A 46,424-nucleotide genomic window follows, 5' to 3' on the forward strand; every position below is an offset into this window, starting at 1 on the left:
TGGCGGCCTATCAGCCGGCCGTACGGTCCGGCGCGTACGTCTACACCGCGGGCCAGCTCCCGATGGTGGAGGGCAAGCTTCCGGTGACCGGCAAGGTCGGCGCCGAGGTCACCGCGGAGGAGGCCAAGGAACTGGCGGCCACCTGCGCGCTGAACGCTCTGGCCGCCGTGAAGTCCGTCATCGGCGATCTGGACCGTATCGCGCGCGTGGTGAAGGTCACGGGCTTCGTCGCCTCGGCCGCCGACTTCACCGGTCAGCCGGGTGTCCTCAACGGCGCGAGCGAGCTGCTGGGCCAAGTCCTCGGCGACAAGGGTGTGCACGCGCGCAGCGCCGTGGGCGTGGCGGTGCTGCCGCTGGACGCGCCGGTCGAGGTCGAGATCCAGGTGGAGCTGACCGAGGGCTGACGGCTGGGCGAGAGCCGGGCGGGGGCGGGGCGCGGGTCCGGGTGCGGGCCTGCGGCTTCCGGGCGCGTGTTCTGCGCTCGGTGCTTGCCGGGCGGTGTCTGCCGGTTCGTTGAAGACCCTGCCCTGCTCGGTGCGGTACGTGTATGTGGCGCGCATCGGGCGGGATCGTGCTGTGAGTGATGCCGCAACACATGTCGTCCAGCGCCTCTCGAACATCCCCGCGCCAGCGCATAGCATCCGGCCATGCCCAATGGTCAGTGGTACCCGCCCGAATGGCCCGTGCGGATCCGTGCCCTCGCCGCCGGTGAGATCACCCCGATGACTCCCCGGCGGGCCGCGACCGTGATGCTCCTGTGCGACGGTCCAGACGGCCCCGCCGTCCATATGCTGCGGCGCCGTGCCTCCATGGCGTTCGCCGCCCGCGCGTACGCGTACCCCGGTGGCGGAGTCGATCCCCGGGACGACGACCGTACCGTCGGCTGGGCCGGCCCCGGTCGTGACGTATGGGCGCGACGGCTTGGCGTCGACGCCGCGTCCGCGCAGGCCATCGTGTGCGCGGCGGTCCGCGAGACGTACGAGGAGGCCGGTGTCCTGCTCGCCGGGGAGACCGCCGGGACCGTCGTCGGCGACACCACGGGCGACGACTGGGAGGCCGATCGCGACGCCCTCGCCGGGCACGAGCTGTCGTTCGCCGACTTCCTCAACCGACGCGGGCTGGTGCTGCGCAGCGATCTGCTCGGCGCGTGGGCCCGCTGGATCACCCCCGAGTTCGAACCGCGCCGCTACGACACCTGGTTCTTCGTGGCCGCGCTGCCACCGGGCCAGCGGACCAGGAACACTTCCACGGAGGCCGACCGTACGGTGTGGATCCGGCCGGCCGAGGCGACGGAGGCGTACGACAGGGGCGAGCTGCTGATGATGCCGCCGACCGTCGCGACGCTGCGTCAGCTCCAGTCGTACGGTACGGCCGACGAGGCGCTCGCCGGCTCCGACGGCCGCGATCTGACGCCCGTACTGGCCACGGCCCGGATGGAGGGCGAGGAGCTGGTGCTCAGCTGGCCCGGCCACGAGGAGTTCACCAAGCGCGTGGAACCGCGTCCGGGCGAGCAGCGGCCGAATCCGGGCCAGAGCGAGAGCCCGGGCCCGAGTCCGAGCCAGGACCGGGGCAAGGGGCAGGGCCACGGCCAGAGTCCGAGCCAGGGCCAGGGCCAGGGCCAGGGCGAGGGCGAGGGCGAGGGCGAGGGCCAGGGCCAGGGCCAGGGCCAGGCTCATAGTCCGTCCGGAGGCCCCCGATGACCGACGCCGCCGCCCTCCCGGGCCAGCCGCGCGGCGGGGTGCTCTCCGGCCCCGCCACGGCCCGCGCCGTCAACGTCCTCGCCCCGAACGCCTCCGCGATGACCCTCGACGGCACCAACACCTGGATCGTCTCGGAGCCGGACTCGGAGTCGGCGGTCGTCATCGATCCGGGCCCGCTCGACGAACTCCATCTCAAAGCGGTCATCGACGTCGCGGAGAGAGCCGGGAAACGGATCGCGCTGACCCTGCTCACCCATGGCCACCCGGACCACGCGGCCGGCGCGGCGCGCTTCGCCGCGCTCACCCGTACCCCGGTCCGTGCCCTCGATCCGGCGCTGCGCCTCGGCGACGAAGGGCTCGCGGCCGGGAACGTCATCACCACCGGCGGTCTTGAGCTGCGGGTGGTGCCCACCCCGGGGCACACCGCCGACTCGCTCTCCTTCCATCTGCCCGCCGACCGCGCGGTGCTCACCGGGGACACCGTCCTCGGCCGGGGTACGACACTCGTCGCGCACCCGGACGGCAGGCTCGGCGACTACCTCGACTCGCTCCGCCGGCTGCGCTCGCTCACGGTCGACGACGGGGTCCATACGGTCCTGCCGGGCCATGGGCCGGTCCTGGACGACGCCCAGGGCGCGGTGGAGTTCTATCTCGCCCATCGCGCGAACCGGCTCGCCCAGATCGAGACGGCCGTGGAGAACGGGCACCGTACGCCCGCCGAGGTGGTGGCGCACGTGTACGCGGGCGTGGACAGATCCCTGTGGCCCGCGGCCGAACTGTCCGTAAGGGCGCAGCTGGAGTATCTGCGCGAGCACGGCCTCATCTGAGGGACATCTGAGGGACGGCTCGGCCTCAGCTGAGGGGTGAAGAGCTGCTCGGAAGGGGCTCAGCGCCGAAGGGCCCCGCCAGCAGACGGAGCCCTTCGGGAAGTGCGGAGTGGTGTGTCAGCGCGAGCGCTTCGCGAGGCGCTCCACGTCCAGCAGGATCACCGCGCGCGCCTCAAGACGCAGCCAGCCGCGCTGCGCGAAGTCGGCGAGCGCCTTGTTGACGGTCTCGCGGGAGGCGCCGACCAGCTGGGCCAGCTCCTCCTGGGTCAGGTCGTGGACGACATGGATGCCCTCCTCCGACTGGACGCCGAAGCGGCGCGACAGATCGAGGAGCGCACGGGCCACGCGGCCGGGCACGTCGGAGAAGACCAGGTCGGACATCTGGTCGTTCGTCTTGCGCAGCCGGCGCGCGACGGCGCGCAGCAGGGCCGTGGCCACTTCCGGGCGGGCGTTCAGCCAGGGCTGGAGGTCGCCGTGGCCGAGCCCCAGGAGCTTGACCTCGGTGAGCGCGCTCGCGGTGGCGGTACGCGGGCCGGGGTCGAAGAGGGACAGCTCGCCGATCAGTTCGCCGGGGCCGAGTACGGCCAGCATGTTCTCGCGGCCGTCGGGGGAGGTGCGGTGGAGCTTGACCTTGCCCTCGGTGACCACATAGAGGCGGTCGCCCGGGTCGCCCTCGTGGAAGAGCGCGTCACCGCGCGCGAGCGTCGCTTCGCTCATCGAGGCGCGGAGCTCCGCCGCCTGCTCGTCGTCGAGCGCCGCGAAGAGCGGAGCACGCCGCAGAACGTCGTCCACGTGTTCTCTCCTTGTCGACCTGCTCAGGGAACCGTGGTCCCCACCTGCTCCGGGACCGTGGTCCCCATGATGCCGTACGTACCGCTTGTTCTCGGGTGGCTTGGCATCCCCGGGCTGATTGGCCCGCTACCGAATTCCGCTTGTTCGAAACCGTGCGATCAGTCACAAGTTTGACGTACGCGCGTGCCCAACTGTGCCCTGGGTGCCGATTCGGGTGGCGATCGGCCGTGGCCGGGGCGGATGTCAGTGCGGGGCTTTACGCTGGCCGGGTGTCCAACTCGCCGGTGACAGCGCAGGCCAAGGGGGCTGGAAGAGTGTCCGCGGAGCAGAATTCCGCTGTGGGCGAACAGCCTTCAGCGAAAGGGAAAAAAGCCGCAAAAGGGTCAAAGGTCAAGCCGGTCAAGGCCGCGGCCAAGGCCGTGACCGAGACCAAGTCCGCGACCAAGGCCGTGACCGCGACGGTGACCAAGACCGCGGCCAAGGCAGCGCCGGCAGCGAAGAAGGCCGCCGAGCCGAAGCCGGCCGCCAAGCCGGAATCGCATCTGGCGATGGTCCGCCGGGCCCGCCGGATAAACCGCGAGCTGGCCGAGGTCTACCCGTACGCCCACCCCGAGCTGGATTTCCGGAACCCGTTCGAGCTGCTGGTGGCGACGGTCCTGTCCGCCCAGACGACCGACCTGCGGGTCAACCAGACGACGCCCGCGGTCTTCGCGAAATACCCGACCCCCGAGGACATGGCCGCGGCCGTGCCGGAGGAGCTGGAGGAGGCCATCCGCCCGACGGGCTTCTTCCGGGCCAAGGCGAAGTCGCTCATAGGGCTGTCCATCGCGCTGCGTGACCGGTTCGACGGCGAGGTCCCGGGCCGGCTGGAGGATCTGGTATCGCTGCCGGGCGTCGGCCGCAAGACGGCGAACGTCGTTCTCGGCAATGCCTTCGGCGTCCCCGGCCTCACGGTCGACACCCACTTCGGCCGGCTGGTCCGCCGCTGGAAGTGGACCGAGCAGGAGGACCCGGAGAAGGTCGAGGCGGAGATCGCCGCGATCTTCCCCAAGAGCGAGTGGACGATGCTCTCGCACCGCGTGATCTTCCACGGCCGCCGTATCTGCCACTCCCGCAAGCCGGCCTGCGGGGCCTGTCCGATCGCGCATCTCTGCCCCTCGTACGGAGAGGGCGAGACGGACCCCGAGAAGGCGCGCAAGCTGCTGAAGTACGAGATGGGCGGCTACCCCGGCCAGCGTCTGAGCCCGCCCGCCGACTACCCGGGCAAGCCGGCCCCGGCGCGCGTTGAGTAGGCGGGCGATCCGCGCCGTATGAAGCACGACACCGAGTGGTACGAGTACCGAACCACCACAGGCACGAACGAGTGGAGCCGGATGAGGACGGAACGATCCGGCCGACGGCGGGCGTTGTCCGACGGGGGTGCCTATGACGCGCGCTGAAGAGACCTACCGAGCCGGAAAGACCTACCGGGCGAAAGAGGGCTACCGAACGAAAGAGAGCCACGGCGACCCGGCGACGGCCGGGGTCGCCGTCTCCGCCGACGGGCTGCCCGACTGGCTGATGCCCGTCGTGCGCACCGCGCGGACCGTCGTGCCGGAAGAGCTCAGCCGCTTCCTGCCGCCCGAGAGCGGCGACGGCCGGCAGTCCGCCGTCCTGATCCTCTTCGGCGAGGGCGCCCGCGGCCCCGAGCTGCTGCTCATGGAGCGTTCCAGCAGCCTGCGCTCGCATCCGGGGCAGCCCGCGTTCCCCGGCGGCTCCCTCGACCCGGACGACGGCGATCCGGCCACCACCGGACCGCTGCGGGCGGCGCTGCGCGAGGCCGAGGAGGAGACCGGTCTCGACCCGTCCGGGGTCCAGCTCTTCGGCGTGCTGCCCAAGCTCTACATCCCGGTGAGCGAGTTCGTCGTGACGCCGGTGCTCGGCTGGTGGCGCAGCCCCACCCCCGTCGGCGTCGTCGATCCCGGCGAGACCGCCCGGGTCTTCACCGTCCCCGTGGCGGATCTCACGGACCCGGCCAACCGCGCGACCGCACGCCACCCCAGCGGCTACCGCGGCCCGGCCTTTCTGGTCGCATCCGCGCTCGTCTGGGGATTCACGGCCGGACTGATCGACCGGATTCTGCATTTCGCGGGCTGGGAGCAGCCATGGGACCACTCCAAGCAGGTCCCGCTGGACTGGCGTGCATGACAGGCTGACCCCCATGCTCCGCCCTTCGGGGGTCCCTGACCGCGGCGGCTCCGCCCCAGGCCACCAGGGCCGCCGGAGCCACCGTACGGACGGCAGGGCGGGGCGACCCGCCGACCGGGCGGGGCGACCGGAGACGTATCCGCGAGGCAAGCGAGGCTATTGACGGTGAACGTGCTGGACATCCTGCTGCTGCTCGCCGCCGTGTGGTTCGCGGTCGTCGGCTACCGCCAGGGTTTCGTGGTGGGCATCCTGTCGGTGATCGGCTTCCTCGGCGGCGGTCTCGTGGCCGTCTATATCCTGCCCGTGGTCTGGGCCAAGATGACCGCGGACTCCGAGGTCTCCACCACGGCCGCCGTCGTCGCGATCGTCATAGTGATCGTCTGTGCCTCAGTCGGCCAGGCCTTCACCACCCACCTCGGCAACAAGCTGCGCCGCTACATCACGTGGTCGCCGGCCCGCGCCCTGGACGCCGGCGGCGGCGCGCTGGTCAATGTCGTGGCCATGCTGCTGGTGGCCTGGCTGATCGGGTCCGCCCTCGCCGGGACCTCACTGCCGACGCTCGGCAAGGAGGTACGCAGCTCGAAGGTGTTGCTCGGGGTCTCCCGCGTGATGCCCACCCAGGCGTCCAGCTGGTTCACGGACTTCTCGTCGGTACTGGCCCAGAACGGCTTCCCGCAGGTCTTCAGCCCGTTCGCCAATGAGCCCATCACCGAGGTCCAGCCGCCGGATCCGGCGCTCGCGGGCAGCCCGGTCGCGGCCCGTGCCCAGCAGTCGATCGTCAAGGTCGTCGGTACGGCACCCAGCTGCGGCAAGGTCCTCGAAGGATCCGGCTTCGTCTTCGCCGACCGCCGCGTGATGACCAACGCGCATGTGGTCGGCGGCGTGGAGGAGCCCACCGTCCAGATAGGCGGTGAGGGACGGCTGTACGACGCCAAGGTCGTTCTCTACGACTGGCAGCGCGACATCGCCGTACTGGACGTGCCGAACCTCCCCGCGCAGCCGCTCCAGTTCACCGACAAGGACGCGGCCAGCGGGGACGGCGCGATCGTCGCGGGCTTCCCGGAGAACGGCTCGTACGACGTACGCTCCGCGCGCGTCCGGGGCCGTATCGACGCCAACGGCCCCGACATCTACCGCCGCGGCGAGGTCCGGCGCGATGTCTACTCACTCTTCGCGAACGTGCGCCAGGGCAACTCCGGCGGCCCGCTCCTCACCACGGACGGCAAGGTGTACGGAGTGATCTTCGCCAGGTCGCTCGACGACCCCCAGACCGGCTACGCCCTGACGGCGGACGAGATCCGCGACGACATCACGCTCGGCCGCAACGCCAACCAGCAGGTCGACACCCAGGGGTGCGCCCTTTAGGCCCTGGGCGGGTGAGGCGGGTCGGCCGACGGCCGAGGCGGGCCGGACGAACTCTGTGGGGCGCCCTCAGGAACGTTGCTGACGCAGCCGGGCCGAGACCCAGCGCGCTCTGCGGCGAAGGATCAGTGAAATACCCAGCCGGGGATCATGGCCCTGCTCGTCGGGGCCGCCCCTTCTGTGGGTGATCGGCGCAGAGGCCGAGCGGCGGTTGCGTGCTGCGTCACCGTAGTCGTGCGTCCAGCCCATACTTCGACCTGTGCCCCTGGCCCATGGTCGGTAACCGCGCGAGAGGGGGCCAATTGGCCTATGCGCGAGGCATTTGGCAGTTCGTAGGACAAGCGTTCAAAGGGTGACAACCAGGACGGGCGGCGCGTCGCGCTTCACCGTCCCGTGTGAGCCGCCGACAACCGCCGACAACCGCGGCCGCCGTTGCCGCTGCCGGCGGACACCGACCGGCCCGGGAGGCAGGTTCCGTGGCCGGTTCAGCGGTCCGGCTCGGGATCCTTGAGCCAGTTGATGAGTTCCGCGGAGAACGCGGCCGGGTCCTCCTCGTGGGGGAAGTGCCCCAACCCATCGAACAGCCGCCAGCGATAGGGCGCTTCCACATACTCCGCCGACCCGGCGGTGCTGCGCGTCCGCATCGCCGGGTCGAGCGACCCGTGCAGCTGGAGCGTCGGCACCCGCACCGGTCGCTTCATCCGCCGGTTGAACTGGATGCCGTCGGGCCGTGCCATCGACCGCACCATCCAGCGGTACGGCTCGATCGAGCAGTGCGCCGTCGACGGGATGGTCATCGCCCGCCGGTAGACCGCGATCGACTCGTCGTCGGGCAGCCGCGGGCCGGACCAGTCCCGGATCAGCTGCCCCACCAGCGCCGCGTCCTCGGCCACGAGCTGACGCTCCGGCAGCCACGGTCGCTGGAAACCCCAGATATACGATCCGGCACGGCTCTGCGAGAAGTCGGAGAGCATCGCCGAGCGCCAGCGGCGCGGGTGCGGCATCGAGGAGACCGCGAGCCTGCGCACCAGCTTGGGCCGCATCACGGCCGCCGTCCAGGCGAGATAGCCGCCCAGATCATGGCCGACGAGCGCCGCGTCGGGCTCACCGAGGGAGCGCACCACCCCGGTGATGTCGAGCGCCAGATTGGCGGGGTCGTAGCCCCGGGGCGTACGGTCGCTGCCGCCCACTCCCCGCAGATCCATGGCCACCGCGCGATACCCGGCGTCCGCCAGCGCGGTCAGCTGATGGCGCCAGGTCCACCAGAACTGCGGGAAGCCATGGAGCAGCAACACCAGCGGCCCCTCGCCCATCTCGGCGATATGGAAGCGCGCACCATTGGCCGCCACATCGCGATGGGTCCAGGGCCCATCGAGACGGACGGCGGAGGCCGGCGTCGCTCCTGAGGTCTCACCGGAGGGCGTGCCAGGCACCGTGCCGGAGGTCTTGCCGGGGTCGGATTCAGGGGCGGTCATGCAGACGAGCGTGCCACAGACTTGGTGGCTTGCCGGACCTGGCGGGGGTGCGGCTTCACGTTCTGCAGGACGGCCGCCGTTTCCTTGGCCGAGGCGATGGACTTCTCCGGCGGCTTCAGCTTCTTGAACTTCAGCAGGGCGAGCCCGCCGAGCAGCGCCGCGAGGATCAGGAACGCTCCGCCCACGATCAGGAACGACCAGGCGAGCCCGAGCCCCAGGTTGTGGATTCCGTACGCGGCGGCGAAGCTCAGCACCGGCAGGGAGAACAGGGCGAACACCGCCGCGATCGTGCCGGCCGCTCCGCCCATCACGCCGCGCTTGACGTCCTGTCGGATCTCGGCCTTGGCCAGGGCGATCTCATCGTGCACCAGCGCGGACACATCGGCGGTGGCCGCGGCGACCAGCTGGCCGATGCTGCGTTCGCCCGTGGCGGCTTCGATCACGGTGCCGGTCCGGACGGCGTCGGCGACGTGCTTGCCGTGGTCGCTCATCGGTGACTCCCTCTTCTCGCTCTTCTCGGCTACGGACCGCTCGGCTACGAATCCGTTGTCCGATCATGCCGGACCGTCGCCGTCCTCGCGCGCTGCCCCCGCGTGTTCCGCCAGCCGACGGTGCTCGGCGGCCTTCGCCTCGTACAGCTCGGCCATGCGCAAGTGGTACCCCGGATCGTCCTGTTCATAGATGTCGGGGATACCGTCCCGGTCCTCGTCCCGCTCCTCTTCCTCGTACAGCGCGCGGTACTTGCGGACCCGCAGTTTGAGCAGCACCCCGGAGAGGACGGCGGCGATGACCGAGCCCGTCAGCACCGCGGCCTTCACTTCGTCGGTGAGCGCGGGGTCCGTCGAGAAGGCCAGTTCCCCGATGAGCAGCGAGACGGTGAAACCTATCCCGGCGAGCGAGGCGAGCGCGAAGACATCGGGCCAGGCCAGGTCCTCGTTCAGCTCGGCCCTGGTGAAGCGCGCGGCCAGCCAGGTGCCGCAGAAGATGCCGACCGCCTTGCCCACGACCAGACCCAGTACGACGCCGAGGGTCTCAGGCTGTGTGAAGACCTTGCCGAGCGCGTCGCCGGAGACGGAGACGCCCGCGGAGAAGAGCGCGAACAGCGGTACGGCCAGCCCGGCCGAGACGGGGCGCACCAGATGTTCGATGTGCTCGCCGGGGGAGTGCTCCTCGCCCTCGTTCCTGGTGCAGCGCAGCATCAGACCCATCGCGACACCGGCGATGGTGGCGTGGACTCCGCTGTTGTACATCAGGCCCCAGATGACCAGCGCCAGCGGGATATACACGTACCACCCGCGTACGCCCTTGCGCAGCAGCACCCAGAAGACGACGAGACCGGCGACCGCGCCGCCGAGCGCCAGGAAGTTCAGATCGCTGGTGAAGAAGACGGCGATGATCAGGATGGCGAAGAGATCGTCGACGACCGCGAGGGTGAGGAGGAAGGCGCGCAGCGCCGAGGGCAGCGAGGTGCCGATGACCGCGAGGACGGCGAGCGCGAAGGCGATATCGGTGGCGACGGGTACGGCCCAGCCGCTCAGGGACCCGCCGCCGGTCTTGTTGACCAGCACATAGATCAGGGCGGGCGCGATCATTCCGGAGAGCGCGGCGATCACGGGAAGCGCGGCGGCCTTGGGATCGCGCAGTTCCCCGGCCACCAGCTCGCGCTTCAGCTCGATGCCGGCGACGAAGAAGAAGATCGCGAGCAGACCGTCGGCCGCCCAGTGCTGTATGGAGAGGTCGAGGCCGAGCGCCGAGGGGCCGATATGGAAGTCGCTCAGGGCCTCGTAGCTGTGGCTCAGCGGGGTGTTCGCCCAGAGGAGCGCGGCGATGGCGGCTATGAGCAGCAGGACGCCGCCGACGGTCTCCGTGCGCAGCGCTTCCGCGAGATAGTTCCGTTCCGGCAGCGGGAGGCGTCCGAGGAACTTGCGGTTGGTGGGCGCGGACACGGGCACGAGGGAAACCTCCGGTCGAACTGCGGGCATGACGCATCACATGCCGACCAGACTTCCCGGCGCACCTTGAAATTCTTGTTGTGTTATTTACGCGCTGCCTACTTTACCGGGCCGCGGCGAGCGCGGCGCAGCGAAGCGGAGACGGGAACACAGGGGGAGCGGAGACGGGAAAGCGGAGACGGGAACGCGGGGACGGGGACGCAGAGCCAGGAACGCGGAGGCGGGAGCACAGAGGCGGGAGTACAGAGGCGGGGCGCCCGGCATCCGATGCCAGGCGCCCCGCCGCTTACGTCACGTACGTACCCGGTCCGTTCAGTCCTCGCTGGCCGCGCCGGGCAGCTGGCTCTGGATGAGGTCCATGACCGATGAGTCGGTGAGTGTGGTGACATCGCCGAGCTGACGGTTCTCCGCGACATCCCGCAGCAGACGCCTCATGATCTTGCCGGAGCGGGTCTTGGGCAGTTCCGCGACGGGGAGGATCCGCTTGGGCTTCGCGATCGGACCGAGCGCGGTGCCGACATGGTTGCGCAGCTCCGCCACGAGACCGTCGTCGACGACGGCCGTGCCCCGCAGGATCACGAAGGCGACGATGGCCTGGCCGGTCGTCTCGTCCGCGGCACCGACCACGGCGGCTTCGGCGACCTTGGGGTGTGAGACGAGGGCCGACTCCACCTCCGTCGTCGAGATGTTGTGGCCGGAGACGAGCATGACGTCGTCCACCCGCCCCAGCAGCCAGATGTCGCCGTCGTCGTCCTTCTTCGCGCCGTCCCCGGCGAAGTACTTGCCCTCGAAGCGCGACCAGTAGGTGTCGATGAACCGCTGGTCGTCGCCCCAGATGGTGCGCAGCATCGCAGGCCAGGGCTCGGTGAGGACGAGATAGCCGCCGCCCCCGTTGGGCACCTCGCGGGCCTCGTCGTCCACGACGGTCGCCGAGATGCCGGGCAGGGCGCGCTGGGCCGACCCCGGCTTGGTCTCCGTCACACCGGGGAGCGGGGAGATCATCATGCCGCCGGTCTCGGTCTGCCACCAGGTGTCCACGATCGGGGTCTTGCCGGCGCCGATGTGCTCGCGGTACCAGATCCACGCCTCGGGGTTGATCGGCTCACCGACCGAGCCCAGCACCCGCAGCGAGGTCAGATCGAACTTCGCGGGGATGTCGTCGCCCCACTTCATGAACGTACGGATCGCGGTCGGCGCGGTGTAGAGGATCGTCACCCCGTACTTCTGCACGATCTCCCAGAACCGCCCCTGGTGCGGGGTGTCGGGCGTGCCCTCGTACATCACCTGGGTGGCGCCGTTGGCCAGCGGCCCGTACACGATGTACGAGTGACCGGTCACCCAGCCGATGTCGGCCGTGCACCAGTACACGTCCGACTCGGGCTTGAGGTCGAAGACGGCGTGGTGGGTGTAGGCCGCCTGGGTGAGATAGCCGCCCGAGGTGTGCAGGATGCCCTTGGGCTTACCCGTCGTCCCCGAGGTGTAGAGGATGAAGAGCGGGTGCTCCGCCGGGAACGCCTCGGGGGTGTGCTCCGGGGACTGGCGCCCGACGATGTCGTGCCACCACACATCGCGGGAGCCGTCGAAAGCGGTGTCCTGGCCGGTACGGCGGACCACCAGCACATGCTCGACCTGCGGGCACTTGGCCACGGCCTCGTCGATGGCCGGCTTGAGGGCGCTCGGCTTGCCGCGGCGGTAACCCCCGTCGGCGGTGATCACCAGCTTGGCGTCGGCGTCCTGGATACGGGAGGCGACGGCGTCGGCCGAGAAGCCGCCGAAGACCACGGAGTGCGCGGCCCCGATCCGGGCGCAGGCCAGCATGGCCACCGCGGCCTCGGGGATCATCGGCAGATAGACGGCGACCCGGTCGCCCGCGCGCACCCCCAGCTCGGTGAGCGCGTTGGCGGCCCGCGACACCTCGTCCTTCAGCTCCGCGTAGGTGATCGCGCGGCTGTCGCCCGGCTCGCCCTCGAAGTGGATGGCCACGCGGTCTCCGTGACCGGCCGCCACATGGCGATCGACGCAGTTGTAGGCGACGTTCAGCTCGCCGTCCGCGAACCACTTCGCGAACGGCGGGTTCGACCAGTCCAGTGTCTCGGTCGGCTCGGTGACCCAGGTGAGCCGCCTCGCCTGCTCGGCCCAGAAGCCAAGCCTGTCCGCCTCGGCCTGCTCGTACGCCTCCGCCGTCACATTGGCGTGCGCGGCCAGCTCGGCCGGCGGTGCGAACCGCCGGTCCTCCTTGAGCAGGTTGGCCAGGCTTTCGTTGCTCACGACATCTCCCTTTCCCAGGGCGTCCTATGTGTCCCGGGCCTAGCTCATCAGGCGGATGCCCGGGTGACAAGGGGCTTCCGGAAATTGGTTTAGACCTGTGTGATGAGGATCGGATCCGCCGCCCGGACACGGGTCCCGGATCCGCTGTCCCGCGTCCGACTGAGAAGTGGCCCTCCTCCCCGGGGTGGTGGGGAAGGGGGCCACACACTCTCACGGATGCGGTACGAGGTCGGTTCAGGCGCGCGACTCCTCCAGCGTGGTCGGGGCCACCCGGTTGAACACCTCATCGCCGCTGTGGTCGCCGCCGGCCCCGACCCCGTCCGTCAGCAGATACGCCTGGGCCTCGCCGACATGGAAGTACATCCCGTGCAGCTCCAGCGTGCCCTCGGCCAGCCTGCGGGCCACCGACTCATGGGCCCGCAGATTGTCCAACTGCTGTACGACATTGGTCAGACAGAGCTGCTCGACCGCGTCGGCGGGCGTCCTTCCGGAGATTCTGGCCCAGGGGTGCTGACGGCTCTCCATCCGCTCCAGGCTGGGCAGCCCGTGGCGCAGCCAGCGCCGTAGCGGGGTCGGGGTCCCGTCCGCGTCGGCGGGGGTGGTCAGCAGCGCCTGCATCGCCCCGCATCCCGAATGCCCGCACACGGTAATGGACTCCACGCGCAGGACGTCCACCGCGTACTCGATGGCCGCGGCCACCGAATCGTCCGCTCCGTCCGCCCCGGGCAGCGGGACCAGATTTCCCACGTTCCGAACGGTGAACAGATCGCCCGGACCACTGGACGTGATCATGCTCGTCACCAGCCGGGAGTCGGCGCAGGTGAGGAAGAGCTGCGAGGGCCGCTGCCCCTCGCGCGCCAGCCGGGCCAGCTCGGCGCGCACCAGCGGCGCCGTATTGCGCTGGAAGGAGCTGATCCCGCTGGTCAGTTGACGGGCTCCCGGCGAACACGCCGCGCCTGCGGACACCGTGCGGCACATGGCGGTCTTTTCCGCTCCCGACCACGTGGTGACGGACGGGTCGGCCGCGGGCTGGTCGGTTGTGGACGGGCCGGCCGGGGACGGGTCGGCCGGGGACGGGGCGTTGCCCGTCTGCTCCGAGCGCTGCGAGGCATTCACCTGTGCAAGGGAGTGCTCCGCGCACTGGTGATTGCGCCAGGGCGTCCAGGGCGGGCAACAGCTGGGCGACTCCGCGGCGGGCTCGGCGATCCGGCCGCCCGCCCGGCCGGTGAACTCAGCCGTACCACCATGGGCGATATGCGCGGTCTGCCAGTCGTGCAGGGCCTCGAACGCGGCGTGGTCCATGAAGGAGCCGTCCAGCTCGACCACGCAGTCCGCGTCCCAGGGCACCTGGTGCAGCGTCCGGCTGAGCCGCGGCACGGCGAGGAACGTCAACTGGCCCCGCGCGCGCACCCGGTGGATTCCGTCCCGCACCTCGACCGTGATCCGGGTCCTGGTGAGCCGGTGCAGCGCCACCGCGACCGCCACCGCGATCCCGATCGCCACGCCCTCCAGCACGCCGGTGAAGACCACGGCGGCCAGCGTCACCACGTACACCAGCATTTCGCGGTTCCGCTGCACGCTGCGCAGATGGACGAGGTTCACCATCTGGACCCCGACGACCATCACCAGCGCCGCCAGGGCCGCCAGCGGGATCAGATCCAGCACGGGCACCAGCAGCAGGGCCGCGATGGCGACCCACAGCCCGTGCAGCATGGTCGAGCGCCGGCTCACCGCGCCGGCCGCCACATTGGCGGCGCTGCGTACGGCGACTCCCGTGATGGGCAGGCCGCCCAGCGCGCCCGAGACGACATTCCCCGCCCCTTGTCCGGCCAGCTCCCGGTCCAGCCGGGCGCGCGGGACCTGGACGGCCGGCTTCTTGCGCGCCGCCGCCAGCTTGTCCACGGCCACCGCGGACAGCAGCGATTCGACGCTGCCCACCAGAGTGACGGTGAGAACCGCCGCGAGCAGTCCGAGCACGGGCCCCTCGGGCAGCGAGGGCAGGGCATGGCTGCTCCAGGAGGGCAGATCGACGCGCTCCAGACCGACTCCGGCGAGCGCTGCCAGGGCCGTCGCGATCGCCACCGCGGCGAGGGCGGCCGGGATCTTGCGGACGATCCGGCCCGTACGCCCCGGAATTCGTGGCCAGGCGAGCAGTACGGCGATGGCCAGCAGGCTTACGGAGAGCGCGCCCGGATGCAGATTGGCCAACTGGGCGGGCAGACCACGCACATTGTCGACGGCGGAGCTCTGCGGCATACCGCCGAGCACGATATGGAGCTGGGCGAGCGCGATCGTGACGCCGATGCCGGCGAGCATGCCGTGCACGATCGCCGGGCTGACGGCGAGCGCCGAGCGGGCCACCCGTAGTGCCGCGAGGCCGAGTTGGGCGAGCCCGGCGCAGATCGTGATGGCACAGGTGGTGCGCCAGCCGAACCGCTGGATCAGATCGGCGGTGACGACGGTGAGCCCGGCGGCGGGGCCGCTGACCTGAAGCGGGGCCCCGCCCAGCCGGCCGACGACCAGCCCGCCGACCGCGGCGGCCACCAGGCCCGCCTGGAGCGGTGCGCCGGTGGCGAGCGCGATACCCAGGGAGAGCGGCAGCGCGATCAGAAAGACGGAAATCGACGCGGACACGTCGGCTCCGGCGATCCGGAACCCGCGTCCGCCGCGTCCGTCGCGCCCTCCATGGCCGCCGCGGTCCTCGCGGTTTTCAAGCGGAGGTCTGTGCGGCCGCCGGAGGCGTGAGACGCGCGCGAACCGGGACGCGGGATCGGTGGGGGCGGTCCGGACCTTGGAGTCGATGCGGGCGGTCCAGGACACGGGGGTGGTGCGGGTGGGGATGGCGGCAGTCATATTTCCCGTCTCCTCCGGGCGGCGCGGTCGCGGTATGTGGGGGCGCGGCCGTGGGTCACGGCGTGCAGTGGCGGGACGTGTTTCCTCAACACTCAGTAAATAGATCGTAATGGAGAGTAAAGAGTCTGGCATTACTTTCCGGGCAAATGGGGCAATGGTTCACCTGGGGGAGTGATTAATGATCTTGTACGGCTTGTCGTTTCATCTTCTTATTGGTCTCAGTGCGACGTTGTCGGCGCTCGGCGCCGTGCCGGCAGTCGCCGCTCGGCACTTCGGACTGAGACCTGAAGGAAGAGGGTGGGCGGATGCTGGCCGCCACAAGGAGAATCGGCTTCGGCGCCGCCGTCATGGCGCTCGCCGTCGGACTCGCGGGGTGTTCCGGAACGCCGGAAACCAATGACGGGGCCAGGAAGGGTGCGCCCGGCGCCGAGCGGGCCGCGGGGGCCGCCGAGAACGCCCCACACCTGATCGGCGACGGTTCAACCGCGTACACCGGCGCCCAGCCGCACCTGCCGAAGCCGGCGCAGCTGAAGCCCGGCGAGAAGCCGCCCCAGTTCGTGGTGTTCTCCTGGGACGGCGCGGGCGAGGACAGCCAGAAGCTCTTCTCCCACTTCCGCGGGGTCGCCAACAAGTACAACGCGAAGATGACGTACTTCCTGAGCGGCGTCTATCTGCTCCCCGAGGAGAAGGCGGACCTGTACGACGCGCCCCAGCACGGTCGCGGCACCTCGGACATCGGTTTCAATGACGCCAAGGGGATCAAGGACACGCTGCGGGAGCTGCGTGGCGCCTGGCGCGACGGCAATGAGATCGGCACCCACTTCAACGGCCACTTCTGCGGCAACGAGGGCGGCGTCGGCACCTGGTCCGTCGACGAGTGGAAGAGCGAGATCAACCAGGCCAAGTCCTTTGTGAAGAACTGGAAGACCAACTCGGGCCTGAAGGACGAGGCCCCGCTGCCCTTCGACTACGACAAGGAAATGATCGGCGCCCGCACGCCCTGCCTGGAAGGGCAGAAGAACATGATGCGGGCCGCGAAGACGATGGGATTCCGCTACGACTCCAGCGGCATCGGCGACCAGCTCTGGCCGAAGAAGACGGACGGTCTCTGGGACATTCCGCTCCAGCTGGTGCCGGTGCCGGGGCGTGATTTCGAGACGCTCTCGATGGACTACAACTTCATGTTCAACCAGTCGGGGACGGCCAGCGGCGATCCTTCACAGCACGCGTACTGGGGCAACCAGATGCGCGACGGCCTGCTGGAGGCCTTCGACCGCGCCTATAAGGGGAACCGTGCGCCGCTGATCATCGGCAACCACTTCGAGTCCTGGAACGGTGGCACGTACATGACCGCCGTCGAGGAAACGATCAAGACGGTCTGCGTCCAGAAGGACGTGCGGTGCGTGACGTTCCGCCAGCTCGCCGACTGGCTGGACGCGCAGGACCCGCAGACCCTGGACAAGTTCCGCAGCCTGGGTGTCGGCAAGGCGCCCAAGGGCGGCTGGACGGCGCTCGGGGCGGCCCCCCTGGCCAAGAGCCCGTCCCCGGCCGCCCGCCCGGCCGGCCACTCCGAAGAGCACTGACGGCACCGACGGCGGGACGGAGGGCGGGCGCGCTCCTCGTATCAGGACGGCTGGGGTACGGCGAGTGCCTCGCTGAGGACGAAGGCGGGGTCGACCTGCGCGGCGAGGTCGACGCCCGTCTTCGCGTTGCCCCAGCTCTCCGCGTTTCTGAGGTGGAAGTGGACCATCTGCCGGGTGTACCGCTCCCAGTCGCGGTGCTCGTACGAGTCCTCCGCGGCGTCCTGGAGTGTCTGGAGCGCGCAGCGGTTGTCCGCCTCCAGGAGCTCGAAGCGGATCGGCCGGCCCTTCTCCATCGCCCGGACCCAGTCGGAGTGGCCCACGGTGATGAGCAGGTCGTCGCCCACCTCCTCGCGCAGGAAGTCCAGATCGTCCTGGCCCTGGACCTTGTTGCCGATGACCTTCAGCGAGACGCCGAAGTCCCGCGCGTACTCCTTGTACTGGCGGTATACGGACATGCCCTTGCGCGTCGGCTCCGCCACCAGGAACGTCATGTCGAACCGGGTGAACATCCCGGAGGCGAAGGAGTCCGAGCCCGCCGTCATGTCGACCACCACGTACTCGTCCGGGCCGTCGACCAGATGGTTGAGGCACAGCTCGACCGCGCCGACCTTGGAGTGGTAGCAGCTCACCCCCAGATCCGAGTCGGTGAAGGGGCCGGTGGCCATCAGCCGGATCTCGCCGTCGTCGAGCCGGACGGTACGGGCGCAGGCGTCGTACACCGGATTGCTCTCGCCGACCCGGAGCAGCCGCGAACCCTCCCCGGGCGGTGTCGTCTTGATCATCGCTTCGGCCGACGGGATCCGCGGATTGCTGCCCCGCAGATATTCCTTGATCAGCGGCAGGTGCGCACCCATCGCGGGCAGCGTGGCGGCTTCCGTCTCGTCGAGGCCGAGCGCGGCCCCGAGGTGCTGGTTGATGTCGGCGTCCACCGCGACGACGGTGGCTTCGTTGGCGGTCAGATGGCGGATGAAGAGCGAGGACAGCGTGGTCTTGCCGCTGCCGCCCTTGCCCACGAAAGCGATCTTCATGTTCACCTAGGGTAGTGGCAACCTCGCTCAAGGTGAGGGAATTGCGTGAGGAAGACCACTCCAAGGTGGGGTGTGCGGCGCGGGCGCGTAGCCTCCCTACTTATGAGTACGACTGCCTCAGACGCCTCCTTCGCTCCCCGGCCGGAGGATCCCTTGCTCGCGCTGGCCTCCTTGCCGGGCGTTCCCGACGCGGTGGATTCCGTACGCAAGGCGGTCGACCGCGTGTACAGCCACCGCGTCATGCGCCGCCGCAGCAATGAGGTCACCTCCGAGGCGGCCTTGCGTGCGGCACGCGGCTCCGCGGCGCTGTCCGGTGCCGACTGGGCACTCGAAGAGGTGCGCCGGCGCAGCGACTTCGGGTCGGAGGCCGAGGCCCGTACGGTCGGCGCGGCTCTCCGGCTGAATGCCGAGGCCGGTCAACTCCTCTCCATCTGGGGGCAATCACCCCTGCGTGTGCTCGCCAGGCTGCATCTGGTGGCCGCGGGGGGCGCGGGCGTCGCGGACGAGACCGTGGGGCGGCCACGGCTGGCTGGCGAGCCGGTCGTGGAGGCGCCCGGGGGCGAGGTGCCGGAACCGCTGGCCAAGCCTCCGCTGCCGGAGGCCGACGAGGTGGCCGGGCGGCTGGAGGGACTCTCGCGGCTGGTGATCACACCGAGCAGGGCGCCGGCGCTGGTGACGGCGGCGGTGGTGCACGGCGAGCTGCTGGCGCTGCGCCCCTTCGGCTCGTACAACGGGCTGGTGGCGCGGGCCGCCGAGCGTGTGGTGCTGATCGGCAGCGGTCTCGACCCCAAGTCGGTCTGCCCGGCGGAGGTGGGTCACGCGGAACTGGGACGCACGGCGTACTCGGCCGCCTTTGACGGCTATCTGTCGGGCACCCAGGACGGTATGGCTGCGTGGATCACCCACTGCGGGCGGGCGATCGAGCTGGGGGTTCGGGAATCCACCGCCGTGTGCGAAGCGCTTCAGCGGGGCGCGGCCTGAGCCGAGGCGCTCCGGGCGAAGGCGGCCTCGGTGAAAGCGGCCTGAACAGGGTTGCGGCGGCGCCTCTTTGGCACCGCCGCTGGCATGTCCACCGAGTTACCAAGCGTCCTCGTTATGTTGCCCATCAGGTCGGGTACTTCGCCCGTCACCTGGTGCGGCTGGCCCGTAATCGACGGGTCGACGTCGCGTGGGTGCTCAGTTTTCATGCTCGGTCCGTGGGGCCTGGTGCGTAAACAGGTGATCCTCTCGGATGTCCTTGGTCTCGCGGGCCGTTGACTCCTTTCTACTCCTCTCCACAGGGATACGAAACCCCTGGCCAGACTTCTTTACTTTTAGGTTCAAAGAATGGCAAAGCGGTCATAAGGTTGCGTGTGGCGTGTCCCGGCCCGGCCGGGTGACCGTGAGGCCGATGGCCTCAGGCGAGCGTCGACTGCCGTCGTCTGCTGGCGTACCAGACCAGCCCGGCCGTCGCGGCGGCCGCGCCCACCGCTGCCGCGGCGACCAGTGCCGGCCGGGGCGGCATGGAGAAGGCGGGCAGTCGCTGCTTGAGTCGCACGGGCCGGTTGAAGACGAGAATCGGCCAGTCCCGCGCCGTCGCCTCCCGGCGCAGCGCGCGGTCCGGGTTGACCGCGTAGGGATGCCCGACCGACTGGAGCATCGGCACGTCGGTGATGGAGTCGCTGTACGCGTAGCAGCGGGAGAGGTCGTATCCCTCGGACGCGGCGAGCGCCTTGATCGCCTCGGCCTTGGTCGGCCCGTACGCGTAGTACTCCACCTCGCCCGTGAAGCAGCCGTCGGCGCCGACGACCATCCGAGTGGCCACCACCCGGTCGGCGCCGAGCAGATCGCCGATGGGCTCGACGACCTCCGCGCCGGAGGTGGACACGATCACCACATCGCGGCCGGCGATGTGATGGTCCTCGATGAGGGACGCCGCCTCGTCGTAGATGATCGGGTCGATGAGATCGTGCAGCGTCTCGGCGACGATCTCTTTGACCTGCTGGACGTTCCAGCCCTTGCAGAGAGCGGAGAGATACTCCCGCATCCGCTCCATCTGGTCGTGATCGGCGCCTCCGGCGAGGAAGACGAACTGCGCGTATGCGGTGCGCAGTACAGCGCGGCGGTTGATCAGGCCGCCTTGGTAGAAGGACTTGCTGAAGGTCAACGTCGATGACTTCGCAATGACCGTCTTGTCCAGGTCAAAGAAGGCTGCTGTACGCGGCAAGGAGTGGTTTTCCACGAGGCCGAGCATATGCGCCCACCATTCGGCGTAAGCTGGGGCGCGTGGGTTTGCCTGAGAAGGCTCTCGGGTACACCATGGAAGTCACGGATCGTTCGCGACCGTGCTAACCCGGTCCGGCTCCTCCCCCCCCGAGTCGGCCGTGGGGACGACCCCCGCTCTCCCCCCCGGCGGGGGTCGTCGCATGTCCGGACGCTTTTCAGGCTCTTCGAAGCCACTCGTCCCCCTTTCTGAGGCTCTGTGCGCGATGGTGCTTCCGCCAGCATGCCCGTCACTGTGCGTAGCCAATGCACTGCTCTCCGGAAGTCACTGGTATGAGCTACCGGGATATTCACAACTGGTGAGTTGTCCACAGTTTTCAAGCAAGATCCACACGATTTCTTGTTGCCCTGCACGGTGATTCCTGCCGCGAAGTTCGCGGAAGCCGGAATCGCGGATACCGGATCACTGCGAGATCGCGGAGAGAAGCGCTCGCGGATAGCCGGATCGCGGATAGCCGGATCGAAGAAGAGATAGGGGGCGGAGATCGTGGCTGGATCCATGACATCCGATCGTTCACGGATCGGTGGGGGCAACGGGGCGGGACCGCTGATCCTGACCGAGGATGTGGAGTTGCTGGACGATCTGCTGAGGCTCTGCGCCGCGGCCGGCGCCGAGCCACAAGTCCACCATTCGGTGCCGGAGCGGAAGGGGTGCTGGGAGGACGCGCCGATGGTCCTCGTCGGCGATGACGCGGCGGCGCGCTGCCGTGGCGCCACCCGCAGGCGGGACGTGATGCTCGTCGGGCGGGACCAGGACGACCCGGGCGTGTGGCGGCGAGCGGTGGAGATCGGCGCGGAGTGCGTGCTGCGGCTGCCGGACGCCGAGAGCTGGCTCGTCGACCGGATCGCGGACGCCGCCGAAGGGGTCGGCCGTCCCGCGCTCACCGTCGGTGTGATCGGCGGACGGGGCGGCGCGGGGGCTTCGACCCTGGCGTGCGCCTTGGCCGTCACCGCCGCGCGCGCTGGGCGGCGCACGATGCTCATCGACGCCGATCCACTCGGTGGCGGGCTCGATGTGGTGCTCGGCGGCGAGCAGGCGGAGGGCATGAGGTGGCCGGATTTCGCCGCTTCCAAAGGGCGTGTCGCGGGCGGAGCGCTGGAGGAGTCGCTGCCCCGGCTCCACGAACTACGGGTGCTCAGCTGGGACCGAGGCGATTCCGTGGCGATCCAGCCGGAGGCCATGCGGTCGGTGCTGGCGGCGGCCCGCAGACGTGGTGGGGTCGTGGTTGTGGACCTCCCCCGGCGCGCCGACGAAGCCGTCGTGGAGGCCCTGGCGCAGCTGGATCTGGGGCTGCTGGTGGTGCCCGCCGAGCTGCGGGCCGTCGCCGCCGCCGGCCGGGTGGCCTCGCTGGCGGGCATGGTGCTCCGGGATCTGAGGGTGGTGGTCCGGGGGCCGTACGCCGCCGGGCTGGACGAGCGGTGGATCGCCGACGCGCTCCGGCTGCCCCTGGTGGGTGAACTGCCCCTGGAGCCGGGCCTGTCGGAGTCCCAGGACGGCGGAGCGCCCCCGGGATCCCGGCCGCGCGGACCGCTGGCCGCGTTCTGTACGGCTTTCTGGGAGCGCGCGCTGGCCGGGGACGGGAGCGCGACGTCATGAGCGGCGGCACGACGGCCGGAATGAGCGGCGGCCCGGCGGCATACGGACTGCTGGACGCCGTACGGCAGCGGCTCGCGGAGAGCGGGGCGGACCCGACACCGGCGCGGGTGGCGGCGGCGTTACGGGCTCAGGGGCGGTTGCTCGGTGATGCGGAAGTGCTGGGGGCCGCCGCGGAGTTGCGGTGCGAGCTGGTGGGGACGGGCCCTCTGGAGCCGCTTCTCGACGACCCCTCGGTGACGGACGTGCTTGTCTCCGCGCCCGACCGGGTGTGGGTGGACCGGGGCGGCGGTCTTGAGCTGACGGCCGTGTCGTTCCCCGACGCCGCCTCCGTACGGAGGCTGGCACATCGGCTCGCCGCCGTGGCCGGGCGCCGGCTCGATGACGCCAGACCCTGGGTGGACGCGCGACTGCCCGACGGGACACGGATGCACGCGGTGCTGCCACCGGTGGCGGTCGGCTCGACCTGTCTGTCGCTGCGCGTGGTGCGCCCCAAGGCGTTCTCGCTGACGGAGTTGACCGCGGCGGGGACCGTACCGCCGGGCGGGGAGCGGGTGTTGCGGGCGCTGATCGAGGCCCGGCTGTCGTTCCTGATCAGTGGTGGCACGGGCACCGGAAAGACCACGCTCCTGTCCACCCTGCTCGGCCTGGTCGGGGAACGCGAGCGGATCGTACTGGCCGAGGACTCCGCCGAGCTGAGGCCCGACCATCCGCATGTGGTGCGGCTGGAGGGGCGGCCGGCGAACCAGGAGGGCGCGGGTCTGGTGACGCTGCGGGACCTGGTCAGACAGGCGTTGCGGATGCGGCCCGACCGGCTGGTCGTCGGCGAGGTACGGGGCCATGAGGTCACCGAACTGCTCGCCGCCCTGAACACGGGACACGAGGGCGGCTGCGGCACCGTGCACGCGAATACGGCGGCGGACGTCCCCGCCCGCCTTGAGGCGCTGGGCACGGCGGCGGGTCTCGACCGGGCGGCGCTGCACAGCCAGTTGGCGGCCGCGCTGTCGGTCGTGATCCATCTCGTACGGGACCGCGACGGGCGCCGGAGGATCGCCGAGACGCATGTGCTGGAGCGGGACGGCGCCGGGCTGGTGGTGCCGGTGCCCGCACTGCGCTGGGGCGCCGGAGGTTTCGCGTACGACCGTGGCTGGCCGCGGCTGCTGGCGCTGATCGGAGGCGCGCCGTGACGGCTCTGACGATGTCTCTCACCCTCTTCGTTGCGGTGCTGTGCGCCGGGGGAGCGGTCCGGCTGGCCGTCGGTCAGGAACGGGGGCTGCGGCGCGCCAGGCGGTTGCTCACGGCCCCGGGCGCGTCCTTCGCCGCGATGCCGGGGGCGCCGCCGTGGGAGCGATGGCTGCCCGAGGCTCGCGAGCGGGCGCGACGACTGCGCGGGAAATGGCTCTGTCTGCCGCCCGCCGTGCTGCTCGCGCTCCTGGGCGAGTCGGTGCTGCCGCTGTTCGGGGGTGCGGTGGCGGTGCCTCTGGTGGGGCGGTGGCTGCGGGGCAGGGAGCGGAGGAAGACGCGTGAGCGGCTGGGCGACCGGATCGTCGCGCTGTGCGGCACGGCCGCGGGCGAGCTGCGAGCCGGTGTGCAGCCCACCCAGGCCCTGCTGGCAGCCGCCGGATCGACCGGTGGGCTGGGAAGCGCGGACGGCGCTGTGCTGGCCGCCGCGCGGTTCGGCGGTGATGTGCCCGACGCGCTGAGGAAGGCGGCGCGTGAGCCGGGAGCGGAGGGCCTCGTGGGTCTCGCGGCCTGTTGGCGGGTGGCCGTCGACGGCGGGGCGGGGCTCGCCGCCGGGCTGGATCGCCTGGACGCGGCGCTACGGGCGGAGAGGGAGCAACGAGAGGGGTTACGGGCCCAGTTGGCGGGCGCTTGGGCGACGGTCGTGGTGCTGGCGCTGCTTCCCGTGGTGGGCCTGGCGCTGGGCTGGGCCCTGGGCGCGGATCCGCTGCGCGTACTGCTGCATACCCCGGCCGGGCTCGGATGTCTGGTGGTGGGCGGGGCTCTGGAGGGCGTGGGCCTGTGGTGGGCCGCGCGGATCGTACGGACCGGGGAGGCGCCGTGACGGGAGGGTTCGCCCACAGGCTGTGGGTGGCCGCTCCGGTGCTCACCGCGATGGGCTCTCTGGCCTTCGCGGTGGCGGCCGGGCGACGTGAACGGCGGGCGCGACGGCGGTTCGCGGCCCTGCTCGCGGCCGAGTACGGACGGCGGCGGCCACGGCGCGGCGCGGCGGCGGAGTGGGCACGGCGCTGGGGTCCGCCGGCCGGCGCGGTGATCTTCGGCTGGGTCATGGTCGGCGGGATGGCCGGCTGGCTGGTCGGGCTCGCCGGGGCGTACGGGGTCCGGAGATGGCTGCGGACGAGGAAGCCGGACGACCGTACCGGTACCGAGGAGGCGGCCCGTCAGCTCCCGCTCGCCGCCGATCTGCTGGCCGCCTGTATCGCGGCGGGGGCGGGGCCGCGCGAGGCCGCGGAGGCGGTCGGCGAGTCGCTCGGCGGCCCCGTCGGCGACCGGCTGGCACGGGCGGCGGCAGAGCTGCGGCTCGGCGGCGAACCGGCCGAGGCGTGGGGGCGGTTCGGGGAGATACCGGGCGCGGCCGGGCTGGCCCGATGTCTGGAACGGGCGGGATCGACCGGAGCGCCGGCCGCCGAGCCGGTGTCCCGGCTGGCCGAGGGCTTCAGAGCGGAGCGGGCCCGGGCCGCAGTGGCCAGAGCCCAGCGGGCCCAGGTGCTGATCACGGCTCCGGTGGGGCTGTGCTTCCTCCCCGCCTTCCTGGCGGTGGGGGTGGCTCCGGTGGTCATCGGTCTGGCGAGCGGACTGCTGAACGCCGACTGACCAATTTCTACGGTTTCTACGGTTTCTACGGGGCTACGGCCCTCTACGGGGAGATGGCATGTGGATGAGGATCCGACGAATGTGGCGGGCACGGCTGCGCGGGGCGCGAGCCGACGCCGGGATGACCACCTCCGAGTACGCGGTGGGGACGATCGCCGCCTGCGCGCTCGCGGCGGTGCTCTACAAGGTGGTCACGAGCGGGACCGTGGCGGGTGCCTTGCAGTCGTTGATCGGGAGGGCGCTCAGTGCGCAGTTCTGAGGCGGTCCGTACGTGCCCGGCCCGCGGCCGGCGTCTGGTCCGTCGCCGCGATCGCGGGTTTGTGACGGTGGAGGCGGCGGTGGCGGTACCGGCGCTGGCCGTGTTCGCCCTGGCCCTGGTCTGGGCGCTGATGGCGGCCTCCGCGCAGATCCAGTGCGTGGACGCGGCGCGGGCGGGGGCGAGAGCGGCCGCCAGAGCCGAGCCACGGGCCGCGGCGGAGGCCGCCGCCCGTTCGGCCGCCCCGGAGGGCGCCAGGGTCGCTCTGGGGCGTACAGGCGATCTGTGGCGAGTACGGGTGGAGGCGCCGACTCCGGGGCCGGGCGCCCTGGCTCTCACGCTCACCGCCGAGGCCGTCGCGTCGGCGGAGGACGCCATGGACGCCCCGGACCGCGTACAGGCCGCCAGAGATGGCTCTGGGAGCCCGCGGGTGGCCGGGGCGGCGCCATGAACAGGGATCGAGCCAGGCAGCGGCCCAGGGGACGAGCCGGGGACGGGGGGTCGGCGACGGTGTGGGTGGCTACGGCGGCGACCGCGTTGTGTGCCGTCTTCGCCCTGGTGCTCGCCATGGGGCAGGCGGTCGCCGCCCGGCACCGGGCCGGCGCGGCGGCCGACCTGGCGGCCCTCGCCGCGGCGGACCACGCCCTCCTGGGCTCGGCCGACGCCTGCCGCAGAGCGGCCGAGGTGGCGGCGGCACAGGGATCGGAGGTGGTGCGGTGCGTGGTGAGCGGTGAGATCGCGGATGTGACGGCGCGGGCGTCCTTCGGTCCGTACGCCCCGACGGTCAGGGCACGGGCGGGCCCACCGCTGCCCGTACCCCCGCCAGGTGCCGTGCCAGGCGGTCGCGGGCAGGTCCTAAGCCACGGTGGGCGCGTCCAGGTCCGCCTCGGCCCGGACACCGGGGGCGGCGCCGAGCAGCTCGGTCAGGAGTCGTACGGCGCCTCGTTTGTGCAGGGGATCGTTCCCGTTGCCGCACTTCGGGGACTGGATGCAGGACGGACAGCCGGCGTCGCACTCGCAGGAGGCGATCGCCTCGCGGGTGGCCGTGAGCCACTCACGGGCCGTCCGGAAGGCCCGCTCCGCGAAGCCCGCGCCGCCCGGGTGGCCGTCGTACACGAAGACCGTCGGCCGCAGCGTGTCCGGATGGAGGGGCACGGACACCCCGCCGATGTCCCAGCGGTCGCAGGTCGCGAAGAGCGGCAGCATCCCGATCGAGGCGTGCTCGGCGGCGTGCAGGGCGCCGCCCAGTTGCTCCGGATTGACCCGGGCCCGGTCGAGCTGGTCCTCGGTGACCGTCCACCACACGGCCCGGGTACGGAGCGTCCGTGGCGGCAGATCGAGCTTGCTCTCGCCCAGTACCTCGCCGGTGATGAGCCGGCGGCGCAGAAAGGAGACGACCTGGTTGGTGACCTCGACGGAGCCGTAGCAGAGGCGTCCCTCGCCCCACGGGATCTCCGTGTCGGTTTCGAGCACGGAGATGGCGGTGGTGTCGCGGGCGGTGGTGGAGTACGGCGGGTTCGCCTCCTCGACCAGGGCGACCGAGTCCGTCAGGTCGAGCTGCTTCACCAGGTACGTGCGGCCCTGGTGGAGGTGGACGGCGCCGTCGTGGACGGCGGTGTGGGAGGCGGCCTCGTCGACCGTACCCAGCAGCCGTCCCGTCCCGGCCTCGACGATCTGGACGGGACTGCCGCCCTCTCCCCGGATGTCGGCGAGATCGGCGGCCCGCTCGCGGCGGGTCCAGTACCAGCCGGAGTTGCGCCGCCGCAGCAGCCCCGCGGTCTCCAGCTGCGGGAGCAGGTCGGGTACGGCGGGGCCGAAGAGCGTCAGATCGGCTTCGGTGAGCGGGAGTTCCGCGGCGGCCGCGCACAGATGGGGGGCGAGGACATACGGGTTGTCCGGGTCGAGGACGGTGGACTCGACGGGCTGCTGGAACAGCGCCTCGGGGTGGTGGACGAGGAAGGTGTCCAGCGGATCGTCCCGGGCGACCAGGACGGCCAGCGCCCCCTGCCCGGAGCGCCCCGCCCGGCCCGCCTGCTGCCACAGGGAGGCACGGGTGCCCGGATAACCGGCGATGACGACGGCGTCCAGGCCCGAGACATCGATGCCGAGCTCCAGGGCGGTTGTGGCGGACAGGCCCAGCAGCTCGCCGGAGTGCAGGGCGTTCTCCAGGGCGCGGCGTTCCTCGGGGAGGTAGCCCCCGCGGTAGGCGGCGACCCGGCGGGCCAGCGAGCGGTCCACGTCGGCCAGCCGTTCCTGGGCGATGACGGAGATGAGCTCTGCGCCGCGCCGGGAACGTACGAAGGCGACCGTACGGACGCCCTGGACGGTCAGGTCGGTGAGCAGGTCGGCGGTCTCGGCGGTGGCGGTACGGCGGACGGGGGCGCCCTTCTCGCCGTGCAGATCGGTGAGCGGCGGCTCCCAGAGCGCGAAGACCAGCTCGCCGCGCGGTGAGGCGTCGTCGGCGACCTCGCGGACGGGCAGACCGGTCAGCCGGCCGGCGGCCTGGGCCGGTTCCGCGGCGGTCGCCGAGGCGAGCAGGAAGACCGGATTCGCTCCGTAGCGGGCGCATACGCGGCGGAGCCGGCGCAGCACCTGCGCCACATGGGAGCCGAAGACGCCGCGATAGGTGTGGCACTCGTCGATGACGACATAGCGCAGGGCGCGCAGGAAGGAGGCCCAGCGGGGGTGGGACGGGAGTATCCCCCGGTGCAGCATGTCCGGATTGGTCAGCACATAGTTGGCGTACTGCCTGACCCATTCCCGTTCCTCGACGGGGGTGTCACCGTCGTAGACGGCGGGGCGCACGCGGTTGCCGAGCGGGGCGGCCAGCGCCTTGACGGCGCGGCGCTGGTCGGCGGCGAGAGCCTTCGTCGGGGCGAGATAGAGCGCGGTCGTGCCCCTGCCGTTGGGCGCCTCGGAGCCGTCCAGGAGGGTGGTCAGTACGGGAGCGAGATAGGCGAGGGACTTGCCGGACGCGGTGCCGGTGGCGATCACCACGGACTCGCCGTCCAGGGCGTGCTCGGCGGCGGCCGCCTGGTGGGCCCACGGATGGTCGATACCGGCCCGCTGAATGGCGTTGATCACTTCCGCGCGGATGCGGTCGGGCCAGACCGCATGACGGCCCGCACGCGGGGGCAGGTGCTCCGTATGGGTGATGCGCGCAGCACGGCCCGCCCCCGTGGCGAGCCGGTCGAGGACCGTACGTGGGGAGGGGCGGTTTCCCCCGCTCTTGGGGGGTCCGCTGGGGCGGTGATTCCTGGCCATCGGCATCGAGTGTGTCACTGGCGTGACGGACAATGGTCTCAAGGCGTCGTGCATGACTGCTGGTAAGTGATTGAATGCCATCGCGGCTGGCGATACGTCCCCTGGCTCCGTAGGGGAGACCCGAGGGGCGACCGCTCGATAGCAAGGTGCTGGAGGATCCGTGGACCTGTCCCTGTCGACTCGCAATGTGTCCGGCCCTGGTGGCGACCGTACGGTCGTCGAGGTCGGTGGCGAGATTGATGTGTATACCGCGCCCAAGCTGCGCGAGCAGTTGGTCGAGTTGGTGAACGACGGCAGCTACCACCTGGTTGTCGACATGGAGGGCGTGGACTTCCTGGACTCGACCGGTCTGGGCGTGCTCGTGGGTGGCCTGAAGCGTGTGCGCGCCCATGAGGGCTCGCTGCGTCTGGTCTGCAACCAGGAGCGCATTCTCAAGATCTTCCGGATCACCGGTCTCACCAAGGTGTTCCCGATCCACACCACGGTCGACGAGGCCGTAGCGGCCACCGACTGAGGTCGGCCGCGTCTTCCGGAGGAGAGGGCAGAGGCACCGGGCGTGATGCCCGGCGCCCGCGCCCGTGAGTTTCCACGCTCGTACGTTCGAGGGGGATCGCATGGCCACCGTTGAACTCCGCTTCAGCGCCCAGCCCGAACATGTCAGAACGGCCCGTCTTGTGGCGGCCGCCGTGGCTCGTCGGGCAGGCGTCGATGAGGCTGTGTTGGACGAGGTCAGACTCGCGGTCGGCGAGGCGTGCAGCCGGGCGGTCGGGCTGCACCGCAGCCACGGCATCACCGCCCCGGTGAGAGTCGTGCTGAACGAGGAGGAGAAAGCCTTCTCCATCGAGGTCGGCGACGGCGTCACGGCCGCGGGCGGTGCCGCCGGGGAAGCCGGCGACGGCGCGGCGGCGGGCGATGCCCACGAGAGCGACGCCGAGGGCGAGGACGAGATGGGCCTCGCGGTCATCAGCGGGCTCGTCGACGATGTGGAAGTCACCTCGGGCGACGACGGTGGCGTCATCCGGATGAGCTGGCCGACGGCCTCGGCCGTCGCGCTGCCCTGACGGCGTCGCCCCGGCCCTTTCGGGCAGCCGGACGGAGAGCCGGTGATCCATTCTCCAGGAAGGCCCTGCTGAGCAGGGCCTTTCTCTTTTCCGTCGGATTATCGATCACCTATTAACGCGCTTATCCCATTACCCATTCCAAGGTCATTCGGTAAGTCAAGGTCAATTGCATGTGGCGTGCTCTGTTTTGATCAGGTTCCGCTCCCTACAATCCGTCCATCTTGAACGCTGAGCGTCAAGGAGGACGAATGGCGGGGCACTTCCACTCACAACTGTCCGAGCACCCCACTTCTCTCGCTGCCGCGATACTCACGGACGACAACCGCGTCATCGTGATCGTCATCGCGGTCGTCGCGCTGGCGGCGCTGTTCGTTGCCCAGCTGCTGGTGCGCCAGGTGCTGGCGGCCGGCGAGGGCACCGATTCGATGAAGGAGATCGCGGCCGCCGTACAGGAAGGCGCAAATGCCTATCTGGCACGGCAGTTGCGCACCCTCGGCGTATTCGCCGTCGTGGTGTTCTTCCTGCTGATGTTGTTGCCGGCGGACAACTGGTCACAACGCGCTGGACGTTCGCTGTTCTTCCTGGTGGGTGCGCTTTTCTCGGCGGCCACCGGTTACATCGGCATGCGTCTCGCCGTACGCAGCAATGTGCGGGTGGCGGCCGCGGCGCGTGAGGCGACACCGGCGGAGGGCGAGCCGGAGAAAGATCTCACCGCCGTTTCGCACAAAGCCATGAAGATCGCATTCCGTACGGGTGGCGTGGTCGGCATGTTCACGGTCGGCCTCGGCTTGCTCGGCGCCTCCTGTGTGGTCCTCGTCTACGCCGCCGACGCCCCCAAGGTGCTGGAGGGCTTCGGCCTGGGCGCCGCGCTGATCGCCATGTTCATGCGAGTCGGCGGCGGCATCTTCACCAAGGCGGCCGATGTCGGCGCCGACCTGGTCGGCAAGGTCGAGCAGGGCATCCCCGAGGACGATCCGCGCAACGCGGCGACCATCGCGGACAACGTGGGCGACAACGTCGGCGACTGCGCGGGTATGGCAGCCGACCTGTTCGAGTCGTACGCGGTGACGCTCGTCGCCGCGCTGATCCTCGGCAAGGCGGCGTTCGGGGACTTCGGGCTCGCCTTCCCGCTGATCGTCCCGGCGATCGGGGTGATCACCGCGATGATCGGCATCTTCGCGGTCGCCCCGCGCCGGGCCGACCGCAGCGGGATGAGCGCCATCAACCGCGGCTTCTTCATCTCCGCGGTGATCTCGCTCGCGCTCGTGGCCGTGGCGTCCTTCGTCTACCTGCCGTCCTCGTACGCCGAGCTGGACGGGGTCACGGACCAGGCGATCCTGACGCACAGCGGCGATCCGAGAGTGCTCGCCCTGCTCGCGGTCGCCATCGGCATCGTGCTGGCGGCCCTGATCCAGCAGCTCACCGGCTACTTCACGGAGACCGCCCGGCGGCCGGTCAGGGACATCGGCAAGTCCTCCCTGACGGGCCCCGCGACCGTCGTGCTCGCGGGCGTGGCCATCGGTCTGGAGTCGGCGGTCTACACGGCGCTGCTGATCGGTCTCGCGGTCTACGGGGCGTTCCTGCTCGGCGGTACGTCGATCATGCTCGCCCTCTTCGCGGTGGCCCTGGCGGGCACGGGTCTGCTCACCACCGTCGGCGTCATCGTCGCCATGGACACCTTCGGGCCGGTCTCCGACAACGCCCAGGGCATCGCCGAGATGTCCGGCGACGTCGAGGGCGCGGGCGCGCAGGTGCTCACCGACCTCGACGCTGTGGGGAACACCACAAAGGCCATCACGAAGGGCATCGCCATCGCCACGGCCGTACTCGCGGCGTCGGCGCTCTTCGGCTCGTACCGGGACGCCATCGCCACGGCCGTCGCGGATGTGGGGGCCAGGGCGGGCGAGCTGTCGCTCAGTCTGGACATCTCCCAGCCCAACAACCTGGTCGGGCTGATCCTCGGCGCCGCGGTCGTCTTCCTCTTCTCGGGGCTGGCGATCAACGCGGTCTCGCGGTCGGCGGGTTCGGTGGTCTACGAGGTGCGCCGGCAGTTCAGCGAGCACCCCGGGATCATGGACTACACCGAGAAACCGGAGTACGGCCGGGTCGTCGACATCTGCACCAAGGACGCCCTGCGCGAGCTGGCCACCCCGGGGCTGCTCGCCGTCCTCACCCCCATCGCCGTCGGCTTCTCGCTCGGGGTGGGCGCGCTCGGTTCGTTCCTGGCAGGCGCGATCGGTACGGGCACGCTGATGGCCGTCTTCCTCGCCAACTCCGGAGGCGCCTGGGACAACGCCAAGAAACTCGTCGAGGACGGCCACCACGGCGGCAAGGGCAGTGAGGCCCATGCCGCGACGGTCATCGGGGACACCGTGGGGGACCCGTTCAAGGACACGGCGGGCCCCGCCATCAACCCGCTGCTCAAGGTGATGAACCTGGTGGCGCTGCTCATCGCCCCGGCGGTCGTGCAGTTCAGTTACGGAGCCGACGCCAGCGCGGGTGTCCGCACGCTGGTGGCGCTGCTCGCCCTCGCCGTCATCGTCGGCGCGGTCTATGTCTCCAAACGCCGGTCGGTCACGGTGGACGGCGGAGGCGAGGGCGGCGGAGGCGGTTCCGGCGGCGGGAACGAGAAGTCGTCCGATCCGGTGGCGGCCTCCTGACAGCCGGGAACGTCCAGGAGCGGGCGGGTGGCGCGTGGCGAGCGCCGCCCGCCCGCTCGCGCCGTCCATGGCCGGCGAACGTCCAGCGTGAGGTGTCTCTCTCTTGGTGCAAATGGCTGCAATAGGGGATGGACCGGACGTTCGGCGCGCGGTCGTCGCCCACTTGGCGTGTATGTTCCGGGGCCGAGAGCCTTGGAAGGGACCCATCCGGTGAACAAGAAGCTTGTGGCCGCGCTGTCCGGCGGTGCGGTGCTGCTCATGGCGCTGTCCGGCTGCAGTGGTGATGACAGCGACCAAAAAGTGAACGCCTGGGCCAAGAAGGTCTGTGACCAGGTTCAGCCTCAGCTGACGAAGATCGCGAACTCCAACACCTCAATCCAGCAGGCGACCTCCGACAGCAGCAAGCCCGCTGATGTCCAGAAGGCCGACTCGGCCGCCTTCCAGTCCATCTCCGACGCCTACAAGGCGCTGGGCTCCGCCGTGGACAGCGCAGGCACACCGCCCATCACGGACGGCGAGAAGACCCAGAAGGAGGCCGTCAAGGAACTCAACGCCACCGCGACGGCGTACGCGGGGCTCAAGACGAAGGTCGACGCGCTCGACACCAAGGACCAGGCGGACTTCGCAGACGGCCTCAAGGGCGTCGCGGACGAGCTGGACAAGCTCAGCAAGAGCGGTGACCAGGCGCTCCAGAAGCTCCAGTCCGGCGATGTCGGCAAGGCGATGGCGAAGCAGGCAGGCTGCCAGAAGCCACCGGTCGCGGCCGGCGGGTCCGGCTCTCCGGCGGCCGGGTCGTAACCTCCCGGGCCGGGTCGTCACCTCCCCGGCATCCGCTCCCGGACGCCCTCAGGCGCTTCGTGCCGCCCCGGAACGCGGTCGCCCGCGGCCCGCGGCCCGGTCCCCCCGAACGGAGGGGCCGGGCCGCGGGCCGTTGTCAGTGGCAGCCGCCACAATGAGGGGGTGAGTACGACCAGCCTTCCCGCGCCCGACCACTCGCCCCGACTCCGTGCGGCCCTGCTCGCCGCCGACTTCACCGCCGACGGCCTGCTCGACCTGCTCGGCGCACCCGCCTACGCCGCACTGGCCCGCAGCGAGACCGTGCCCGCGCTGCGCGCCACCCCCGGCGACACCCCGCTCGAAACGCTCGTACGGCTCTTCCTGCTCCAGCGGCCGGTCCCCCGGGAGCGCGCGACGGCCGCGCTGCCGCTGGACGAGGCGCTGGCCGACGGCTGGGTCGTACAGGACGAGGACGACATCCACGCGACGGTGGACGTACGGCCGTACAGCGGACCCGAAGGGCAGGACTGGTTCATCGTCTCCGACCTGGGCTGCGCGGTCGGCGGCGCCTCGGGCGCGGGCGGCCGTGACGAGGGGGTGGTGCTCGGCGTCGGCGGCGCCTCGACGACCCTGGCCGGGATCACCGTACGTACCCCGGTCGGGAGCGCGCTCGATCTCGGCACCGGCTCCGGTATCCAGGCGCTGCACGCGGCCCAGCACGCCACCCGCGTCACCGCCACCGACCTCAACCCTCGGGCGCTCGGCTTCACGCGGCTGACCCTGGCCCTGTCCGGCGCCCCCGCCGCCGAGCTGCGCGAGGGCTCGCTCTTCGAGCCGGTCGCGGACGAGACGTACGACCTGATCGTCTCGAACCCGCCGTTCGTCATCTCGCCCGGAGCCCGGCTCACGTACCGCGACGGCGGGATGGGCGGGGACGACCTGTGCCGCACGCTCGTCCAGCAGGCGGGCGAGCGGCTGAACGACGGCGGGTTCGCCCACTTCCTCGCCAACTGGCAGCACGTGGAGGGGGAGGAGTGGCAGCAGCGGCTGCGCTCGTGGGTGCCGCGCGGCTGCGACGCCTGGATCGTGCAGCGCGAGGTCCAGGACGTGACGCAGTACGCCGAGTTGTGGCTGCGTGACAGCGGCGACCACAGGACCGACCCGGAGGAGTACACCGCGCGGTACGAAGCGTGGCTGGACGAGTTCGAGGCCCGTAAGACGAAGGCCGTCGGTTTTGGCTGGATCACGCTCAGGAAGACGGGCGCCGGGGAGCCGTCGATTCTCGTGGAGGAATGGCCGCATCCCGTGGAGCAGCCGCTCGGCGAGACCGTACGGGCCCACTTCGAGCGCGAGGACTATCTGCGGACGCACGACGACGCGGCGCTCCTCGCGGGCCATTTCGTCCTGGCGCCGGAGGTGGTCCAGGAGCAGGTGGGGCTGCCGGGCGCCGAGGATCCGGAGCATGTGGTGCTCCGTCAGCACCGCGGTATGCGCAGGGCCACGAAGGTCGACGCGGTCGGGGCCGGCTTCGCCGGGGTCTGTGACGGGACCCTGAGCGCGGGACGGATCCTGGACGCGATCGGCCAGTTGATGGGGGAGGACCCGGTGCTGCTCCGGGACCGCACCCCGCAGGCGATCCGGCTGCTGGTGGAGGAGGGATTCCTGGAACCCGCGCCCGCGGAGCGATGACGATGACGGTGGGGGGCGGGTAAGGGTGCGGGTGCGGGTGATATGACGGCGCGCGGCGGGGTGACGGCGCGATGACGGTGGGCGTGCGCGTTGGGCGTCTGCCCTCTCGGCCGCCGGCTGCGGGGAGCCGACTGCCGGTCGCCGGGTCGCCGGGCCCCGGGCTCGGCGTGCGGGTGAAAGCGCGCGACGTTCACCCGGAATTCGCGCCGGTGACGCCCCGGGGTGCCAGCCTCGGCCCCCTGAGACCTCGGCGCCCTGGAGCGGGTGCCCATGGAACGAGCGGGGTGCGGACATGGAGAGTGGGCCGGCGATCTTCGCGGGAACGGCGTTCACGCTGTTCAGCGCCGCGCTGCTGCTATGGACGGGGGCGCGCGTTCTGCACCGCGCGCCCGTGGCCCACGGCGTCCGGCCCGCGGCGTCCATCACGGTCGCGACACTCGCGGGCGTGGTGTTCCTCGCCCTCGGCGTGTGGTGCTTCGGTCGTATCTGAGGGCTTCCGGCGTATCCGGGCCCGGTTTCGGGAAGCCTGACCGGAACCTCCGGCCATGATCGATCCGGGCCTGTGCGCGGCTCCGGCAGGCCGTCGGACCTGCACCGGACGCGCCACGGGGCCTTGATCCGGAACCGTCGCCCCGTACCCCGGCGGAACCGCGGCCTCCGCGTTTCGACGCGACGAGCCCGGGGGTCCGGGCGGCAGGAATGACTGGAGTCGGGTTACCGTTCGAGTGGCCGTTGCGGGCTTTCGCCGTTTGACACGGGGGCGGGTTGTACCGTCACACTCCGCAGCGAAGCAGCGTCACCGCTGGGCCGTACCGGGCCCCGCCAAGGCGTACTGCCGTACTGCCGTACGGGCCCACCGAGCGTCGACCGGAGAGAAGAGCGAAGTTGTCCCCGACCAGCGAGACCGCACACGGCGGCCGCCGACTCGTCATCGTCGAGTCGCCTGCCAAGGCGAAGACGATCAAGGGCTACCTCGGCCCTGGCTATGTCGTCGAGGCGAGCGTCGGGCACATCCGCGACCTCCCGAACGGCGCCGCCGAGGTGCCCGAGAAGTACACCGGCGAGGTGCGCCGGCTCGGCGTGGACGTCGAGCACGACTTCCAGCCGATCTATGTCGTCAACGCCGACAAGAGGGCCCAGGTCAGAAAGCTCAAGGAGCTGCTGGCCGAATCCGACGAGCTCTACCTCGCCACCGATGAGGACCGCGAGGGCGAGGCCATCGCGTGGCACCTCCAGGAAGTCCTGAAGCCCAAGGTCCCGGTCCACCGGATGGTCTTCCACGAGATCACCAAGGACGCGATCCGGGCCGCCGTCGCCAATCCGCGCGAGCTGAACAAGCGCATGGTCGACGCCCAGGAGACCCGCCGTATCCTCGACCGGCTCTACGGCTACGAGGTCTCGCCGGTCCTGTGGAAGAAGGTCATGCGCGGCCTCTCCGCGGGCCGTGTCCAGTCCGTCGCCACCCGCCTCGTCGTCGAGCGCGAGCGCGAGCGCATCGCCTTCCGCTCCGCCGAGTACTGGGACCTGACCGGCACGTTCTCCACCGGCCGCGCCGGAGACGCCTCCGACCCGTCCTCGCTGGTCGCCCGGCTGAACTCGGTCGACGGCCGGCGGGTCGCCCAGGGCCGTGACTTCGGCCCGGACGGCCGGCTCAAGTCCGACCAGGTGCTGCATCTGGACGAGGCGAACGCGCGGGCGCTCGCCATCGCCCTGGAGAACGCCTCCTTCTCCGTACGCTCGGTCGAGTCCAAGCCGTACCGCCGCTCCCCGTACGCCCCCTTCCGTACGACGACGCTCCAGCAGGAGGCCTCGCGCAAGCTGGGCTTCGGGGCGAAGTCCACGATGCAGGTGGCGCAGAAGCTGTACGAGAACGGCTTCATCACCTATATGCGTACGGACTCGACGACCCTCTCGGACACCGCCGTATCGGCGGCCCGTGCGCAGGTCACGCAGTTGTACGGGGCGGGCTATCTGCCGGACAAGCCGCGTACGTACGCGGGCAAGGTCAAGAACGCGCAGGAGGCGCACGAGGCGATCCGTCCCTCGGGCGACCGGTTCCGTACCCCCGCGGAGACCGGATTGACCGGCGACCAGTTCAAGCTCTACGAGCTGATCTGGAAGCGGACCGTCGCCTCCCAGATGAAGGACGCGGTCGGCAACAGCGTCACCGTCAAGATCGGCGGCAGGTCGAGCGACGGCCGGGACGCGGAATTCTCCGCATCCGGCAAGACGATCACGTTCCACGGCTTCATGAAGGCGTACGTCGAGGGCGCGGACGACCCGAACGCGGAGCTGGACGACCGCGAGCGCCGGCTGCCGCAGGTCGCGGAGGGCGACGCGCTCTCCGCCGAGGAGATCTCGGTGGACGGCCACGCGACGAAGCCGCCGGCCCGGTACACCGAAGCCTCGCTGGTCAAGGAGCTGGAAGAGCGCGAGATCGGCCGTCCGTCGACGTACGCCTCGATCATCGGCACCATCCTCGACCGGGGCTATGTGTTCAAGAAGGGCACGGCGCTCGTCCCGTCCTTCCTGTCCTTCGCCGTGGTCAACCTGCTGGAGACGCACTTCGGCCGGCTGGTCGACTACGACTTCACGGCCAAGATGGAGGACGACCTCGACCGCATCGCGCAGGGCGAGGCGCAGGCCGTGCCGTGGCTGCGGCGCTTCTACTTCGGTGAGGGCGACGACCACAACGCGGGGGTCGCGTCGGGCGCCGGGAACGGCGACGGCGACCACCTCGGCGGCCTGAAGGAACTGGTCACGGACCTCGGCGCGATCGACGCCCGGGAGATCTCCTCGTTCCCCGTCGGCGACGGGATCATGCTGCGCGTCGGGCGGTACGGCCCGTACGTCGAGCGTGGCGACAAGGACGAGGAGGGCCACCAGCGCGCCGATGTGCCGGAGGACCTGGCCCCCGACGAGCTGACGGTCGAGTACGCCGAGGAGCTGCTGGCCAAGCCGAGCGGCGACTTCGAGCTGGGCGCGGACCCGGAGACCGGCCACCAGATCGTGGCGAAGGACGGCCGCTACGGGCCGTACGTCACCGAGATCCTGCCGGACGGCACCCCGAAGACCGGCAAGAACGCGGTCAAGCCGCGTACCGCCTCGCTCTTCAAGTCCATGTCCCTGGACACGGTCACGCTCGCCGACGCCCTCAAGCTGATGTCGCTGCCGAGGGTGGTCGGCACGGACGCCGAGGGTGTCGAGATCACCGCGCAGAACGGCCGGTACGGCCCGTATCTGAAGAAGGGCACGGACTCGCGTTCGCTGGAGAACGAGGACCAGCTCTTCAACATCACGCTGGACGAGGCGCTGGCGATCTACGCCCAGCCCAAGCAGCGGGGCCGGGCCGCGGCCAAGCCGCCGCTCAAGGAGCTGGGTACGGACCCGGTGAGCGAGCGGCCGGTCGTGGTGAAGGACGGGCGGTTCGGCCCGTATGTCACGGACGGCGAGACGAACGCGACGCTGCGGACCGACGACAGCGTCGAGACGATCACGCCGGAGCGGGGTTACGAGCTGCTCGCGGACAAGCGCGCGAAGGGGCCGGCCAAGAAGACCGCGAAGAAGGCGGCCAAGAAGGCTCCGGCGAAGAAGGCACCCGCCAAGAAGGCGACGACCGCGAAGAAGGCCGCCGCGAAGACGACGACCGCCAAGACGGCGGCGAAGAAGACGACGGCCAAGAAGACGGCGGCGAAGTCGTCGGCGGCGTCGGCGAAGTCGGATGAATAGTCGGATGAATAGGTGGATGAGCAGGTAGCCGGGCAGGCGGCCGAATCCCGGAGTCCGGGTACCTGAGTCGCGGAGTCCGGGTGACCGCGTCGCGGAGGGACGGCGGGAGTGGGGTGACTTGCTCCCTCTCGCCCTCTCTGTCGTGGTCGTCCGTACGGACGGGGCTCCAGGGTTGTCACTGGCTCCGGATAGGCTGGGCGGATGACGCGAGCCGAGCAGCCAACGGTCGTGAGCCCCACCTCCGACTCCGACGCACTTGCCGCAGACTCACGAGAGCGCGCCGTACGATCCCTGTTGCGCCTTCCACCGCTGCGGCGGCTTTGGGGTGCCCAGTTCGTCGGCGGGATCGGCGACGTACTCGCCGTACTCGTGCTTCTGCTGCTGTCGTTGCAGGCGGCGATCGCCGAGGGCTCGTTCGGTGCCGGATACCGGGGTGTGGCGTTCGCCGTCGCCGCCGTGTTCGGGGCCCGGGTTCTGGCGACGCTGCTGTTCGGGGCGGTGCTTCTCGGGCCGCTGACGGCGCTGATCGCGCCCAGTGCCGGGGCCAAGGCCAAGGCCAGGAAGACGGAGGCCGCCGCCGGTACGGCTGAGACGCCCGGGGCGCCCGGGGTGCCTGAGGCGTCCGGGGCCACGGCGGTCACGAGCAAGAAGGCGGCCAAGCCCGCGCGGGACGGCGGCCCGCTGGACCGTCGCTGGACGATGATCGGCGCGGACGTACTGCGCCTCGCGCTTCTCATCGTCGCGCCCCTGTGGATCGAATGGACCCCCGACCGCGCCCTGCCGATCCTCCTCAGCACGGTCTTCGTCGTCGGCGTCGCCGAGCGTTTCTGGACGGTCGCCAAGGAGAGCGCGGCTCCCGCCCTGCTGCCGGCTCCGCCGCTGGAGGGCGCCGCGGTGCGTCCGCTGCCCGACCACCTCGACGCGCTGCGCCGGCTCTCCCTCCGTACGTCCTTCGCCGCCGTCCCCGTCGCCGCCGCGGTCCTGCTCGTCGCCACGCTGATCGGCAATCTGCTGGGCACGGGCATCGAGTGGTTCTCGCTGCATCAGGCGGCCCTCGGGTCGTATGTCGCGGCCGGGCTGTTCGCCGCGTCGGTGTCGACCCTCTACTTCCTCGAACTGCCCGACGGCCATACGCCCCGCCCGCGTTCCCCGCTCGAAGGGCTGCGCCGGTCCGTGGGCGGCGCGAGCGGCAAGGGATCCGGCGGCAGCGGCGGCGGCCGGGACAAGGGGCGTACGGGCGCGGTGCCGCTGCTCGTCCTCGCGTGCGGCACGCTCGCCGGGGCTGTCGCCGCCGCCGTGGGCGTCTCCGTACTCCAGGCCAAGGACCTCGGGGGCGGTCCCGTCGCCTTCGCCCTCCTCGTCCTCGCCCTGACCGGTGGTACGGGACTGGGCATCCGCGGCGCCGCGAAGGTGCTGCCCGCGCTGTCCCGCCGGCGGCTGTTCGCGCTGGCGCTCGCGGTCACCGGTATCGCGCTGCTCGTCATGGGCCTCGTGCCGGACATGGCGACCGTGCTGTTCCTGGCGCTGTTCGCGGGCTTCATGGCCGGTGTCGCGGCGAATACTGGACACACCCTTATCGATCTGGAGACGGAGGAGTACCGTCGTAGTCGGGTCACCGAACATCTACAGGCTGTAGTCAGGGTCTTCATCGGCCTCGGCGTGGTCATCGCCCCCCTCGTCGCGGCGGCCATCGGCCCGCACCGCCTCGCCAGTGGCACCTTCGTCTTCGCGCATGACGGAGCGGCCTTCACGCTGATACTGGTCGGCGCGCTGCTGCTCCCCGTGGCGGCCGTCGTCCTCGCCAAGACGGACGACCGGTCCGGTGTGCCGCTGCGGCGCGATCTGCGCGACGCACTGCGCGGCGGAGCCGACCCGGCGCAGGCCCCGGCCGCGACCGGCTTCTTCCTCGCCATAGAAGGCGGCGACGGCGCCGGAAAGTCGACCCAGGTCGAGGCGCTCGCCGACTGGATCAGGGCCAAGGGCCATGAAGTGGTGGTCACGCGCGAGCCGGGCGCCACCCCGGTGGGCAAGCGGCTGCGCTCGATCCTGCTGGATGTGTCGAGTGCCGGTCTGTCGAACCGTACCGAGGCCCTGCTGTACGCGGCCGACCGTGCCGAGCATGTCGATTCGGTCGTCCGTCCGGCGCTGGAGCGCGGCGCGATCGTCATCTCCGACCGGTACATCGACTCGTCCGTGGCCTACCAGGGCGCGGGCCGTGATCTTTCGCCGACCGAGATCGCCCGTATCTCGCGCTGGGCGACGGACGGGCTCGTACCGCATCTGACGGTGCTGCTCGATGTCTCCCCGGAGACGGCGCGCGAGCGGTTCACGGAGGCGCCGGACCGGCTGGAGTCCGAGCCCGCGGAGTTCCACCAGCGAGTACGGGCCGGCTTCCTCACCCTTGCCGCCGCCGATCCCACCCGCTATCTGGTGGTGGACGCCGGCCAGGAGCCGGAGGCGGTCACCACGGTCGTACGACACCGGCTCGACCAGCTGCTGCCGCTCTCCGAGGCCGAGGTGAAGGCCCAGGAGGAGGCGCGGAAGGCGGCTATCGAGGAAGCCCGCCGCAAGGCGGAGGAAGAGGCCGCGCGGAAGGCGGAGGAGGAGCGGCTGGAGCGCGAGCGGCAGGCGCAGCTCGCCAAGCTCCGGGCCGAGGAGGAGGAGCGCAAGCGCCGCGAGCTGGAGGAGGCGCGGCAGCGCGAGGCCGAGCGGCAGGCGGAGGAGGCCAGGCAGCGCGCCGAGGAGGCGCGCAAGCAGGCCGAGGAGGAGCGGAAACGGCGCGAGGCCGAGGAGCGGGCGTACGAGGCGGAGCAGGCGCGCCTCAGGCGGCAGGCCCAGGAAGAGGCCAGGCTCCGGGCGGAGGCGGAGGAACGCCGCCGCGAGAAGCAGCGCAAGGCGGAGGAGGCGCTGCTCCGGGCCGAGGAGGCGCGGCGGCTCGCGGAGCAGGCGGCGGCCGAGGCGGCTTCGGCCGGGCCTTCGGAGTCCGGGGCGGCTTCGGCCGGGGCTCCGGGGGTCTCTCCGAACGAGATCACGGTCCCCACGCGTCTCGTCAAGGAGCCGGTGGTCTCGCCGGACGAGGTGACGCAGGAGGTTCCGGCGGTACGTCCGGCGGATCAGGACGAGACGACGGTCATTCCGCAGGTGCCGGATCCGGGTCGGCCTGCCGCCGAGCGAGGTGAGCGTTCGGACCGCGCGGACCGGGCGGCCGACGAGACGACGGTGCTTCCGCCGGTACGGGACGACGGGAACGGCGGCGCGCGGGGTACGGGTGACTCAGGGGGCAGCCGGGACGCCCGCGCGGCCGACGAGACCGCCGTACTCCCGCCCGTACGGAACGCCGATCCGGCCGACCGGGTGCCGCGGGACTTCTTCCGGGACGACGCGCGGCCGTCGCCGGTCGAGGGCGCCAACGAGCGCACGCGGGAGATGCCGCAGGTCAACCCGGAGGCGCCTCGGGAGGGTGGTCAGGAACGTACGCCCGAGCGCCCGCGTCGACGTTCCGACTGGGCGGAGGAGACTCCGTTGGACGACCTTCCGTCCCTGGCGGATGAGCTGCTCGGCCCGCATGACGACGGCGACGATGACCACGAGGGCAGGCGTCGGCGCTAGGTGGTGTCCGGCCGGCCTGCCCGGACTGTCGGGACTGTCAGACCCCGGCCTCACAATGGGATCCGGGACCGGGACACGGGTTCGGGATCCGGGACCGGGGCCCACGCAGGTAGGGACCGCACATGGCATGGAGGTGGTGACGGCGCATGACCGTATGGGACGACCTGGTCGGACAGGACCGCGTCCGGGCGACGCTCGCCGCCGCCGCTCGTGACGCGGACGCGCGGGTGACCGCCGAGGCCGCGGGCACCGAACCGCCGGAGGCGTCGAAGATGACGCACGCCTGGCTGTTCACCGGCCCGCCGGGTTCGGGCCGGTCCACCGCGGCCCGCGCCTTCGCGGCTGCTCTGCAGTGCACGAGCCCCGACCGGGCGCTCGGTGGTGAGCCGGGCTGTGGGTTCTGCGACGGCTGCCATACGAGCCTGATCGGTACGCACGCCGATGTGGACATCATCCGTACGGATCTGCTCTCGATCGGCGTCAAGGAGACCCGTGAGCTGGTCCGCCGCGCCCAGCTCTCACCGGCCGGCGGACGCTGGCAGGTCAATGTGCTGGAGGACGCCGACCGCCTCACTGAGGGTGCGGGGAACGTGCTGCTGAAGGGGGTGGAGGAGCCGGCGCCCCGTACGGTCTGGCTGCTCTGCGCGCCCTCCCTGGAGGACGTCCTGCCCACGATCCGTTCGCGCTGCCGCCATCTCGTGCTGCGTACGCCTCCGGTGGAGGCCGTCGCCGATGTCCTGATCCGGCGCGACGGCATCGAGCCCGACGCCGCCCGTGCCGCCGCCAACGCCACCCAGGGGCATATCGGCCGGGCCCGCCGGCTCGCCACCGACGAACGGGCGCGGGCCCGCCGCGCCACCGTTCTCAAGATGCCGCTGCGTGTGGACGACATCGGCGGCTGTCTCAGGGCGGCGCAGGAGCTGATCGACGCCGCCACGGAGGACGCCAAGCAGGTCGCCGAGGACGTCGACGTCAAAGAGACCGAGGACATGAAGGCCGCGCTCGGTGCCTCGGCGGGCGGCCGGATGCCCCGGGGCACGGCGGGCGTGATGAAGGAGCTGGCCGACCGCCAGAAGCGCCGTTCCACCCGTACCCAGCGGGACAGCCTGGATCTGGCTCTCACGGATCTGACCGGCTTCTACCGCGATGTGCTGGCCATCCAGCTGGGCTCGCGCGTGGCGCTGGCCAACGGGGACGTACGGGACGCGCTGGACCGGGTCGCCCGTGCCTCGACGCCCGAGCGGACGCTGCGCCGGATAGAGGCGATCGTCGCCTGCCGCCAGGCGCTGGACCGCAATGTGGCGCCGCTGCTGGCGGTGGAGGCGATGGCGGTCTCGCTGCGGGCGGGGTGACAGGTACGGGCGGGCTGACGCGAACGGGCTGTACGAGCGGGCCGTAGGCGCGCGCTGTACGAGCGGGCCGATTGTCCGGGAAATCACCCGTACGGGCACAGACAGGCGGCGTACGCGATTCGGCGGCTAGGCTCCCTGAATGGACACCAGGCGCCTGTTCCGTATCACCGCCACCACGTTCGTGGCGGCCGGTCTGCTGATCTCCGGCTGCAGCTCCGGCAGTTCCTCGTCGGAGGCATCGCCTTCGGGCGCGGACGCGGGTCCGGGCGCCAGGGCGGTGTCCATCGATCCCGCCTCGCTGAAGAAGTACTACGACCAGAAGCTCACGTGGCGCGCGTGCGGAGTCCCCGGTTTCGAGTGCGCCACGATGAAGGCCCCGCTCGACTACACGAAGCCGGACGGGACCCAGATCGACCTGGCCGTCTCCCGTAAGAAGGCCACAGGACCCGGCAAGCGCCTCGGCTCCCTCATGGTCAACCCGGGCGGGCCCGGCGGCTCGGCGATCGGCTATCTCCAGGCGTACGCGGGCATCGGATACCCGGCCCAGGTCCGTGCCCAGTACGACATGGTGGCCATCGACCCGCGCGGCGTCGCCCGCAGCGAACCCGTCGAATGCCTCACGGGCAAGGAGATGGACGCGTACACCCAGGTCGACCAGACGCCCGACGACCAGGCCGAGACGGCGAAGCTGGCCGCGTCCTTCAAAAAGTTCGCCCAGGGCTGCGAGAAGCGCTCCGGCGCGATCCTCCCGCATGTGTCCACGGTCGAGGCCGCCCGTGACATGGACATCTTCCGTACCGCGCTGGGCGATCAGAAGCTGTCGTATGTCGGGGCGTCGTACGGCACCTTCCTCGGCGCGACCTACGCCGAACTGTTCCCGAAGCGCACCGGCCGCCTCGTCCTCGACGGCGCGATGGACCCGTCCCTCCCGGCCCGGGAGCTGAACCGCGACCAGACAGCCGGCTTCGAGACGGCGTTCCGGTCCTTCGCCGAGGACTGCGTCAAACAGTCCGACTGCCCCCTGGGCACGAAGTCCGTGGCCGACGTCTCGAACCGTATGAAGACCTTCTTCACCACCCTGGACGCCAAACCCGTCCCGACCGGCGAGAGCCGCCCCCTGGGCGAGTCGCTCGCCACGACCGGCGTGATCGCCGCGATGTACGACGAATCCGCCTGGCCCCAGCTCCGCCAGGCCCTCGCCGACGCCATGAAGGGCGAGGGCGCGGCCCTGCTCTCCCTGGCCGACTCGTACTACGAGCGCGACAGCGGAGGCTCGTACGCCAACCTGATGTTCGCCAACTCCGCCGTCAACTGCCTGGACCTCCCGCCGGCCTTCAGCGGCCCCGAAGAAGTCACCAAGGCGCTCCCCTCCTTCGAACAGGCATCCCCGGTCTTCGGCAGGGGCCTGGCCTGGGCCTCCCTGAACTGCACCTACTGGCCCACCAAGGCCACCGGCGCCCCCCACCGCATCGAGGCGAAGGGCGCGGCCCCGATCGTCGTGGTCGGCACCACCCGCGACCCGGCGACCCCGTACAAGTGGGCCCGGTCCCTGGCCACCCAGCTCTCCTCCGGCACCCTCCTCACCTACAACGGCGACGGCCACACGGCGTACGGCCGCGGCAGCGACTGCATCGACACGGCGATCAACACCTACCTCTTGGAGGGCACGCCCCCGAAGGACGGCAAGAAGTGCTCCTGACCTGCGGAAAGCCCCCCGCGGCAGGCGTGTACGGAGCACCCTCCAAAACTGTGTAGACTTGGCCGCGCTGCTGATCGCACCATGGTGCGGAAGGCGCGCCGCCTTAGCTCAGTTGGCCAGAGCAACGCACTCGTAATGCGTAGGTCTCGGGTTCGAATCCCGAAGGCGGCTCCACTGAAACCCCAGGTCGTGTAGGTCGCGACCTGGGGTTTTGTGGTGCTTGGCGGCGCACTGCCTCGTGCGGGGGGTGGGTCAGTTCCGTGTCAGGGGCATATCAGACGGTTCTGTCAAAGTCGTAGGGCCGTTGCCTTGGCCGTACCGACGTACCGGTGAGGACAACGAGGCGTGGTCCCACTTCGCCACCGGGCCGGTCCCAGGGGACGGAGCGCTGCTGGACCGGCCGTGCTGATGGGACGCCGGCCGAGAGACAACCCTTGATTCTGGAGACGAGGAGCTGCCATGCCAGAACTTGGTCAGTCCGCTGTACCAGGACTTTCCGTCGCCGAGGTTTCCGCGGTTCATGACCTGCTTCTGCGGTGTCCCGGGGTGGCCCGTGCCCAGTTGGTGCGGAGCGATGCCGGTCACCTTGAGGCGCGAGTCCTCGGATGGGACGCGGTGGAGGACGCGTCCACGGACAGACCGCTCAGTCAACTCGCCCAGATCAACCCGCACGAGACGCGTTTTCTGCACGACGAGATCTTCGGTGCCGAGTCCTATCTGCAAGGCGGCATCGTCCTCCGCGAGAATTCCGTTGTCTTCGATGTGGGCGCCAATATCGGCATGTTCAGTCTGTTCGTCGGCGCGCGCTGCCCGTCGGCCGAGGTCTTCGCGTTCGAGCCGGTGGTGGACGTCTTCGACCTGCTGCGGCGCAACCTGGAACAACACGGTGTCTCGGCCCGGCTTTTCCCCATGGGGCTGTCCGACCTCGACCAGGAGATCACGTTCAACTTCTACCCCGGCATCTCGATCATGTCGTGTCAGAGCGACTACGCCGACCTGGACAACGAGGTCGGGCTGATCAAGCGGTATGTCGAGAATGCCCGGGAGAACGGCCCCGCCGGCCGGGACGCCCACCTGTCCCAGGTGGAAACCCTGGTCTCCCGTGACTTCGAAGTGACCGAGCGCCGATGCACCTTGCGTCGCTTCTCCGCGGTGGTCGACGAGTACGCGGTGCCGCGTGTCGATCTGCTCAAGATCGACGTCCAGCGGGCCGAACTCGATGTTCTTCTCGGTATCGACACCCGGCACTGGCCGCTGGTGCAGCAGATCAGCATGGAGGTGCACGACGAGGCCGGCACCCCGACCGAGGGGCGTGTGCGGCAGGTCCGGAGTCTGCTGCTCGAACAGGGCTTCCGCGTCGCGGTGGCGGAGGAGGACCTGCTGAAGGGCACTGGCCGATACGCCGTGCAGGCGGTTCGGCCCGAGTACGCGGACGATCCGCGCCCCGTGGCCGCCGCCGCGGGATCCGGTCGGGAGCTGGACGCCGGTGTGGTGCGTGACTGGCTGGCCGAGCGGCTGCCCGGGCACCAGGTGCCGCGTCGCGTTGTCGTGGTCGACGCGCTTGCTCCGGTGAACTGACACGGGAGAGCGGGCTGGGCACGGCCGCTGGC

General features: G+C 70.8%; 34 protein-coding genes, 1 tRNA gene and 2 pseudogenes (1 of these 37 only partly in view). 27 read left to right on the forward strand and 10 right to left on the reverse strand.

Going from position 1 to position 46,424, the window contains the following annotated elements; all coding sequences use genetic code 11:
* From ACFRKB_RS24920 to ACFRKB_RS24930, 3 genes and pseudogenes are all read left to right on the forward strand, one after another.
* Positions 1-404: the 3' portion of a RidA family protein gene (locus ACFRKB_RS24920; RefSeq protein ID WP_383108629.1), read on the forward strand. It extends 67 nt beyond the left edge of the window; the window shows 404 of its 471 coding nt (coding positions 68-471); its start codon lies off the left edge, out of view; the stop codon is at positions 402-404.
* Positions 405-647: 243 nt separating this feature from the next.
* Positions 648-1,493: pseudogene (locus ACFRKB_RS24925) on the forward strand (NUDIX hydrolase); the annotation flags it as partial.
* A 203-nt stretch (positions 1,494-1,696) separates the two neighbouring features.
* Positions 1,697-2,527 (forward strand): MBL fold metallo-hydrolase, encoded by an 831-nt coding sequence (locus tag ACFRKB_RS24930; RefSeq protein WP_383108630.1) that lies wholly within the window; start codon positions 1,697-1,699, stop codon positions 2,525-2,527.
* Positions 2,528-2,644: 117 nt separating this feature from the next.
* Here ACFRKB_RS24930 and ACFRKB_RS24935 read toward each other — a convergent pair whose 3' ends face one another.
* A complete protein-coding gene (locus tag ACFRKB_RS24935; protein WP_030353254.1) occupies positions 2,645-3,319 on the reverse strand; it encodes a Crp/Fnr family transcriptional regulator in 675 nt (224 codons plus the stop codon).
* 314 nt (positions 3,320-3,633) lie between these two features.
* Between ACFRKB_RS24935 and nth the strand changes: the two genes are divergently transcribed.
* The 3 genes from nth (at position 3,634) to ACFRKB_RS24950 (ending at position 6,871) form a co-directional block, all read left to right on the forward strand.
* Positions 3,634-4,611, forward strand: coding sequence for an endonuclease III (gene nth / locus ACFRKB_RS24940; protein WP_383108632.1), 978 nt, complete (start codon positions 3,634-3,636; stop codon positions 4,609-4,611).
* A 133-nt stretch (positions 4,612-4,744) separates the two neighbouring features.
* On the forward strand, positions 4,745-5,506 hold the full coding sequence (locus tag ACFRKB_RS24945; protein WP_383108633.1) for an NUDIX hydrolase: 762 nt from the start codon (positions 4,745-4,747) through the stop codon (positions 5,504-5,506).
* A 165-nt stretch (positions 5,507-5,671) separates the two neighbouring features.
* Positions 5,672-6,871 carry a MarP family serine protease gene (locus ACFRKB_RS24950; RefSeq protein WP_365974580.1) on the forward strand — a complete coding sequence of 400 codons (1,200 nt, stop codon included), beginning with the start codon at positions 5,672-5,674 and terminating at the stop codon, positions 6,869-6,871.
* 66 nt (positions 6,872-6,937) lie between these two features.
* Here ACFRKB_RS24950 and ACFRKB_RS24955 read toward each other — a convergent pair whose 3' ends face one another.
* The 6 genes from ACFRKB_RS24955 to ACFRKB_RS24980 all read right to left on the reverse strand — a co-directional run bounded on the left by ACFRKB_RS24955 (position 6,938) and on the right by ACFRKB_RS24980 (position 15,416).
* Positions 6,938-7,117 (reverse strand): hypothetical protein, encoded by a 180-nt coding sequence (locus ACFRKB_RS24955; RefSeq protein ID WP_365974579.1) that lies wholly within the window; start codon positions 7,115-7,117, stop codon positions 6,938-6,940.
* Positions 7,118-7,353: 236 nt separating this feature from the next.
* Complete coding sequence (locus tag ACFRKB_RS24960) at positions 7,354-8,343, reverse strand: alpha/beta fold hydrolase (protein WP_383108634.1); 990 nt, start codon at positions 8,341-8,343, stop codon at positions 7,354-7,356.
* Positions 8,340-8,834, reverse strand: a complete 495-nt coding sequence (locus tag ACFRKB_RS24965) for a phage holin family protein (protein ID WP_383108636.1) — start codon at positions 8,832-8,834, stop codon at positions 8,340-8,342. The genes ACFRKB_RS24960 and ACFRKB_RS24965 overlap by 4 nt, the downstream gene beginning before the upstream one ends.
* Positions 8,835-8,897: 63 nt before the next feature.
* Positions 8,898-10,325, reverse strand: a complete 1,428-nt coding sequence (nhaA, locus tag ACFRKB_RS24970; RefSeq protein WP_383108637.1) for a Na+/H+ antiporter NhaA — start codon at positions 10,323-10,325, stop codon at positions 8,898-8,900.
* A gap of 282 nt (positions 10,326-10,607) precedes the next feature.
* Entirely contained in the window at positions 10,608-12,563 is a 1,956-nt protein-coding gene (acs, locus tag ACFRKB_RS24975; protein WP_383108639.1) for an acetate--CoA ligase, read from the reverse strand.
* Between the two features lie 234 nt (positions 12,564-12,797).
* Complete coding sequence (locus tag ACFRKB_RS24980) at positions 12,798-15,416, reverse strand: bifunctional SulP family inorganic anion transporter/carbonic anhydrase (protein ID WP_383108641.1); 2,619 nt, start codon at positions 15,414-15,416, stop codon at positions 12,798-12,800.
* A gap of 305 nt (positions 15,417-15,721) precedes the next feature.
* Between ACFRKB_RS24980 and ACFRKB_RS24985 the strand changes: the two genes are divergently transcribed.
* A complete protein-coding gene (locus tag ACFRKB_RS24985; RefSeq protein ID WP_383108642.1) occupies positions 15,722-16,999 on the forward strand; it encodes a polysaccharide deacetylase family protein in 1,278 nt (425 codons plus the stop codon).
* Between the two features lie 41 nt (positions 17,000-17,040).
* Here the strand turns inward: ACFRKB_RS24985 and ACFRKB_RS24990 are convergent, their stop codons facing one another.
* A complete protein-coding gene (locus tag ACFRKB_RS24990) occupies positions 17,041-18,027 on the reverse strand; it encodes an ATP-binding protein (RefSeq protein WP_383108643.1) in 987 nt (328 codons plus the stop codon).
* A gap of 102 nt (positions 18,028-18,129) precedes the next feature.
* Between ACFRKB_RS24990 and ACFRKB_RS24995 the strand changes: the two genes are divergently transcribed.
* A complete protein-coding gene (locus ACFRKB_RS24995) occupies positions 18,130-19,008 on the forward strand; it encodes a Fic family protein (RefSeq protein ID WP_383108644.1) in 879 nt (292 codons plus the stop codon).
* A 415-nt stretch (positions 19,009-19,423) separates the two neighbouring features.
* Here ACFRKB_RS24995 and ACFRKB_RS25000 read toward each other — a convergent pair whose 3' ends face one another.
* Entirely contained in the window at positions 19,424-20,260 is an 837-nt protein-coding gene (locus ACFRKB_RS25000) for an HAD family hydrolase (protein ID WP_383108645.1), read from the reverse strand.
* Between the two features lie 528 nt (positions 20,261-20,788).
* On the opposite strand from ACFRKB_RS25000, the gene ssd reads away from it, so the two are divergent.
* The 7 genes and pseudogenes from ssd to ACFRKB_RS25035 form a co-directional block, all read left to right on the forward strand.
* Positions 20,789-21,886, forward strand: coding sequence for a septum site-determining protein Ssd (ssd, locus tag ACFRKB_RS25005; protein ID WP_383108647.1), 1,098 nt, complete (start codon positions 20,789-20,791; stop codon positions 21,884-21,886).
* Positions 21,883-23,070, forward strand: a complete 1,188-nt coding sequence (locus ACFRKB_RS25010) for a TadA family conjugal transfer-associated ATPase (protein ID WP_383108648.1) — start codon at positions 21,883-21,885, stop codon at positions 23,068-23,070. The genes ssd and ACFRKB_RS25010 overlap by 4 nt, the downstream gene beginning before the upstream one ends.
* On the forward strand, positions 23,067-23,948 hold the full coding sequence (locus ACFRKB_RS25015) for a type II secretion system F family protein (protein WP_383108649.1): 882 nt from the start codon (positions 23,067-23,069) through the stop codon (positions 23,946-23,948). Before ACFRKB_RS25010 ends, ACFRKB_RS25015 begins: the two co-directional genes overlap by 4 nt.
* The gene (locus ACFRKB_RS25020; RefSeq protein WP_383108651.1) at positions 23,945-24,718 is read left to right on the forward strand and encodes a type II secretion system F family protein; all 774 of its coding nucleotides are present in this window, start codon (positions 23,945-23,947) and stop codon (positions 24,716-24,718) included. Before ACFRKB_RS25015 ends, ACFRKB_RS25020 begins: the two co-directional genes overlap by 4 nt.
* 64 nt (positions 24,719-24,782) lie before the next feature.
* Entirely contained in the window at positions 24,783-24,977 is a 195-nt protein-coding gene (locus tag ACFRKB_RS25025; RefSeq protein ID WP_365974566.1) for a DUF4244 domain-containing protein, read from the forward strand.
* Positions 24,964-25,425 carry a TadE family type IV pilus minor pilin gene (locus ACFRKB_RS25030; RefSeq protein WP_383108652.1) on the forward strand — a complete coding sequence of 154 codons (462 nt, stop codon included), beginning with the start codon at positions 24,964-24,966 and terminating at the stop codon, positions 25,423-25,425. Before ACFRKB_RS25025 ends, ACFRKB_RS25030 begins: the two co-directional genes overlap by 14 nt.
* Positions 25,422-25,718 (forward strand): annotated as a pseudogene (locus tag ACFRKB_RS25035) (Rv3654c family TadE-like protein); the annotation flags it as partial. The gene ACFRKB_RS25030 and the pseudogene ACFRKB_RS25035, both read left to right, overlap by 4 nt.
* A 111-nt stretch (positions 25,719-25,829) precedes the next feature.
* On the opposite strand, the gene ACFRKB_RS25040 reads toward ACFRKB_RS25035, so the two are convergent.
* Positions 25,830-28,319, reverse strand: a complete 2,490-nt coding sequence (locus tag ACFRKB_RS25040) for a DEAD/DEAH box helicase (protein WP_383108653.1) — start codon at positions 28,317-28,319, stop codon at positions 25,830-25,832.
* 79 nt (positions 28,320-28,398) lie between these two features.
* On the opposite strand from ACFRKB_RS25040, the gene ACFRKB_RS25045 reads away from it, so the two are divergent.
* The 12 genes from ACFRKB_RS25045 (at position 28,399) to ACFRKB_RS25100 (ending at position 46,392) form a co-directional block, all read left to right on the forward strand.
* Positions 28,399-28,752 carry an STAS domain-containing protein gene (locus tag ACFRKB_RS25045; RefSeq protein WP_003967428.1) on the forward strand — a complete coding sequence of 118 codons (354 nt, stop codon included), beginning with the start codon at positions 28,399-28,401 and terminating at the stop codon, positions 28,750-28,752.
* A 100-nt stretch (positions 28,753-28,852) separates the two neighbouring features.
* Entirely contained in the window at positions 28,853-29,299 is a 447-nt protein-coding gene (locus ACFRKB_RS25050; protein WP_365974564.1) for an ATP-binding protein, read from the forward strand.
* Positions 29,300-29,547: 248 nt separating this feature from the next.
* On the forward strand, positions 29,548-31,959 hold the full coding sequence (locus tag ACFRKB_RS25055) for a sodium-translocating pyrophosphatase (RefSeq protein ID WP_383108655.1): 2,412 nt from the start codon (positions 29,548-29,550) through the stop codon (positions 31,957-31,959).
* Positions 31,960-32,169: 210 nt separating this feature from the next.
* Entirely contained in the window at positions 32,170-32,757 is a 588-nt protein-coding gene (locus tag ACFRKB_RS25060) for a small secreted protein (protein ID WP_383108656.1), read from the forward strand.
* Positions 32,758-32,919: 162 nt separating this feature from the next.
* On the forward strand, positions 32,920-34,425 hold the full coding sequence (locus ACFRKB_RS25065) for a DUF7059 domain-containing protein (protein ID WP_383108657.1): 1,506 nt from the start codon (positions 32,920-32,922) through the stop codon (positions 34,423-34,425).
* A 292-nt stretch (positions 34,426-34,717) separates the two neighbouring features.
* Positions 34,718-34,915: a hypothetical protein gene (locus ACFRKB_RS25070; RefSeq protein WP_383108659.1), complete on the forward strand. Its 198-nt coding sequence runs from the start codon at positions 34,718-34,720 to the stop codon at positions 34,913-34,915.
* Between the two features lie 395 nt (positions 34,916-35,310).
* Entirely contained in the window at positions 35,311-38,154 is a 2,844-nt protein-coding gene (gene topA, locus ACFRKB_RS25075) for a type I DNA topoisomerase (RefSeq protein WP_383108660.1), read from the forward strand.
* A 201-nt stretch (positions 38,155-38,355) separates the two neighbouring features.
* Positions 38,356-41,763 carry a dTMP kinase gene (tmk, locus tag ACFRKB_RS25080; protein WP_383108661.1) on the forward strand — a complete coding sequence of 1,136 codons (3,408 nt, stop codon included), beginning with the start codon at positions 38,356-38,358 and terminating at the stop codon, positions 41,761-41,763.
* 146 nt (positions 41,764-41,909) lie between these two features.
* Positions 41,910-43,115, forward strand: a complete 1,206-nt coding sequence (locus ACFRKB_RS25085; protein ID WP_383108663.1) for a DNA polymerase III subunit delta' — start codon at positions 41,910-41,912, stop codon at positions 43,113-43,115.
* Positions 43,116-43,254: 139 nt separating this feature from the next.
* Positions 43,255-44,814, forward strand: a complete 1,560-nt coding sequence (locus tag ACFRKB_RS25090; RefSeq protein ID WP_383108664.1) for an alpha/beta hydrolase — start codon at positions 43,255-43,257, stop codon at positions 44,812-44,814.
* A gap of 97 nt (positions 44,815-44,911) precedes the next feature.
* Positions 44,912-44,988, forward strand: a tRNA-Thr gene (locus ACFRKB_RS25095).
* Positions 44,989-45,273: 285 nt separating this feature from the next.
* Positions 45,274-46,392 carry an FkbM family methyltransferase gene (locus tag ACFRKB_RS25100; protein ID WP_383108666.1) on the forward strand — a complete coding sequence of 373 codons (1,119 nt, stop codon included), beginning with the start codon at positions 45,274-45,276 and terminating at the stop codon, positions 46,390-46,392.
* The last annotated feature ends 32 nt before the right edge of the window (positions 46,393-46,424 follow it).

This window comes from Streptomyces scopuliridis (assembly GCF_042790125.1).
GTDB lineage: Bacteria > Actinomycetota > Actinomycetes > Streptomycetales > Streptomycetaceae > Streptomyces > Streptomyces scopuliridis_A.

Bases quoted from the DNA above. Each gene is read 5' to 3' on its own strand.
- ACFRKB_RS24985 (WP_383108642.1), top strand. From the start codon at position 15,722: ATGCTGGCCGCCACAAGGAGAATCGGCTTCGGCGCCGCCGTCATGGCG.
- ACFRKB_RS25090 (WP_383108664.1), top strand. From the start codon at position 43,255: ATGGACACCAGGCGCCTGTTCCGTATCACCGCCACCACGTTCGTGGCG.
- ACFRKB_RS24995 (WP_383108644.1), top strand. From the start codon at position 18,130: ATGAGTACGACTGCCTCAGACGCCTCCTTCGCTCCCCGGCCGGAGGAT.
- ACFRKB_RS25025 (WP_365974566.1), top strand. From the start codon at position 24,783: ATGAGGATCCGACGAATGTGGCGGGCACGGCTGCGCGGGGCGCGAGCC.
- ACFRKB_RS24945 (WP_383108633.1), top strand. From the start codon at position 4,745: ATGACGCGCGCTGAAGAGACCTACCGAGCCGGAAAGACCTACCGGGCG.
- ACFRKB_RS24965 (WP_383108636.1), bottom strand. From the start codon at position 8,834: ATGAGCGACCACGGCAAGCACGTCGCCGACGCCGTCCGGACCGGCACC.
- ACFRKB_RS25085 (WP_383108663.1), top strand. From the start codon at position 41,910: ATGACCGTATGGGACGACCTGGTCGGACAGGACCGCGTCCGGGCGACG.
- ACFRKB_RS25010 (WP_383108648.1), top strand. From the start codon at position 21,883: ATGAGCGGCGGCACGACGGCCGGAATGAGCGGCGGCCCGGCGGCATAC.
- ACFRKB_RS24930 (WP_383108630.1), top strand. From the start codon at position 1,697: ATGACCGACGCCGCCGCCCTCCCGGGCCAGCCGCGCGGCGGGGTGCTC.
- ACFRKB_RS24960 (WP_383108634.1), bottom strand. From the start codon at position 8,343: ATGACCGCCCCTGAATCCGACCCCGGCAAGACCTCCGGCACGGTGCCT.
- ACFRKB_RS24980 (WP_383108641.1), bottom strand. From the start codon at position 15,416: ATGACTGCCGCCATCCCCACCCGCACCACCCCCGTGTCCTGGACCGCC.
- ACFRKB_RS25055 (WP_383108655.1), top strand. From the start codon at position 29,548: ATGGCGGGGCACTTCCACTCACAACTGTCCGAGCACCCCACTTCTCTC.
- ACFRKB_RS24990 (WP_383108643.1), bottom strand. From the start codon at position 18,027: ATGAAGATCGCTTTCGTGGGCAAGGGCGGCAGCGGCAAGACCACGCTG.
- ssd (WP_383108647.1), top strand. From the start codon at position 20,789: ATGACATCCGATCGTTCACGGATCGGTGGGGGCAACGGGGCGGGACCG.
- ACFRKB_RS25040 (WP_383108653.1), bottom strand. From the start codon at position 28,319: ATGGCATTCAATCACTTACCAGCAGTCATGCACGACGCCTTGAGACCA.
- ACFRKB_RS25050 (WP_365974564.1), top strand. From the start codon at position 28,853: ATGGCCACCGTTGAACTCCGCTTCAGCGCCCAGCCCGAACATGTCAGA.
- ACFRKB_RS25070 (WP_383108659.1), top strand. From the start codon at position 34,718: ATGGAGAGTGGGCCGGCGATCTTCGCGGGAACGGCGTTCACGCTGTTC.
- ACFRKB_RS25000 (WP_383108645.1), bottom strand. From the start codon at position 20,260: ATGCTCGGCCTCGTGGAAAACCACTCCTTGCCGCGTACAGCAGCCTTC.
- nhaA (WP_383108637.1), bottom strand. From the start codon at position 10,325: ATGCCCGCAGTTCGACCGGAGGTTTCCCTCGTGCCCGTGTCCGCGCCC.
- tmk (WP_383108661.1), top strand. From the start codon at position 38,356: ATGACGCGAGCCGAGCAGCCAACGGTCGTGAGCCCCACCTCCGACTCC.
- ACFRKB_RS25100 (WP_383108666.1), top strand. From the start codon at position 45,274: ATGCCAGAACTTGGTCAGTCCGCTGTACCAGGACTTTCCGTCGCCGAG.
- ACFRKB_RS24955 (WP_365974579.1), bottom strand. From the start codon at position 7,117: ATGGGCTGGACGCACGACTACGGTGACGCAGCACGCAACCGCCGCTCG.